Annotated in this window: 36 protein-coding genes and 2 pseudogenes; 15 read left to right on the forward strand and 23 right to left on the reverse strand. The window is 72.1% G+C overall.

Annotation, left to right across the window (positions count from 1 at the left end; translation table 11 throughout):
• The 5 genes and pseudogenes from ABFX54_RS26525 to ABFX54_RS26545 form a co-directional block, all read left to right on the forward strand.
• A pseudogene (locus ABFX54_RS26525) lies at positions 1–804 on the forward strand (hypothetical protein); the annotation flags it as partial.
• Positions 801–1655, forward strand: coding sequence for an AraC family transcriptional regulator (locus ABFX54_RS26530; protein ID WP_346109064.1), 855 nt, complete (start codon positions 801–803; stop codon positions 1653–1655). The pseudogene ABFX54_RS26525 and the gene ABFX54_RS26530, both read left to right, overlap by 4 nt.
• 11 nt (positions 1656–1666) lie before the next feature.
• On the forward strand, positions 1667–2329 hold the full coding sequence (locus tag ABFX54_RS26535) for an AzlC family ABC transporter permease (protein WP_346109065.1): 663 nt from the start codon (positions 1667–1669) through the stop codon (positions 2327–2329).
• Entirely contained in the window at positions 2326–2637 is a 312-nt protein-coding gene (locus ABFX54_RS26540) for an AzlD domain-containing protein (protein ID WP_106244621.1), read from the forward strand. Before ABFX54_RS26535 ends, ABFX54_RS26540 begins: the two co-directional genes overlap by 4 nt.
• A gap of 9 nt (positions 2638–2646) precedes the next feature.
• Positions 2647–3951 (forward strand): serine/threonine-protein kinase, encoded by a 1305-nt coding sequence (locus ABFX54_RS26545; protein ID WP_346109067.1) that lies wholly within the window; start codon positions 2647–2649, stop codon positions 3949–3951.
• A 90-nt stretch (positions 3952–4041) separates the two neighbouring features.
• Here the strand turns inward: ABFX54_RS26545 and ABFX54_RS26550 are convergent, their stop codons facing one another.
• From ABFX54_RS26550 to ABFX54_RS26560, 3 genes are read right to left on the reverse strand one after another with little or no spacing between them, the layout of a single operon-like run.
• The gene (locus ABFX54_RS26550; RefSeq protein ID WP_346109069.1) at positions 4042–4971 is read right to left on the reverse strand and encodes an RluA family pseudouridine synthase; all 930 of its coding nucleotides are present in this window, start codon (positions 4969–4971) and stop codon (positions 4042–4044) included.
• The gene (gene lspA / locus ABFX54_RS26555; RefSeq protein WP_346109071.1) at positions 4964–5623 is read right to left on the reverse strand and encodes a signal peptidase II; all 660 of its coding nucleotides are present in this window, start codon (positions 5621–5623) and stop codon (positions 4964–4966) included. The genes ABFX54_RS26550 and lspA overlap by 8 nt, the downstream gene beginning before the upstream one ends.
• Positions 5587–5976, reverse strand: coding sequence for a TraR/DksA family transcriptional regulator (locus ABFX54_RS26560; protein WP_346109073.1), 390 nt, complete (start codon positions 5974–5976; stop codon positions 5587–5589). Before ABFX54_RS26560 ends, lspA begins: the two co-directional genes overlap by 37 nt.
• Positions 5977–6446: 470 nt before the next feature.
• On the opposite strand from ABFX54_RS26560, the gene ileS reads away from it, so the two are divergent.
• Entirely contained in the window at positions 6447–9593 is a 3147-nt protein-coding gene (gene ileS, locus ABFX54_RS26565) for an isoleucine--tRNA ligase (RefSeq protein WP_346109075.1), read from the forward strand.
• Between the two features lie 167 nt (positions 9594–9760).
• Positions 9761–10285 carry an NUDIX hydrolase gene (locus ABFX54_RS26570; protein WP_346109076.1) on the forward strand — a complete coding sequence of 175 codons (525 nt, stop codon included), beginning with the start codon at positions 9761–9763 and terminating at the stop codon, positions 10283–10285.
• A gap of 23 nt (positions 10286–10308) precedes the next feature.
• On the opposite strand, the gene ABFX54_RS26575 is transcribed toward ABFX54_RS26570, so the two are convergent.
• The 16 genes and pseudogenes from ABFX54_RS26575 to ABFX54_RS26650 form a co-directional block, all read right to left on the reverse strand.
• Complete coding sequence (locus tag ABFX54_RS26575) at positions 10309–10749, reverse strand: pentapeptide repeat-containing protein (protein ID WP_346109078.1); 441 nt, start codon at positions 10747–10749, stop codon at positions 10309–10311.
• 564 nt (positions 10750–11313) lie between these two features.
• Positions 11314–13503 carry a hypothetical protein gene (locus ABFX54_RS26580; protein WP_346109080.1) on the reverse strand — a complete coding sequence of 730 codons (2190 nt, stop codon included), beginning with the start codon at positions 13501–13503 and terminating at the stop codon, positions 11314–11316.
• A 77-nt stretch (positions 13504–13580) separates the two neighbouring features.
• Positions 13581–14456 (reverse strand): DivIVA domain-containing protein, encoded by an 876-nt coding sequence (locus ABFX54_RS26585; protein ID WP_346109082.1) that lies wholly within the window; start codon positions 14454–14456, stop codon positions 13581–13583.
• A 106-nt stretch (positions 14457–14562) separates the two neighbouring features.
• Complete coding sequence (locus ABFX54_RS26590; protein ID WP_346109084.1) at positions 14563–14850, reverse strand: YggT family protein; 288 nt, start codon at positions 14848–14850, stop codon at positions 14563–14565.
• Positions 14851–14930: 80 nt separating this feature from the next.
• Positions 14931–15431: a cell division protein SepF gene (locus ABFX54_RS26595; protein WP_346109085.1), complete on the reverse strand. Its 501-nt coding sequence runs from the start codon at positions 15429–15431 to the stop codon at positions 14931–14933.
• 139 nt (positions 15432–15570) lie between these two features.
• On the reverse strand, positions 15571–16263 hold the full coding sequence (locus ABFX54_RS26600) for a YggS family pyridoxal phosphate-dependent enzyme (protein WP_346109086.1): 693 nt from the start codon (positions 16261–16263) through the stop codon (positions 15571–15573).
• 137 nt (positions 16264–16400) lie between these two features.
• Complete coding sequence (ftsZ, locus tag ABFX54_RS26605) at positions 16401–17873, reverse strand: cell division protein FtsZ (RefSeq protein ID WP_346109088.1); 1473 nt, start codon at positions 17871–17873, stop codon at positions 16401–16403.
• Between the two features lie 336 nt (positions 17874–18209).
• Positions 18210–18878, reverse strand: coding sequence for a cell division protein FtsQ/DivIB (locus ABFX54_RS26610; protein WP_346109089.1), 669 nt, complete (start codon positions 18876–18878; stop codon positions 18210–18212).
• 113 nt (positions 18879–18991) lie between these two features.
• Entirely contained in the window at positions 18992–20389 is a 1398-nt protein-coding gene (gene murC / locus ABFX54_RS26615) for a UDP-N-acetylmuramate--L-alanine ligase (protein ID WP_346109090.1), read from the reverse strand.
• Positions 20386–21462, reverse strand: coding sequence for an undecaprenyldiphospho-muramoylpentapeptide beta-N-acetylglucosaminyltransferase (murG, locus tag ABFX54_RS26620; protein WP_346109092.1), 1077 nt, complete (start codon positions 21460–21462; stop codon positions 20386–20388). The genes murC and murG overlap by 4 nt, the downstream gene beginning before the upstream one ends.
• A 12-nt stretch (positions 21463–21474) precedes the next feature.
• The gene (gene ftsW, locus ABFX54_RS26625) at positions 21475–22764 is read right to left on the reverse strand and encodes a putative lipid II flippase FtsW (protein ID WP_346109093.1); all 1290 of its coding nucleotides are present in this window, start codon (positions 22762–22764) and stop codon (positions 21475–21477) included.
• Positions 22748–24124: a UDP-N-acetylmuramoyl-L-alanine--D-glutamate ligase gene (gene murD / locus ABFX54_RS26630; protein ID WP_346109095.1), complete on the reverse strand. Its 1377-nt coding sequence runs from the start codon at positions 24122–24124 to the stop codon at positions 22748–22750. The genes ftsW and murD overlap by 17 nt, the downstream gene beginning before the upstream one ends.
• Positions 24121–25179 (reverse strand): phospho-N-acetylmuramoyl-pentapeptide-transferase, encoded by a 1059-nt coding sequence (gene mraY, locus ABFX54_RS26635; RefSeq protein ID WP_106244599.1) that lies wholly within the window; start codon positions 25177–25179, stop codon positions 24121–24123. Before mraY ends, murD begins: the two co-directional genes overlap by 4 nt.
• A gap of 961 nt (positions 25180–26140) precedes the next feature.
• Positions 26141–27365, reverse strand: a pseudogene (locus ABFX54_RS26640) (UDP-N-acetylmuramoyl-tripeptide--D-alanyl-D-alanine ligase); the annotation flags it as partial.
• Positions 27365–28894 carry a UDP-N-acetylmuramoyl-L-alanyl-D-glutamate--2,6-diaminopimelate ligase gene (locus ABFX54_RS26645; protein ID WP_346109097.1) on the reverse strand — a complete coding sequence of 510 codons (1530 nt, stop codon included), beginning with the start codon at positions 28892–28894 and terminating at the stop codon, positions 27365–27367. The pseudogene ABFX54_RS26640 and the gene ABFX54_RS26645, both read right to left, overlap by 1 nt.
• A gap of 40 nt (positions 28895–28934) precedes the next feature.
• On the reverse strand, positions 28935–30665 hold the full coding sequence (locus ABFX54_RS26650; protein ID WP_487047322.1) for a peptidoglycan D,D-transpeptidase FtsI family protein: 1731 nt from the start codon (positions 30663–30665) through the stop codon (positions 28935–28937).
• Between the two features lie 731 nt (positions 30666–31396).
• Between ABFX54_RS26650 and ABFX54_RS26655 the strand changes: the two genes are divergently transcribed.
• The 3 genes from ABFX54_RS26655 to ABFX54_RS26665 all read left to right on the forward strand — a co-directional run bounded on the left by ABFX54_RS26655 (position 31397) and on the right by ABFX54_RS26665 (position 34674).
• On the forward strand, positions 31397–32314 hold the full coding sequence (locus ABFX54_RS26655; RefSeq protein ID WP_346109100.1) for a proline dehydrogenase family protein: 918 nt from the start codon (positions 31397–31399) through the stop codon (positions 32312–32314).
• Positions 32315–33940, forward strand: a complete 1626-nt coding sequence (gene pruA / locus ABFX54_RS26660; RefSeq protein WP_346109101.1) for an L-glutamate gamma-semialdehyde dehydrogenase — start codon at positions 32315–32317, stop codon at positions 33938–33940.
• Between the two features lie 110 nt (positions 33941–34050).
• Positions 34051–34674, forward strand: coding sequence for a DJ-1/PfpI family protein (locus ABFX54_RS26665; RefSeq protein WP_346109102.1), 624 nt, complete (start codon positions 34051–34053; stop codon positions 34672–34674).
• A 96-nt stretch (positions 34675–34770) separates the two neighbouring features.
• Here the strand turns inward: ABFX54_RS26665 and ABFX54_RS26670 are convergent, their stop codons facing one another.
• Positions 34771–35379, reverse strand: coding sequence for a winged helix-turn-helix domain-containing protein (locus ABFX54_RS26670; RefSeq protein ID WP_346109104.1), 609 nt, complete (start codon positions 35377–35379; stop codon positions 34771–34773).
• Between the two features lie 67 nt (positions 35380–35446).
• On the opposite strand from ABFX54_RS26670, the gene ABFX54_RS26675 reads away from it, so the two are divergent.
• Together ABFX54_RS26675 and ABFX54_RS26680 are read left to right on the forward strand one after the other, a co-directional pair.
• A complete protein-coding gene (locus ABFX54_RS26675) occupies positions 35447–36697 on the forward strand; it encodes an MFS transporter (protein ID WP_346109106.1) in 1251 nt (416 codons plus the stop codon).
• Positions 36698–36753: 56 nt separating this feature from the next.
• Positions 36754–37560: a serine/threonine-protein kinase gene (locus ABFX54_RS26680; RefSeq protein ID WP_106244829.1), complete on the forward strand. Its 807-nt coding sequence runs from the start codon at positions 36754–36756 to the stop codon at positions 37558–37560.
• A 134-nt stretch (positions 37561–37694) separates the two neighbouring features.
• Here ABFX54_RS26680 and ABFX54_RS26685 read toward each other — a convergent pair whose 3' ends face one another.
• Both ABFX54_RS26685 and ABFX54_RS26690 read right to left on the reverse strand, forming a co-directional pair.
• On the reverse strand, positions 37695–38441 hold the full coding sequence (locus ABFX54_RS26685) for a lysophospholipid acyltransferase family protein (protein ID WP_346109107.1): 747 nt from the start codon (positions 38439–38441) through the stop codon (positions 37695–37697).
• Positions 38442–38459: 18 nt separating this feature from the next.
• Entirely contained in the window at positions 38460–39635 is a 1176-nt protein-coding gene (locus tag ABFX54_RS26690) for a cytochrome P450 (protein WP_346109109.1), read from the reverse strand.
• 45 nt (positions 39636–39680) lie between these two features.
• Between ABFX54_RS26690 and dhaK the strand changes: the two genes are divergently transcribed.
• The 3 genes from dhaK to ABFX54_RS26705 all read left to right on the forward strand — a co-directional run bounded on the left by dhaK (position 39681) and on the right by ABFX54_RS26705 (position 41776).
• Positions 39681–40661 (forward strand): dihydroxyacetone kinase subunit DhaK, encoded by a 981-nt coding sequence (gene dhaK / locus ABFX54_RS26695; RefSeq protein ID WP_346109111.1) that lies wholly within the window; start codon positions 39681–39683, stop codon positions 40659–40661.
• Entirely contained in the window at positions 40661–41278 is a 618-nt protein-coding gene (gene dhaL, locus ABFX54_RS26700) for a dihydroxyacetone kinase subunit DhaL (RefSeq protein WP_346109113.1), read from the forward strand. Before dhaK ends, dhaL begins: the two co-directional genes overlap by 1 nt.
• A gap of 135 nt (positions 41279–41413) precedes the next feature.
• A complete protein-coding gene (locus ABFX54_RS26705) occupies positions 41414–41776 on the forward strand; it encodes a PTS-dependent dihydroxyacetone kinase phosphotransferase subunit DhaM (RefSeq protein ID WP_346109114.1) in 363 nt (120 codons plus the stop codon).
• A gap of 15 nt (positions 41777–41791) precedes the next feature.
• Here ABFX54_RS26705 and ABFX54_RS26710 read toward each other — a convergent pair.
• The coding region (locus ABFX54_RS26710; protein WP_346109116.1) for a thiamine pyrophosphate-binding protein at positions 41792–43423 on the reverse strand (1632 nt) is incomplete at its 5' end.

Consider the following 43423-nt stretch of genomic DNA (forward strand, 5'->3'; position numbering starts at 1 on the left):
CTTCCTTCGGGTGGCCAGGCGGGTGGCCAGGCGGGTGGCCAGGTGGGGCGTCGCGGTCATGACACGCACGGGTCCGTCCCCGCCGGCGGCGGGGCGTATCCGACGCTGCCCAAGCAGCGGCCGGCCGGGCGCGCGAAGGCGCTGTGGATCGGCGTGCCCTCGGCGCTGGCCGCCGTCGCGGCGCTGGTCACGGCCGGCGTGCTGCTGTCCGACCGCTGGGCCGCTCCTTCCGCGACCCCGGACCCGACACCCGCCTCCGGCCAGGTCACCACCACGGCCGACGCCACCCCCGAGCCCACCCCGACCCGCACCCCCACGCCTGAGCCCACCGTCACGCGCACCCCGCTCCCGGCGGGCTGGAGCTCCTACAGCAACGCGGCGGGCCGCTTCCGCATCGCCCTGCCGCCGCGCTGGCAGGCCAGGAAGGACCCGGAGCGCGACAGCATCCGCGTCACCGGCCCCGGCAGCCCGGGAGCGCTGATCGTGGAGTGGACGGTCCCCGACATCCCGTGGGACGACCCGGTCGAGCACTGGGCCGGTCTGGAGAGGGAGATCAGGGCGAGGGGCGAGTTCGCCGGATATCGGCGGATCGGTATCAAGCCCACCGGCTACCTCGGCCTGCGGGCCGCCGACTGGGAGTTCGTCAGGGTGCGCGGCGGCGAGACGATCCACGTGATCAACCGTGGCTTCCACACCGACGACGGCCGCCCGTACGCCCTCTACTGGGAGACCACGCACGCCCGGTGGAAGCAGGACCGGCACTACTTCGACACGTTCGCCAGGACGTTCAAGCCGGCGCGATGAGTCCGCACGAGCGTGAGCAGGCCCGGTTCTGGCGGCATCCGGCGGTGCCGGAGACCGACCTGCTCAAGGCCCGTTATGTCACCCACCGCTTCGCCAGGCACGCGCACGACGGCTACGCGATCGGCCTCATCGTGTCGGGGGTGGAGGAGTTCGACTACCGCGGCACGCTGCACCGGGCGGGGGCGGGCGAGATCGTGCTGGTCAATCCCGACAGCGCGCACACCGGGCACGCGGGGGTGCCGGGCGGGTGGGCGTACCGGATGCTCTACCCGTCGATCGGCGCGCTGGAGGCGATCGCCACCGACCTGGGCGCGCCCGCGGGCACGCCGCACTTCCCCGCGCAGGTGGCGCGCGACGACCAGGTGGCGCGGTTGCTGGCGCGGGCGCACGAGGCGGCCGAGCGGGGCGACGCGCTGGCCGCCGCGACGCTGAGCCGGGCGCTGTTCGCCCGGCTGCTGACCCCGCACGCCGCGCCCAGGCCGCCCGGCGGCGGGCCTCCAGAGGGGCCTGGGGCGGTGCGCGAGGCGCTCGACCTGCTGCACGAGAGCCTGGTCGACCCGCCGACGCTGGACGACCTGGCGGGCGCGGTGGGGGCGCGGCCGTTCGCGCTGCTGCGGGCGTTCAAGGCCGCGACGGGGATGCCGCCGCACGCCTACCTGATCTCGCTGCGGGTCCGCCAGGCGGGCCGGCTGCTGCGTTCCGGCGTACGGCCCGCGCAGGTGGCCGCCGAGGTGGGCTTCACCGACCAGGCGCATCTGAACCGGCATTTCAAACGCATCATGGGCGTGCCGCCCGCCGCGTACCAGCGGGCCGCAGGATCGTACAAGACCGGGACATTTCCCTCCGCCTAACCTCGGGTGGCATGGAAGAGACAACACACCGCTCCGCCGCCGTGCGGGACGGTCTCGGCGTCGGCCTGGCGGTGGGGCTGTCCGGCCTCGCCTTCGGCGCCGCGGCGATCACCGCGGGCCTGTCGGTGCCGCAGGCGTGCGTGCTCAGCCTGCTGGCGTTCACCGGCGCCTCGCAGTTCGCGCTGACCGGCGCGGTGGGCGCCGGCGGTGACCTGGCCGCCGCCGCGCTCGGCGCGCTGCTGCTCGGTGGCCGCAACACGCTGTACGGCCTGCGCCTGGCCGACCTGCTCCGGGTCCGCGGGCCGCGCCGCCTGCTGACCGCCCAAGGCGTCATCGACGAGACCACGGCCGTCACGCTCGCCCAGCCGACCCCCGAGGCCGCCCGCACGGGCTTCGTGACCACGTTCGCCAGCCTGTACCTGACCTGGAACCTCACCACGCTGGCCGGCGCCTACGGCACCTCGTCCCTGGGCGACCCCGGCGTGCTGGGCCTGGACGTGGTGGGCCCCGTCGCGTTCCTCGCCATCCTGTGGCCCCGCCTGAAGGCCGGCGGCGAACTGCCCGCGCTGGCCGCCGGCGCGGCGGTGATCGCGCTGTGCGCCACCCCGTTCTTCCCGCCGGGCGTGCCGGTGCTGCTGTCGGCCGTGGCCGTCCTGGTGGTGATGGCGCGATGACGCTGTGGTGGGCGATCGCCGTGGTCTGCGCGGGCTGCTACGCGCTGAAGCTGGCCGGGCTCGCCGCGCCGCGCAGGGTGCTGGACCATCCGACGGTGCGCAGGTTCGCCGAGCTGGTGCCGGTGGCGCTGCTGGCGGCGCTGATCGCGGTGCAGATGTTCACGGAGGACGGCGCGCTGCGCTTCGACCCCGCCCGCGCGGCGGGGCTCGGGGCGGCGGTCGTGGCGCTGCTGCTGCGCGCTCCCTTTCTGGTGGTTCTGGCGGCAGCGGCGGCTGTTACAGCGCTTGTCCGGATCGTTCTTGGGTAGTCGCGGTGCATGTCCGATTCAGCGGTGATGGTCGGTGGGCGATATCGGCTGCTCAGGACGATCGGCCGGGGCGGCATGGGCACGGTGTGGCAGGCGCACGACGAGGTGCTCGGCAGGGACGTGGCCGTCAAGGAGGTGCTGCCGCCCACCGGTCTGACGGGCGAGGAGCGCGAGGAGTTCGCCGTACGCACGTTCCGCGAGGCCAGGGCGGCGGGCCGGGTGGCGCACCCCGGCGTGGCCGCCGTCTACGACGTCCTGGAGGAGCAGGGTCACCCCTGGATCGTCATGCAGCTCGTGCACTCCCGCACGCTGGGCGAGCAGATCCGCGACGAGGGCCCCATGTCCCAGCTCGACGTCGCGAGCGTCGGGCTGCAGCTCATGGAGGCGCTGCGGGCCGCGCACGCGGCCGGCGTGCTGCACCGTGACGTCAAGCCCGACAACGTGCTGCTCACCGAGGACGGCCGGGCGGTGCTCACCGACTTCGGCATCGCCACCACCGAGGACGAGGCCCCGGTCACGAGGACCGGCATCCTGATCGGCACCCCCTCCTTCATGGCGCCGGAACGCGCGGCGGGCGGCCGGGCCCGGCCGGCGTCGGACCTGTGGTCGCTGGGGGTGACGCTCTACATGGCGGTCGAGGGCCACTCCCCCTTCCACCGCGACAACGCGCTGGCCACGCTGGGCGCGGTCATGCACGCCGAGCCGGAGCCGCTGGCCAGGGCCGGCGTGCTCGCTCCCGTGGTGATGGGGCTGCTGCGCAAGGATCCGTCCGAGCGCATGACGCTGGACGAGGCCGAGCGGCGGCTGAGCGTGATCCTGGCGGGCGGCGCGCCTGAGCGGACCGGCCCTGTGGCTCTGCCCGGCGTGACGCGGCAGCGCGGTGGCGGGCGCGGGCGGGCGCTGCCGCTGGCCGCCATCGCCGGGGGCGCGCTCGTCGTGGCGGTCGTCATGGGCGGCGCGGCCTGGTGGTCGAAGCGCTCGGACGACCGGCCAAGCGGCCCCGGCACCGTCCCCGCCGTGGTCGCCAGCACCGCCCCCGACCGGACGACACCGGCCACCGGCCAGGCCCCCGACCAGACCCCCGACCAGACCGGACTTGAGGACACAGCCTCCCGGCCGCCGGCGTCCCAGCCTCCGGAGCGCGGGACCGTACCCCGGAGCACCGGCCCGCGCAGCACCCCGCCGCCCACCCGCGAGCAGCCGAGGACGCCCGCCCCCAAGCGGAGCGCGACCCCGTCGCGGGAGGCGACGGACGACAAGGAGAGGAAGGACGACACCCCGGCCAGGACACCTGGCCAGGTCGAGGGGTCATAGCCCGGCCGAGCGTTCTTCGGAACGCCTCCGCGGCACGACGTCCATCAGCACTCCTCACGGTCCATCAGGACTCCTCGCGCGGGACGCCTCTCAGGACTCCTCGCGGACGATGTCGAGCGCCTTCTGCAGGTCCTGCGGATAGTCGGTGCTGAACGACATCCACTCTCCGCTCGACGGATGCTCGAACCCCAGCGCCACCGCGTGCAGCCACTGCCGGGTGACCCCCAGGCGGGCGGCCAGCGTGGGATCGGCGCCGTACAGCAGGTCGCCCACGCACGGATGGCGCAGGGCCGACATGTGCACCCTGATCTGGTGCGTACGCCCGGTCTCCAGCTTGATGTCCAGCAGCGACGCCGCCCTGAACGCCTCCACCGTGTCGTAGTGGGTCACGGACGGCTTGCCACCCGCCACGACGGCGAAGCGGCCGTCGCCCGACGGGTGCCGGTCGATGGGCGCGTCGACCGTGCCCCTGAACGGGTCGGGGTGGCCCTGCACCAGCGCGTGGTAGCGCTTGTCGACCGTGCGCTCCTTGAAGGCCCGCTTGAGGTGGGAGTAGGCGTGCTCGCTCTTGGCCACGACCATGGCGCCCGTGGTGTTGGCGTCGAGCCGGTGCACGATGCCCTGGCGCTCGGCGGCGCCGCTGGTGGCGATGGTGTGGCCGGCGCCGAGCAGCCCGCCGATCACGGTCGGGCCCGTCCAGCCGACGGTGGGGTGGGCGGCCACCCCGACGGGCTTGTTGATCACGATGACGTCGTCGTCCTCGTACACGATGGTCATGCCCGGCACCGGCTCGGCCACCGGCATCGGCGTGGTCACCGGCGGCGGCATCGTCACGTCGAGCCACGCTCCGGCGTGCACCCGGTCGGACTTGGCCGGCTGCCGCCCGTCCACCAGCACCTCGCCGGCCAGGATCAGCTCGGCGGCGCGCGTACGGGAGAAGCCGAACAGCCGCGACAGCGCGGCGTCGAGCCGCTCTCCCTCCAGGCCGTCGGGCACGGGCAGGCTGCGCTGCTCACTCACCGTCGCCCACCTCCTTCGACCCGTCGATCTGCACGTTGCGCCAGGCCAGGAACACCGCCAGGATGCCGCCGCAGACGATCGCCGAGTCGGCGATGTTGAAGACGGGGAAGTAGTCGATGACCGGGAAGTTCCCCGGGAGGACCTCGATGAAGTCGACGACGTGGCCCTGAAGCTGCGTCGGGCGCCCGAAGCCCGACGGGTAGCGCAGCAGCCGGTCGGTGAGGTTGCCGGTCGCGCCGCCCAGCAGCAGACCGAGCGTGACCGCCCAGGCCCGGCTGCCGAGCTTGCGCGCGGTGCGGACGATGGCCACGACCACCCCGGCCGCGATCAGCGTGAAGACGAACGTCATCCCCGTGCCGATGCTGAAGGCGGCGCCCGAGTTGAAGATCACCCGGAACTGCAGCACGCCGGGGAGCACCACCAGCGGCGGCTCGCCTTCGAGCGCGCGCAGCACCACCGTCTTGGTGACGAGGTCGGCCGCGTAGATCACGGCCGCCAGCGCCACCAGGACCGCGAACAGGCCCCGGCGGGGCCCGCGCCCTGCCGCGGCCGCCCCCTCCCCGCGCCCGGCGGCGGCCGGAGCCCGGTCCTCGGGAGGGTCGTCAGGGGTGCCCGCTACCGGCGCTCCTCCTTCTGCTTGCAGGCCACGCACAGCGTCGCCCTCGGGAACGCCTGGAGGCGTTCCTTGCCGATCGGCTTGTGGCACGATTCGCACACTCCATAGGTCCCTGCGTCGATCCTGGCGATCGCACGTTCGTTCTGCGCGACCAGATCGCGCGCATTCAGGGTAAGGGCGATCTCGCGTTCGCGCTCGTACGTCTTGGCTCCGGCGTCCGCCTGGTCGTCGCCGGCGCCCTGGGTGACGTCACCAGAGGCTATCTCCGACTCGTGACGGTGGATGTCCGCCTCGAGCTCGTCGATCTCGGTCTGGAGCCGGCCGCGGACGTCGGCCAGCTCCTCTTCCGACCACATCGACGGTGTAGCGGTCTGCGTGACTGCCGCCATGCCTGCCTCCATACTGAACCAAGGGCCTAAAGGGTGCGGGCAGCTTAGGATCCTCATAACGGAACGGCAAACGACCCGCCGGACGGTTTACCTCCCCCGTACTATCCCGCCTCGCGCATTCAACTCCTTCTCAGCGGCGTCCATTCCCACAACTTTGCGCCGTTTACGACTCACGTACCGAAGCCCGGGCGCCGGCAGGGCAGCCACCCGGGAAAACCTGGAAGCCTTCGCCCCCGCTCTGCGTTATGGTTTGAGTCTGCAAGGCGTTGATGGGGCCCCCGACTGTGAGGGATATCACCCCGGAGCCGCCGGAAGAACGGCTCTTCGAGCTCATTAGACCCGGCCGCAGTTCGAATGAAGAGGGCCCCGCCCCGAGCGAGGCCAAGAAGGGTGGTACCGCGGAGCCGTCCGGCTTCGTCCCTTCACGCAACAGCCCTGCCGGCCGATCAAGCGTGGAGGTCCCGCCCGAGATGTCTTCTCCGTATTTCCGCTCTCTTTCCGCGCAGGTCGACCTGCCCGCGCTCGAGCGCGAGGTCCTCGACCGGTGGAGGGACGGGAAGATCTTCGAGCGTTCGGTGGAGCAGAACGCCGGCAACCCCTCCTGGGTCTTCTACGAGGGCCCGCCCACCGCCAACGGCCTGCCCGGCGTCCACCACGTCGAGGCCCGCGTGTTCAAGGACCTCTTCCCCCGCTACAAGTCCATGCGCGGATTCAGCGTTCCGCGTAAGGCCGGCTGGGACTGCCACGGCCTGCCGGTCGAGGTCGGCGTCGAGCGCGAGCTGGGCCTGTCCGGCAAGAAGGACATCGAGACGTACGGCATCGCCGAGTTCAACGCCAAGTGCCGCGAGTCGGTGCTGCGGCACGTGGACGCGTTCGAGCAGATGACCGAGCGGATGGGTTACTGGATCGACCTGTCGCAGGCCTACCGGACGATGGACCCGTCCTACATCGAGTCCGTGTGGTGGTCGCTGAAGGTCGTCTTCGACAAGGGCCTGCTGTTCCGCGACTTCCGGATCACACCCTACTGCCCGCGCTGCGGCACCGGGCTGTCCGACCACGAGCTGGGCCAGCCCGGCGGCTACGAGACCGTCTCCAGCCCGTCGGTCTACGTCCGCATGCCCGTGACCTCGGGCCCGCTGGCCGAGCTGGGCGCGGCGCTGCTGGTCTGGACGACCACGCCGTGGACGCTGGTCTCCAACACGGCCGTCGCCGTCCATCCCGACGTCACCTACGTGGCCGCCCGCACGGCCGACGGCGAGGTGCTGGTCGTGGCCGAGCCGCTGCTGTCGGTGCTCGGCGACGACGTGACCGAGCTGTCCCGCCACACCGGCCGCGACCTGGAGCACACCACCTACACGCGCCCGTTCGACCTGGTCGACATCCCCGGCGCCCACTACGTGGTGCTCGGCGACTACGTCACCGTCGAGGACGGCACCGGCCTGGTGCACCAGGCGCCCGCCTTCGGCGCCGACGACCTGGCCGTCATCAAGCGCTACGACATGCCCGTGGTCAACCCGATCGGCCCCGACGGCCGTTTCCTCGACGACGTGCCCATGGTCGGCGGCCGGTTCTTCAAGGACGCCGACGAGGAGCTGACCGAGGACCTGCGGGCGCGCGGGCTGCTGTTCCGCGGCGGCCACTTCGAGCACAGCTACCCCCACTGCTGGCGCTGCCACACGCCGCTGCTCTACTACGCGCTCCCGTCCTGGTACATCCGCACCACCGCGGTCAAGGACCAGATGCTGGCGGAGAACGCCGGCACCAACTGGTACCCCGACACGATCAAGTGGGGCCGCTTCGGCGAGTGGCTGCGCAACAACGTCGACTGGTCGCTGTCGCGCTCGCGCTACTGGGGCACGCCGCTGCCGCTGTGGGTGTGCTCGCAGGACGAGTCCCACGTGACCTGTGTCGGGTCGCTGGAGGAGCTGAGCACGCTCGCGGGCCACGACGTCTCGGCCCTCGACCCGCACCGCCCGTACGTCGACGACGTCACCTTCGGCTGTCCCTCGTGCGGCGCCGAGGCCCGCCGCGTGCCCGACGTCATCGACGCCTGGTACGACTCCGGCTCCATGCCCTTCGCCCAGTGGGGCGAGCGCGGCAAGCCCGAGGGCCTCTACCCGGCGCAGTTCATCTGCGAGGCCACCGACCAGACGCGCGGCTGGTTCTACTCGCTGATGGCCGTCGGCACGCTCGTCTTCGGCCAGTCCTCCTACGAGAACGTGCTCTGCCTCGGCCTCATCCTGGCCGAGGACGGCCGCAAGATGAGCAAGCACCTGGGCAACATCCTGGAGCCGATCCCGCTGATGGACCAGCACGGCGCCGACGCGCTGCGCTGGTTCATGGCCTGCTCCGGCTCGCCCTGGTCGGCCCGCAGGGTGGGGCACAACACGCTGGAGGAGATCGTCCGCAAGGTCCTGCTGACGCTCTGGAACACCTCCTCGTTCTTCACCCTCTACGCCAACGCCGAGTCGTGGACGCCCGAGCGGCTGGCCGAGGCCACCGCCCCGGCCGAGCGCCCGCTGCTCGACCGCTGGGCGCTGGCCGAGCTGCACCGCACGGTCGCCGAGGTCACGGCGGCGCTCGACGAGTACGACACCCAGCGGGCCGGCCGCCGCCTGGCCGACTTCCTCGACGACCTGTCCAACTGGTACGTACGCCGTTCGCGCCGCCGCTTCTGGCAGGGCTCGCAGGACGCCTTCGCGACCCTGTACGAGTGCCTGGAGACGGTCATCAGGCTGATGGCGCCCATCACGCCGTTCGTCACCGACCACCTCTGGGACGTCCTGCGCACCCCGGGCGCCCCGTCCTCGGTGCACCTGACCTCCTGGCCGCAGGTGCGCGAGGACCTGCTCGACCCGGCGCTGTCGGACCAGATGGCCCTGGTGCGCCGCCTGGTGGAGCTGGGCCGCTCGGCCCGCGCCTCCTCGGGCGTCAAGACCCGCCAGCCGCTGCGGCGCGCCCTGGTGGGGGCGCACGGCTGGCCGGCGCTGCCCGCCGAGCTGCGCGGCCTGGTCGCCGACGAGCTCAACGTCCAGGCCATGGAGGACATGTCCGGCTTCAGCGCCGACCTCGTGTCCTACACGGTCAAGCCCAACTTCCGGGCCCTGGGCAAGCGCTTCGGCTCCCAGACCAAGCTCGTGGCCGCCGCGATGGCCGCCGCCGACCCGGCCCGCGTGGCCCGAGCGCTGCGCTCGGGCGCCACGGTCATGGTGGAGGCCGACTCGCTGGGCGAGATCATGCTCGGCCCTGACGAGGTGATCGTCAACGAGCAGCCTCGCTCGGGCTGGGCCGTGGAGACGGGCGCGATCGGCACCGGCACCGGCGAGACCGTGGCCCTGGACCTGGAGCTCGACGACGAGCTGCGCCGCGCCGGCCTGCTGCGCGAGGTCATCCGCCTGGTCCAGGAGGCCCGCAAGTCGACCGGCCTGTCGATCACGGACCGCATCGACCTGTGGTGGACCGCCACCTCCCCTGACCTGGCGGCGGCGCTGCGGGCTCAGGGGCAGGTGGTGACGGAGGAGGTCCTGGCCACGACCTTCACGGAGGGCACCGAGGCCGGCCTGCCGTCGCACGTGGACGAGGACCTGGGCCTGACCTTCCAGCTCCGCCGCGCCTGACCCGCTTCAACGAGCGGGGGCGCCCTGCCACAGGGCGCCCCCGCTCGCTCTCCCCGCTGTGGATCCCGGCGGCGACACCTCACCCCATCAGCCGTCGCAGCGGGGTCAGGGAGAGCTCGAGGTGGTCGTGGAGCGGGTTGTCGGTGGTGCCTGCGATCGTGTCCCGCATGGGTGAGCTGGTCGAGCGGGTGGATGAACGGGACCGCGTGCTGGGGGTCGTGGATCGTGCGGAGGCGGAGCGTCGGCGCTGGATGCATCGGATCGCGACCACGATCTGCCGCGATCCGGCCGGGCGGATCCTGGTGCTGCGCCGAGCGGAGCGGCACGCTCGCTTTCCCGGTCACTATGACGTGATGGTCGGCGGTGCCGTGAACGTGGGCGAGTCGTACGAGGAGGCGGCGGCTCGCGAGCTTTCCGAGGAGCTCGGCGCCGGCGTCCCGGCGCGTTTCATGTTCACGTTTCTGTGCCTGGACGGGGTCAGTCCTGTCTGGTTCGGGGTGCATGAGGCCGTGATCAGCGAGCCGTTGGTGCCAGACGCGTCCGAGATCGCGTGGCATGCCTGGCTTACGGAGCTCGAGCTGCGGGAGGTCGTGGATCGAGGGCCTTTCGTTCCCGGTGGGCGAGAGGCGTTGCGCCGCTATCTGATGTCCGGGAGCGGGGGCCGGCCGTCGACTGGAAGACGAGGAGGATGAGATCGGGGTTGCGCCCCTGCCACTTACTTGCGCACGCCGAGGGCGCCGACCCGGCCCGCCAGGTCAGCACCGGTCAGGAACGTCCCGGTCAGGTCCGCCTTGGTCAGGTCCGCCTTGGTCAGGTCCGCGCCACGCAGGTCCGCGCCGGACAGGTCCATGCCGATCGGATAGAAGCCGCTCAGGTCAGTACGGGGGAACCGCACCTCGGAAAGATCGGGAATGACGACGATGTTCCCGACGCGGTTGGCGGCTATCGCGGACGCGGTGTTCACTGCGGCGCGTACGTCGGCTCCAGGACGGACGTACGGGAGGTCGGCGAGGGCCTTGGGGGCACCCCGCTCGGCGACCGTCAGCTGCGCCCGCTCGCCCGCGCTCAGCGGCGCGCTCTCCCCGGCCAGCCGCCATGCCTGCCGGACCGACCGAGTACGCCAGCAGCCCGCCGGCCGCCCCCGCCAGCGCGACACCGGCCAGCACCCGGCGCACCCAGCCCAGTTCCGGCATCACCGCCAGCCCCGCACAACCCGCGATCACCACCACCACCGACAGGATCAGCCCCACCGATCGCCTTGGACAGCTGCCGAGTGATCGCAAGCCTCAGCCGGTTCATTGACGAGCTTGGTCGCCAGGACGCATGTCACCGGGGTCCTGCACCGCTTCCTCGGTTCCCAGCGTGATGAGCAGGTGTGACTTTCTCCGGCGCCCGAATGGCCGGCGACCGTTCGTCGGCCGCGCACGGCCCCGCCGCCGCCCCACTACCTGTGACCCGTGACCACCGCACGGACCCGTCGGTCCCGTCCTACGGCCGGGGAGGTTCAGCGAGCTCGTTCCCGCCCTCGATCGGTGAGAGTCCGGCTGGACCGTCCGACCCGCCCATCAGCCGGCAGGATCCGAGCCCTAACCTCCCGTCTCTCAAGCGGCAGAAGGGCGACCGGACCGCCCCACTCCACAGCCGGCAGAGGTCCTGGTGAGGCTGCCGGAGCCGGTGTCGGGTCGAGGCGGTAGTCGAGGTGTGGGTGCGGGAGGGCTGTTCAGGAGACGGTCTGGCGGTCGTGCTGGCATACCGAGCAGCTGGTCAGGCCGGCTGCCTCGGCGGCGGCGAGGGTCATCGTCTCGACGCCGGTCTCGCCCGCGCCCCTGACCAGGGGGCAGGCGGTGCTGTGGTAGCGGCGGGTGCCGATGATGACCTTAACGACTCCCTGGCGCTCGTTTCCGCCGGAGCCGGCGGTGGGCTTGCCGCCCCCTGGAGCCGGCTCGTCCTTGGTGCCGGACGCCGGGGTTTTCGTGGAAGCCGACGGTCGGGGGGCACCTGTGGAGGGCCCGCCCTTGGTGGCGGGAGTGTCGCCCTTGGTCGCGGGGCCGCCGTCACCTCGCGGTGTCTCTCCCCTGCCGGTCGCCGGCTTGGGGTCGCCGCCGCTCTCTGCCTTTCCCGGGCCGGCGGCGGGGGCGGCGCCCTGCGGTCGGGCCGGGGTGCCCGGAGGCAGCGGACCCTTGGGCTTGGCCTGTGACTCGGACGAGGAGGCGGGGCGCTCGTGCAGGATCAGGGTCTCCCCCTGCGACGGCGACAGCGACTGCTCAGAAGGGCTGGAAGAGTCGGAAGGACGCCGGGACGGCTTGGCGCCTGCTCCGGTGGTTCCTCCCGTACTTCCCGCGCTTCCGGTACGCCCTGACGCTGGCGACACGGTCACGCGGGGCTGCGGTGCCGTTGCGGGTCCTGGGCCGTCGTCATCCTGGTCATGCGCGTCCCCGGTCTGCCCGGTCTTGCCCGCGGGCTGACCGGGCTTGCCTCCTGACTGCCCCGGCGCCGTGCCCGGCTGACCGGGCTTGCCCCCGGGCCGGCTCGGTGTTCCCGTCTGGCCGCCCTTGCTGCCGGGCCGGCCGGGCGTCGTGCTCGGCTGACCCCCCTTGCTGCCGGACCCACCGACCCTGGAAGCAGGCTCGTCGGTCTGCTCTGGCCTTGTGCCGGTCTGGCCGCCCCTGGTGTCGGCTCCGCCCGGCGTGGTGCCGGGCCGGCCAGACTTGGCTGCGGGCTGGCCGGGGCTGGCGCCGGACGGCTCCGGGGACGAGCCTGGCCGCGGCGTGCCGCCCGTGGCGGGCTGTCCAGGCTTGCCGGCCCCGGTCTGCGGCTTGCTCGAAGGCCCGCTCTCACCGGGCGAGGTGTCGCCGGTGGAGGGCTTGCCCGAGGGGGACGTACCGGAGGTCGAACGGGTGGCGGGCGGCGCCGATGGGGAGCCGGTGGACGGCCGGTCGGACGACGGGCGGCCGGATGACGGCGGGCCCGAGGGGGAGGTGCTGGAAGACGGGCGGCTCGAGGACGAGTCGGTGGGGCGTGGCCCTGAAGAGGGCTTGCCCGCTCCGGTCTTGCCCGGCCCCGATGCGCTTTCGGCTCGCTGCCCGGACGCTCCCTCGCCTCTCTGGACGAAGGGCGGCGGCCGGAAGTATGAGGTCTCCGCCTGCTCCGCGTCCGAGCCGGGCTCGGGGGCGGCGGAGGAGGTGTCGGTGCTGTCGGCCGTAGGACGGCCGAACCACCCGGGGGCGCCATCCTCGTGGGCGGCGGCAGGCTCCGGGTCGGGGGTGGAAGCCTTCGTGTCGGGCTTCGGCGGGGTGACCGGCGGACGGAGGTCGCGGGTCTCCGCGGAGTTTTCGGCCCGGCTCGCCACGACGTCCTTGACGGGGGCGGAACCGGGGGCGACGACGGGCTCGGGGTCGGCGGCAGGCGGCAGTTGCCGTCCGCCGAGCGCTGCGTCCGGCAGGCACGCCGTGCAGGGCGTGAAGCCCTCCTCGCGTGCCTCCTCGTAGGTGAGCTCCTCGTGATCCCGGCCGGTCAGCTGCCTGCAGCCGGGTACGTGGTAGCGCTTGCGTCCCGGAATCACCAGCACGATCGCGTCCGGCGCGATGCCGCCCCCGGCGGGGCGGCGCATGGCGGGCGCGGGGACCGTGGCGGTCCGCTGCGACGCCTGCGGATGCGGTCGGGGGTGCGGCTGGGGCCGCATGGGTGGCTGGTGAGCCATGGGACCGGTCTGGTTGTACGGCGGAGCCGGCGGCATGAGCCCCTTCGGGGGGGTGGCCGGCGCAGCGGCCTGCCCACCTCCGGGAAAAAGCTCGTTACGCCGTAGGAACGCCCCGATCACCAGGAACAGCGCGGACAGCACGCTGACCACGATGGACCACATGATCAGGAACGGCTTCGCCAGTACGAAGCCCGCGATCAGCAGAACCACTGCCGCGAGCACCAAACCAGCACTGATAAGGATCACAGAGGGCTCTTTCGAGTGACAGGTCCTAGTGACCCGCTACTTTACCGGCGGTCGTTGTGGGGACCGTCACCGCCGGGGAAGGCGCCCTGCGGAGCCTCGCCGCCGAACGGGCTCGGGCCACCGGGCAGAGGCTGCTGGCCACCCTGAGGCACGGCGTGCGACATGGCGGGAGCCTGACCCTGCGGGCCGCCGGACATGACCGGGAAGCCGCCGCTGCCCTCCGCGGAGACGTTGAGCTCGGCGAGCTGGTTCTCCAGGTAGAGCTTGAGCCGGCTGCGGTATTCGCGTTCGAAGCTGCGCAGCTCCTCGACCTTGCGCTCGAGCTCGTCGCGGGTCTGCACGAGCGAGCCCATCGCCTGGCGGTGGCGCTCCTGCGCGTCGCGCTCGAGCGTCTCGGCGCGGGCACGGGCGTCGCCGATGACCTGCTCGGCCTGGCGGCGGGCCTTGGTGAGGATCTCGTCGGCCTCGCGGCGGGCGCGGGTGACCGTCTCGTCCGCCTCCCGGCGGGCGTCGGCGATCGCCTGGTCGGCGGTCTGCTGGGCGAGCGCGAGAACGCGGGCCGCGGTGTCCATGTTGTCCTCGGCGGGAGGCATGTTCATGGCCACGGGGACAGGCTGCTGCTGCACCGGCGGCGGCTCGGGGGCCCGCATGGGCTCCGGCTGCGGCGGCGCCATCATCTCGGGCTTGGGCTGCTCCTGGACCGGGGCGGAGGCCATGGGCATGTTCATGCCGCCCGGCACCTTCCCGCGCAGGCACTCGGCCAGCTTGGCGCGGAGCTCCTCGTTCTCTTGGATCAGGCGGTCGAGTTCAGCCTCCACCTCGTCGAGGAAGGCGTCGACCTCCTCCTCGTCGTAGCCCGGTCGCAACCGGGTGGTACTGAACTGCTTGTTCCGCACATCAGCGGGCGTCAGCGGCATTTTTTGGTCTCCTTGGCGCGCTTGGAGTCTGTCCGGAGGACGGTTACCCGAATCACCTCAGCGCGGACACGAGTTGGATCACGACCGAGCGCCGCACGGGCCCGGCTCATCGCAGCGTTCCGGCGATCTGGATCAAGATCAGCACCACGATGAACAGGACAGTGAAGCTTAGGTCAAAGGCCACCGTACCCAACCGGAGCGGAGGAATGAAACGGCGGAGGAACTTGAGGGGCGGGTCGGTGGCGGTGTATGTGGCCTCTGCCAGCACCAGTACGACGCCGGAAGGCCGCCACTGCCGGGCGAAAGCCTGAACCGTCTCAAAGATCATTCTGCCGATGAGCAGCACCAGATAGAGGGACAGGACAACGACCAAGATCCCACCGACGACTTCCACGGCCCGGCCGCGCCTCCACTTCTGATGTGCCCGCCCGGCCTCGGTGAGACCGGGTTGGGTCCGATAGGCATACAGAGACTCTAACTCTGGTTGAAGAATCCGCGTTCCGCGATTCGGGCCTTGTCCTCGGCGGTCACCTCGACATTGGCAGGGGACAACAGGAACACCTTGTTGGTAACACGTTCAATGCTGCCATGTAGGCCAAAGACGAGACCTGCCGCGAAATCAACGAGCCGCTTGGCGTCGCTGTCAACCATCTCGGTCAGATTCATGATGACGGGGGTGCCGTCGCGGAAGTGCTCGCCGATCGTCCGCGCCTCGTTGTACGTCCTGGGGTGCAGGGTCGTGATGCGGGCCAGATCGGTCGTGCGGCGTTCCAGGATCGTCGTGGTGGGCCTGGGGGCGGGCACCCCGGCCTCGGGCTCGTCGTCGCGGTCCTGGACCGCCACGGGCCGTTCCTCACCGTTACGCTGCACCTCGTCGTCGTAGGCGTAGTCGTCGGTGTAGGTCTCATATCTCTCGTAGCGGTCGTCCTCCACGAGACCGAGGTAGACCGCCATCTTGCGCATCGCGCCGGCCATCGCTACGTCGTCCTCCCGCTCATGGTCGCACTTCCCCTGGACCCGTCGCCGGGTCCGGGGCGGTAGGCGTGCCCCCTGGAGCTCACCGCTAGATCGACCTCTATCCGGTCGCGGGCTTGAAGACCCACTTGAGGGGACATTACCTGACGAAGGGCTTGCGACGACCGAGCAACGCCGTACCGACGCGCACGTGTGTCGCGCCGTACGCGACGGCCTGCGCGAGGTCCTCGCTCATGCCGGCCGAGATCATCGTGGCCCGGGGATGCTGCTCCTGCAGGCGCGTGGCCAGCTCCCTGAGCTTCTCGAACGCCCTGGCCGGCTCCTCGCCCAGCGGGGCGACCGCCATGACGCCGCCCAGCCACACCCCGTCGGCCAGGGCCACCTCGTCGGCGAGCGGGAGCAGGTCGGCGGGACGGGCGCCGCCCCTGGCCGGGTCGTCGTCGAGCGCCACCTGCAGCAGGCACCCGACCGAGCGGCCCTGGCGCACGGCCTCCTTGCCGATCGTCTCCAGCAGCCTGAGCCGGTCGACGGAGTGGATCACGTCGGCGTACCCGACCACGGAGCGGACCTTGTTGGTCTGCAACTGGCCGACGAAATGCCAGGTGAGCGGCAGCCCGGCCAGCTCGCGGGCCTTGACCGCGGCCTCCTGGTCGCGGTTCTCGCCGACGTCGCGCACGCCCAGCTCGGACAGGATGCGCACGTCTTCCGCCGGACGCGTCTTGGTGACGGCGATCAGCGTGACCTCGCCCCGGTCGCGGCCCACGGCGCGGCAGGCCGCCGCGATGCGCGCGTCCACCTCGGCGAGACCGGCCGCGATCTCGTCCCTTCTCACGTGCCTTCTCCCCTCGCGTTCCACGTACGCCCCGCACAATCCGCCCCGCCTGGCCCGCACACGACGGCGCCGCTCCCGTGTCCCTGCGGGGAGCGGCGTCAGGCGATGTGCTGTTTCCGACTGCTATGCGAGGACGGCTATTTGAGGAAGTCGGGAACGTCGAGTTCCTCTTCCTGCTCCTCGAAGATCACCCGAGGACGTTTGGGCGGCTCCGACATGCGGGAGGTGATGGGCGTGGGCGGGGTGGCGGGCTCGGGCGTGGGCCGGGGGATCGAGACGGGGCCCGACGGCTCGTCCGCGGGCTCGTCGGCGACCGCCTCGGCCGCGAGCGCGGGCTCGACCGGGCGCACGGGCTCGGGGCGCGGCTCGGGCCTGGGCTCGACCCGCGGCTCGGGCCTGAACTCCGCCCGGGGCTCGGGCCTGAAGTCCGTACGCGGCTCAGGACGCGGCTCGGCGCGGAAGTCGGAGCGAGGCTCGGGCCTGACGTCCCCGCGGGGCTCAGGACGCACCTCAGCGCGCGGCTCAGGCCGCAACACGGGCGGCTCGGACTTCACACTCGGGGACGCCACGCTCGGCCGTACAGGAGACGACGGAGGCGGCGCGGCGGGCTGTGCGGCGGCCGGACGCCCGGCCGGGCGCGGCACCTGCTTCTCCGCCGGCCCCGGCACGTCGTCGAAGCCGGCCGCGATCACCGTCACCCGCACCTCGTCGCCGAGGGCGTCGTCGATGACCGTGCCGAAGATGATGTTGGCGTCGGGCGCGGCGGCCATGGAGACGAGCTGGGCCGCCTCGTTGATCTCGAACAGGCCGAGGTCGGAGCCGCCCGCGATCGACAGCAGCACGCCGTGAGCGCCGTCGATGCTGGCCTCCAGCAGCGGGCTGGAGACCGCCATCTCGGCCGCCGCCACCGAACGGTCGTCGCCGCGCGCGTGGCCGATGCCCATGAGGGCGGAGCCAGCGCCCGACATGACCGACTTGACGTCGGCGAAGTCGAGGTTGATCAGACCGGGAGTGGTGATCAGGTCGGTGATGCCCTGGACACCCGACAGCAGCACCTGGTCGGCCGCCTTGAACGCGTCGAGCACGCTCACCTGCCGGTCGGAGATCGACAACAGGCGGTCGTTGGGGATCACGATGAGGGTGTCGACCTCGTCGCGCAGGGTCTCGATGCCCGCCTCGGCCTGCGAGGCCCTGCGCCGTCCTTCGAAGCTGAAGGGCCTGGTCACGACACCGATGGTGAGCGCGCCGAGCGATCTGGCGATGTTGGCCACGACGGGCGCGCCGCCGGTGCCCGTGCCACCGCCCTCACCGGCAGTGACGAAGACCATGTCGGCCCCCTTGAGGACCTCCTCGATCTCCTCACGGTGGTCCTCGGCCGCCTTGCGGCCGACATCGGGGTTGGCGCCCGCGCCAAGCCCGCGCGTGAGCTCACGGCCCACGTCGAGTTTCACATCGGCGTCACTCATCAGCAGCGCCTGGGCGTCGGTGTTTATGGCGATGAACTCGACGCCCTTGAGTCCCTCTTCGATCATCCGGTTGACGGCGTTGACTCCGCCGCCGCCGATGCCGACGACCTTGATGACCGCGAGGTAGTTCTGCGGTGCTGCCACGACGAGGGGCCTTTCCGCTCGTTGACTTGCCATTTCGGTGCGGATCATCTCCGCTTTTTGTTAGTTCGGGTAACTCTCAACCTCAGGTTGAGATTTAGATTTATGTCAACCTGAGGATTGATACGGACAGTAGGAGTTACGCTCCAGGCGGGTCAACTAACCGCGCCGCAAGCACGTCCGGCGTGTCGCGGGCTGTCCGTTTCGCTCCGCAGTCACGCCTGGTCGCGGGCCTCCACTGCCGAAAGTCCGGCTTACAGGCTCTCACGCCGCGACCCCCGCCTCGCACAGGCTCGGCGATGCCGTTGCCCCTCGGTTGCCAGACCCTGACGATCACGATCACTTCAGGGTCACCACGTCGGGTGAGCTGACGTCGTACAGGGTGACCGCCCTCTCCCGCCTGAGCAGCGCGACCAGGATGCGGCCCTTCTCCTCGGGCCGGTCGGTGCCGCCCCAGATGACGGTACGGCCGTCGGAGAGGATCAGGGTCACCCCCTCGGCCGTGCCCGCGCGGACCTGCCTGACCTTGGCCGCCACCTCGTCCGGCACGGACCGCACGACCTTGAGCGCCGCCGTCATGACCGGGTCGCCCTGGGCCGGACGATCGACCTTGAGCAACGGCAGCATGGGCGGCACCGCGTTCTTGACCTCGATCACCACGCCCTGACCGTCGACGATCGCGAACTTGTCGCCCGCCTGGACGGCGGCGACCGGCTCGCGCTCGACGACCTCGATCTTGAGCGTGCCGGGCCAGACCCGGTCCACCTTGGCGCCGGCGAGCTGTCTGATGGTCAGGACGCGGCTCTGCACGTCGGCGAGGTTGACGGTGGCGAGAGGATGGAGGTCGGGCACGCCGGCCTGCTGCTTGATGCGCTCGCTCGCCACTGTGAGATTTCCCACGATCTCTACCGAACGCACGCCCAGCACGGGCGAGAAGAACACCAGCCACGCGGCGGTGCCCACCACCCCGGCCGTCAGCAGCACCAGGAAAGCCGTGCGCGCCTTCATCGCCCTCCCACCAGCATGCGCCCATGTCGGCACCGAACCTACGCCGACGCACGGCCTGACACCGCGCGCCACGCCCAACCCGCATCAGCGCCGAGGGCCCCTCGGCACGCGGCTCAGGACAGGCGCGCGACGATCTGCGGCCCGAGCTCGGTCACGTCACCCGCGCCCATGGTGAGCACGATGTCGCCGGGCCTGGCCCGCTCGGCCACCAGCCCGGGCACCGAGGACCGGTCGGGCGCGTACGCCACCCGCTCGGGCAGCAGCGGCACCCGCTCGGCCACCATCGCGCCGGACACCCCCGGCTCGGGATCCTCGCGGGCCCCGTAGACGTCGAGCACGATGGCCTCGTCGGCCAGCCCGAGCGCCGCGCCGAACTCGTCGGCGAAGAACCGGGTGCGCGAGTAGAGGTGAGGCTGGAAGATCGCGATGACCCGGCCCGTGCCGGAGTAGGAGGCCACCACGTCGCGGGCGGCCCGCAGATCGGCGGCCAGCTCGGTCGGGTGGTGGGCGTAGCTGTCGAACACCGCGATGCCGCCCGCCTCGCCCTTGGCCTCGAAGCGCCGCTTGGCCCCGGTGAAGGCGCCCAGCCCCTGCCTGATCTCCTCGAACGGCAGCCCCAGCTCGTCGGCCACGGCGATCACCGCGGTGGCGTTGAGCGCGTTGTGGGCCCCGGGAACGGCCAGGCGCACCTCGCCCCTGCCCTCGACGGTGAACACGGTGCCGAACCCGTCGGGCCTGACGTCGGCGATCCGGTAGTCGTCGCCGGTCACGCCGTAGGTCTTGACCCGCAGCCCGCGCTCGGCCGCCCGGCGCGCCGTCTCCGCCGCGCCCGGGTCGTCGGCGCACGCGATGAGCAGCGAGCCGATCCGGTCGGCGAACCTGGCGAAGCTGTCGTGGACGGCCCGCGGGTCGCCGTAGTTGTCGAGGTGGTCGGCCTCGACGTTGGTCACCACGGCGATGTCGGGGGCGAGCATGAGGAAGGAGCCGTCGCTCTCGTCGGCCTCGGCCACGAACACCTGCCCCTGCCCGTCGTCGGCGCCCAGCCCGGTGGTGACGAGCTGGCCGCCCACGCAGTAGGACGGGTCGGCGCCGCACTTCTGCAGCGCCACGGTCAGCATGGACGTGGTCGTGGTCTTGCCGTGGGTGCCGGCGATGGCGACCGCGGTGCGCCCGGCCATCACGGAGGCCAGGGCGGCGGCCCGCGGGATGATCCGCAACCCCTGCTTGAGCGCCTCGCCCAGCTCGGGGTTGGAGTCGCGGATCGCGGTCGAGACGACCACGGTGTCGACGTCCCTGATGTGGGAGGCGGCGTGGCCGATGTGCACGGTGGCGCCCAGCTCGCGCAGCTCGGTGATCAGCTCGGAGCTGCGGGCGTCGCTGCCGGTCACCCGTACGCCGCGCTTGAGCAGGATGCGGGCGATGCCCGACATGCCGGCGCCGCCCACGCCGATGAAGTGCACCCGCCCCAGCTCTTCTACGGTGACGGGATCGACCAGCTTGACGAGACTCATCGGGCTATCTCCAACACTTTCCTGGCAAGCATGATATCGGCGTCCTTCCTCCCCAGTCTGGAGGCGGCCTCCGACATGGCGACGACCCGCTCGGGGTCGCGGAGGACGGGCAGCACGTTGTGGATGATCCATTCGGGCGACAGCTCGGCGTCGTCGGCCACCAGGCCCCCGCCGCCGCGGACGATGCGCTCGGCGTTGATGCGCTGCTCGCCGTTGCCGTACGGGAGCGGGACGTAGGCGCCGGGCAGCCCGACCGCGGTCAGCTCGGCGCAGGTCAGCGCCCCGCTGCGGCACAGGGCCACGTCGGCGGCGGCGTAGGCGAGGTCCATGCGGTCGATGTAGGGCAGCAGCACGTATTGCGGGTCGCCGGGCGGCGGCTCGTGCTCGACGGTGTTCTTCGGGCCGATGACGTGGAGCACCTGCACCCCGGCCCGGCGCAGCACGGGCGCGGCGGCGAGCGCGGCCTGGTTGATCGACCTGGAGCCCTGCGAGCCGCCGAACACCAGCAGCGTCGGCCGGTCGTTCTCCAGGCCGAACCACGAGCGCGCCTTGTCGCCCGTGGACAGCCGGTCGAGCGTGACGATGTCGCGGCGCAGCGGCGTGCCGATGTATTCGGCCTTGGGCAGCGTGGTCCCGGGGAACCCGCTGAAGACGTGGTCGGTCAGCCGGGCGCCCAGCCGGTTGGCCAGGCCGGGACGCGGGTTGGCCTCGTGGACCACGATCGGCAGGCCGCGCCGCTTGGCCGCCAGGTAGGCGGGCGTGGCCACGTAGCCGCCGAAGCCGACCAGGACGTCGGCCTGGACCCGGTCGAGTATGGCGGCCGTGGCGTTGATCGCCCCGGCGAGCCTGCCCGGCACGGTGAGCAGGCTCGGAGTGATCGCCCTTGGCAGCGGCACGGCCGGCACCAGCTCCAGCTCGTAGCCCCTGGCGGGCACGAGCCGCGACTCCAGGCCGCGCTCCGTGCCCACGCAGGTGATGCCGACGCTCCGGTCAAGATGGCGCAGCGCGTCCGCAAGGGCCAACGCGGGCTCGATGTGCCCGGCCGTCCCCCCACCGGCGAGGACCACCCTCATCTCGGTCACTCCCTAACGTGTCGCTCGGCCTTTGGACGTACCCCCCAGGCCAAGCCAGCTTAGGGCCCGCGCGGCCGGTCCGGGGCCACGAGCCGCCAAGGCCTCCCGCGCGCCCGGCTCGCGTTTGGCGAACGACAGCAGCATGCCGAGCGCGGCGAGCGTGGGCAGCAGCGAGGAGCCGCCGTACGAGACGAGGGGCAGGGGGATGCCGGTGATCGGCAGCACGCCGAGCACGGCCCCCATGTTGACGGTGGCCTGCCCGACGATCCAGGCCACCATGGCGGCGGCGGCGAGCCTGGTGAAGGCGTCGTTGACGCGCACGGCCACGCGCAGCCCCGCGTAGCCGAGCAGCCCGAACAGGGCGACCACGATCAGCGTGCCCATCAGCCCGAGCTCCTCTCCGAGGATGGCGAAGATGAAGTCGCTCTCGCCGTGGGGCAGCCAGTTCCACTTCTGCCGGCTCTCACCGAGCCCGAGGCCGAACCAGCCGCCCGAGCCCATCGCGATCTGCCCCTGCACGGCCTGGTAGCCCGCGCCCTGCGCGTCGGCCCACGGGTCGAGGAAGGCGCCGATGCGCGCCATCCGGTACGGCTCCACCTTGATCATTATCGCTGCCGCGAGCACCGCCAGCGCCATGATGCCGCCGAACAGCTTGACCGGCGCCCCCACCACCCACAGCAGCGACAGGAAGATCATGAACAGCACCAGCGTGGTGCCGAGGTCGCGGCCGAGCATGACCATGACGGCCAGGATCGCGGTGCCGGGCATGAGCGGGATCAGCATCTGCCGCCACTCGATGCGGCCCTGGCGTACGCGCCTGGACAGCAGGTCGGCGCCCCACAGCACGAGCCCGAGCTTGGCCGGCTCCGACGGCTGCACGGTGAACGGGCCGATGTAGATCCACCGCTGCGCGCCCAGCTCGGCCGAGCCGATGAACAGCACCATGACCAGCGCGATGATCGACAGCGCCATCAGCGGGTAGCCGGCCCACCGGAAGAACTTGACCGGCAGGCGCGAGCACAGGTACATCACCGGCACGCCCACCGCGGCCGACAGCGACTGCTTGATGAACCACGAGAAGGGGCTGCCGGTCTTGTTCAGCGCCTCGATGCTGGAGGCCGACAGCACCATCATCAGGCCCAGCGCCAGCAGCAGCGCGCTGCACATGATGATCAGGTAGTAGGTGGTCAGCGGCTTGTCCAGCAGCTCCTTGAGCGCGCCCAGCTGCTCGCGCGCCCAGCTTCCCGGCCCCTCCTGCGCGGCGGCCGGCCGCCGCACCCGTTCCTCAGCGCTCGTGCTCACGCCGCGCCCTCAGCCCGCGTACGGCACGCGCGAAGGCCTCCCCCCGCGCCGGATAGTTGGCGAACATGTCAAGGGAGGCCCCCGCCGGGGAGAGCAGCACGGTGTCCCCTGGCGAGGCCAGCCGGGCGGCTTCGGTGACGACTCTTTCCATCGCACCAGTGTCCCGATCGGCGATGTCCACGAGGGGGACATTCGGTGCGTGTCGCGCGATGGCTTCGGCGATCCGCGCGCGATCGGCGCCCAGCAGCACCGCTCCGCGCAGTCTCGGGGCCGCCTGGCGCACCAGCTCGTCCACGTCCGCGCCCTTGAGGAGACCGCCCGCCACCCACACCACCGACGGGTACGAGGCCAGCGCGGCGGCGGCGGCGTGCGGGTTGGTGGCCTTGGAGTCGTCGATGTAGTCGACCTCGCCGATCCGGTCCACGTGGGCGAGGCGGTGCGGGTCGGGCACGAAGTCGCGCAGCCCCTGGCGTACGGCCTCGGACGGCACGCCGAGCGAGCGGGCCAGCGCGGCGGCGGCCAGGGCGTTGGCCACGTTGTGCGGGGCGAAGGGGCGCACGTCGTCCAGCGTCGCGAGCTCCTCGGCCGCCTCGACCGGGTCGGCCACGAACGCCCGGTCCACCAGCAGGTCCTCGACCACGCCGATCTCGCCCCGCTTCGGCACGCGCAGCGTGAACCCGACGGCGCCGGGGTAGGGCGCGGCCAGGCGGGCGGTCTCGGGGTCGTCGGCGTTGAAGATCACGGTGCCGGCGCGCTCGAAGACGCGGCCCTTGGCGGCGGCGTACTCGTCCATGGAGCCGTGCCAGTCGAGGTGGTCGGGGGCCACGTTGAGCACGGCCGCCGCGTGCGGGGCCAGCGTGCTCGACCAGTGCAGCTGGAAGCTGGACAGCTCGACGGCCAGCGCGTCGTACGGCTCGGCCACCGCCTGGACCACGGGCGTGCCCACGTTCCCCACGGCCAGGGCCTTGTGCCCGGCCGCCAGCAGGATGGAGGTGAGCATGCGCACGGCGGTGGTCTTGCCGTTGGTGCCGGTCAGCGCCAGCCAGGGGGCCGCATGGGCGGGCCGCAGCCGCCAGGCCAGCTCCACCTCGCCGACGACCTCGACTCCTTCGCGCAGCGCGGCGGCGATCAGCGGGTGGTGCGGCGCCCACCCCGTGGTGACCACCCGCGTCGCGCCTTCGGGCAGCACCATCTCGCCGAAGCGGGTCTCGACTCCGACCCGCGCCAGCTCGGCCGCGGCGGCCAGTTGCCGCTCGCCCTCCGCGGCCTCGACGACGACGACCCGCTCGCCGCGCGCGGCCAGCACCCTGGCCACGGCGGTGCCGGACACGCCGAGCCCGGCCACGCAGGTGAGACTCATCGGGGCATCCACTCGACGTAGAACAGGCCGAGACCGAGCGCCGCGCACAACATCGCGATCAGCCAGAAGCGGACCACGATCGTGGTCTCCGCCCAGCCCTTGAGCTCGAAGTGGTGCTGCAGCGGCGCCATCCTGAACACCCGTTTGCCGGTCATCTTGAAGAACCCGACCTGGATGATCACCGACAGCGTGATCATCACGCACAGGCCGGCCAGGATGATCAGCAGCAGCTGGGTACGGGTGGCGATGGCCAGCCCGGCCAGCACGCCGCCCAGCGCCAGCGAGCCGGTGTCGCCCATGAAGATCCGGGCGGGCGGGGCGTTCCACCACAGGAACCCGATCAGCGCCCCCAGCACGGCGGCGGCCACCACGGCCAGGTCGAGCGGATCTCGTACCCAGTAGCAGTTGGGGCCGAGCTGGTCGATGCAGTTGTTGCGCAGCTGCCAGTTGCCGATCAGCACGTACGCGGCCAGCACGACGCCGGTCGCGCCGCTGGCCAGGCCGTCGAGGCCGTCGGTGAGGTTCACCGCGTTGGAGAACCCGACGATCATGATGAGCACCCAGATGGTGAACCCGACGATGCCGATCGAGGGCGGGCCGAAGTCGCGCAGGAACGACAGGCGGGTCTCGGCGGGGGTGATGCCGTACACGTTGGGCTGGCGCGTCACCAGGACGGCGAAGACCGCGCCCACGATGAGCTGGCCGAGCGCCTTGGCGCCGCTGCGCAGGCCGAGGCTGCGCTGCTTGTAGATCTTGATGAAGTCGTCCAGGAACCCGACCGCGCCGAGCCCCGTCATCAGGAACAGCACCAAGCCGCCCGACACCGTGGGGGGCTCCAGCATGGCCAGGTGGGAGGCGCCGTAGGCCAGCAGCGAGGCCAGCACGAAGACGATGCCCCCCATCGTGGGGGTGCCGCGCTTGCCGAGGTGGGCCTGCACGCCCTCCTCGCGGATCTCCTGGCCGTAACCGCGCCGGGAGAACAGCCTGATCGCCAGGGGGGTGCCCAGCATCGAGAGGATCAGGCCCACCGCGCCGGCGATGATGATGTTGGTCACTGGGGGGAACCTCCGAGGATGATCTCGGCCGTGCGTTCCAGACCCATGGCCCTCGGCCCCTTGATCAGCACCGCGTCACCGGGCCGCAGCCACGGGCCCAGCTCGGCCGCCGCCGCCTCGGCGTCCGGCACGTGCACGATCCGCGTCGGCTGCCCGTAGTGCGCCCCTCCCCCGGGCCCCACCGGCCCACCGACCGGCGGCCCGCCCGGCGCTCCTGGCGGCATGCCCGGTGGCGTTACGGGTGACGTTACGGGCGGCATTCCTGGCGGGGGTCCGCCCGGCGCCCCGCCTATGAGCGGCCCGCCGGCGGCGGGAGGGCTCTGCCGGCCCTGGCCGTCGTCTTCCTGTCCGTGCCAGCCCTGCCCAGGAGGCACGGCGCCCTCGTCGGGCACCTGCCATCCCGATCCGGGAACCGGCTGGTGCACGCCCGCGTCGGGTCCGGGCAGGCCCTGCGGCTGGGCACCGCCCGCCTCGGGGCCGTACCAGCTCCGCGGTCCGCCCGCGTCGGGGGTCTGCCAGCCGGTCCGCGGCGCGCCGTGCTCGGCGTCCGGCCCGTACCAACCTTGCGGTGCGCCGTGCTCGGCGTCGGGTCCGTTCCAGCTGTGTGCCGGCCCCTGCCCAGGGCCGTCCGGCTGCCGGCCCCGCGGCGCGGGGCCGTGGGGCGGCCCGGGAGGCGTCTGCGCGGGCCCAGCGGGCGCCTGCGGGCCGGGAATCCCCGCGCCCGGCACCGAAGGCCGGCCGGGAGCCACAGCGCCCGGCACCGCGCCACCCGGTCCGGCGCCCATCGGCCCCTGACCCGTCGGCCCAGGGCCTGCCTGAGGACCGCCGATGCCCGTCTGCCCGGGCCCCATCGGGCCGACGTCCACCGGCCCACCCGTCGGGCCGGGGCCGGGGCCTGGTTGGGGAAGGGTCGCCGGGGCGGTCATGCGGGCCGCAAGTTCCAGGGCGGCGGTCTGGGCGGCCTCGTGGGCGCCGTCGAGCACCGGGCCCGCCTCAGGGCCTGCCACGATCAGCCCCGCCAGCCCCGCCCCGCCGGCCAGCCGGCCGAGTTCGGCGTTGAGCGCCGGCCCCTCCTCGCCCAGTTCGCGCAGCGCCGCGATGACCGCGAAGCGCCGGCGCCCCTTGCCGAGGGTGGCGAAGGCCTCGAAGGCGGCCTTCATGGAGTCGGGGTTGGCGTTGTACGCGTCGTTGACCACGGTCACGCCGTCGGCCCGGTCGGTGACCTCCATCCGCCACCGGCTGCGCGGCGTGGCCTCGGACAGCTCCTCGGCGATGGTGGCCACGGGCAGCCCCAGCTCGTAGCCGGCCGCCGCCGCGGCGAGCGCGTTGGAGACGGCGTGGGCGCCGTACAGCTTCAGTGACACGTGCGCGGCCCCCGAAGGGGTGCGCAGCGTGAAGGAGGCGCGCCCCCTGGAGTCGATCACGATGCCCTCGGCCCTGATCGCCGCGGACTCGCCGCACCCGAAGTACGTGACCCGCGCCTCCGTACGGGAGGCCATCCCCCGCACCAGCGGGTCGTCGGCGTTGAGCACGGCGACGCCCGTGCGCGGCAGCGACTCCACCAGCTCGCCCTTGGCCTTGGCGATGGCCTCCTTGCCGCCGAACACGCCCAGGTGCGCGGTGCCGACGTTGAGCACCACGCCGATCTGCGGCGGCGCGATGCGGGTCAGGTCCTTGATGTGGCCGATGTTACGCGCGGCCAGCTCCAGCACCATGAAGCGGGTTTCGAGGTCGGCCCGCAGCACGGTCAGCGGGTGGCCGAGCTCGTTGTTGAAGCTGCCGACGGGCGCGATGGTCGCGCCGATCCGCGCGGTGATCTTGGCCAGGAGGTCTTTGGTGCTGGTCTTGCCGGCCGAGCCGGTCACACCGATCACGGTGACCTTGGGCAGCGTGCGGACCTGGGCGGCGGCCAGCTCGGCGAGCGCCGCGGCGGCGTCGGGCACGATCACGGCGGGCGCGTCGACCGGCCGGCCGGCCAGCACGGCGACCGCTCCCGCGCGTACGGCCTGCGCGGCGTAGTCGTGACCGTCGACCCGCGCGCCCTTGATGGCGACGAACAGGGATCCCGGTTCTACGGCCCGCGAGTCGATCACGACGGGCCCGCGCACCACCGCGCGGGGATCGGCCATGCCCGACAGGGCGCCCGAGGTTATCTCGGCGATCCTGGCCAGAGGCAACGGGATCATTAGTGCTTCCTGCTTTCCTTGCGTGCGTCGATCGCTTCGGCGACCACTTCGCGGTCGTCGAAGGGGATCACCTCGCCTGAAACGTACTGGCCCTGCTCGTGACCCTTCCCGGCCACGACGATCACGTCGCCGCGCCCGGCCCGGGCGATCGCCAGGCCGATGGCGGCCGCGCGGTCGGGCTCAATGATCACATGAGCGCGGTCGTGCTGCGGAACGCGGAGGGCCCCCTCCATCATCGTCGCGAGGATGGCCAGCGAATCCTCGGAACGGGGATTGTCGCTGGTAAAAATAGCGACATCTGCCAGTTCGGCGGAGATTTCCCCCATGAGAGGGCGTTTGCCCTTGTCGCGGTCGCCGCCGCAGCCGAGCACGATCGTCAGGGTCCCGGCGGTGACCGATCGCAGCGAACGCAGCACCGACTCGACGGCGCCCGGCTTGTGCGAGTAGTCCACGACGGCCTGGAACTCGTCGCCGGCGTCGGTGACGCGCTGCATGCGGCCGGGCACGCCGGTCAGCGTGCCGACGCCGTGCACGGCCGTCTGCAGCGGCACCCCGGCCTCGACCAGCGTGACGACGGCCCCGAGCGCGTTGGAGACGTTGAACGGGCCGGGCAGCGCGATCTGCGCGTCGGCCTCGACGCCGCCGGGCCCGACCACGCGGAACGCGCTGCCGTCGGCCCCGAGCCTGGCGTCGACCGCGCGCCAGTCGGCCTCGGGGTCGCCCAGCGCCGAGAACGTGGTCATCGGCACCTTGGCCAGCCCGATCAGCTCGCGCCCGTAACGGTCGTCGATGTTGGTCACGCCGACCCGGCTCAGCTCCGGCTGGAACAGCTTCACCTTGGTCGCGAAGTAGTCCTCGAAGTCCTTGTGGAAGTCGAGGTGGTCCTGCGACAGGTTCGTGAACAGGGCGACGTCGTAGTAGAGGCCGTCGACCCGGCCGAGCGCGAGCGCGTGGCTGGAGACCTCCATGGCGGCGGCGCTGACGCCCTCCTCGCGCATGAGCGCGAACAGGCCGTGCAGCGTGGACGCCTCAGGCGTGGTGAGCGTGGGCTGGAAGCTCAGCTCTCCGGCGTGGATCTCGACCCCGCCCACCAGGCCCGCCCGGTGGCCGGCGGCCCGCAGGCCCGCCTCGATCATGAACGTGGTGGTGGACTTGCCGCTGGTGCCGGTGACGCCGAGGATCTGGATGTCGTGGGCCGGCTGCCCGTACACCCAGGAGGAGATCGGCCCGAGCAGGGCGCGCGGGTCGGGCACGATGAGCACCGGCAGCCCGGTGGCCACGGCCGCGTCGCGGCCGGCCCGGTCGGTGAGCACGGCGACGGCGCCGCCGGCCATCGCGTCGGCGGCGAACGTGGCGCCGTGGACGCGGTTGCCGGGCAGCGCCACGTAGAGATCGCCGCGTCTGACGTCGCGGGAGTCGATCGTGACGCCGGTCAGGGCGGCATGGGGCGACCTCGACGTGCCGGAATCGGCGTCGAGCATGGTCGCGAGCCCGGTCAGCGGGCGAGGCGGGCTGGTCGTGGGACGCATAGACGACGGGGGACGCACGGCGAGAGCGTACCTTCCCTGGTCACTGTCCCGCGCGCATCCGCACCTGCGGCGCGGCGGAGCCCGTGGGTGGAATCTTCATGCTCTTGATGGCGAACGTCATCACATCCTTGAACACGGGGGCCGCCAACTGCCCGCCGAAATGGCCGTTCTTCGGGTTCTGCAGCACCGAGAGGACCACCAGCCGCGGATCGTCGGCCGGCGCGAACCCGACGAAAGACGCGGTGTAGCCGTCGTAGCGGCCGAGCCGGGCGTCGTAGCGGTTGGCCGTGCCGGTCTTGCCCGCCACCCGGTAGCCGTCGATGGCGGCCAGCTGGCCGGTGCCCTCCTCGCCCACAGCGCTCTCCAGCATCGTCGTGATCTCCCTGGCCGTCGTCTCACTCACCACCCTGGTCTGCTTACCGGGAGGAGCGGGGACGAACCTGCCCGTCGCGTCCTTCGTGCCGGCCACGATCCGCGGCTCGATCTTGACGCCGTCGTTGGCGATGGTCTGGTAGACGCTGGCCATCTGCAGCGCGGTCACCGACACGCCCTGCCCGTAGGCGACCGTGCAATTCTGGCTGCCCGACCACTTCCTGTAGTCGGGCAGCAGGCCCGCCTCGGCGCCGGGCACACCGCCGCCGGGCGTGCTGCCGAAGCCGAACGCCGTGAGCATCTTGTGCAGCCGCTCACTGCCCACCTTACGCGCCGCCATGACCGTGGCCACATTGCTGGACTGGGCCATGGCCTGGCGGAACGTCATCGACTCCGTCTTGTGCGCGTGGGCGTCGCGCAGCACCTGGTCGGTGCACCTGATCCGGTCGGGCACCTGGAAGACCGTGTCGGGAGTCACCTCGCCGGCCTCCAGCGCGGCGGCGGCGGTGATCACCTTGTTGGTGCTGCCGGGCTCGAAGACGTCGGCGGCGGCCTTGTTGACGTAGTGGGACTGCGGTGCCTTGCGCCAGTTGTTCAGGTCGAGCTCGGGGGCGTTGGCCATGGCCACGATCTGCGCCGTCCGCACGTCCATGACGATCACGGTGCCGCTCTCGGCCCCGGACTCGCGCACCTGGTCGCCGATCGACTTCTGGGCGGCCCACTGGATGTCGCGGTCGATGGTCAGCCGCACGTCCTGGCCGTCCTCGGGCGCGGTGCGCTCGCTGCTGGTCATCGGGATCTGCTGGCCGTCGCGGCCGGTCTCGACGCGTTTCTTGCCGTCGCGGCCGGCCAGGAGGGAGTTCTTCGCCTGCTCCATGCCGCCGAGGCCGCTGCCCTCGTCGCCGACGAACCCGATGAGGCTGCCCGCCAGGTCTCCCGCCGGGTAGAGCCGCCGGTAGGTCTTCTTGGCCGCCAGCGCGGGGATGGGGGCCTGGAGCAGCCGGGTGGCCACGACGGGGTCGACGTCCCTGGCCAGGAGCTGGTAGTGGGTGCCGGTCCTGGCCAGCTTGGCGGCGATCTCCCGCTCGTCCTTGCCGAGTTGCTGGGCGAGGAGCTTGGCGGCGCCCGCGCGTACGGCCTCGGGGACCTTCGTCGGGTCGATCGACACCTCGCGGGCCTCGACCGTGACGGCCAGCGCGTTGCCGTTGACGTCGGTGATCGAGCCGCGTTTGGCGGGGATCGTCTCGGTGTGCGTGCGCTGGTCGGCCGCGGCCGCCGCGTACACCTTGGACTCAAGGCCCTGCATCTGGATGAGCCGCCCGGCGAAGATCGACAGCACGAACGTCATGCCGATGAGGCCGATGTTGATCCGCCTGCGCGGACTGCCCAGCCGCAGCACCAGCGGCGGGCGCGGCGGCGGGGGCGGCGGCCGGCGCGGGCCCCGGGGGGGCGGCCCCTCGCCGTCGCGGCGGCCCGCCGTGCGGCCCGCCGTCCTGTCGGTGGTCCGGCCCGCCGTCCTGTCCGTCGTACGGCCCGTCGTTCTGTCCGTCGTACGGCCACGGGCCGCGTCCGGACGGGATCCGCCTGCCGGGGGCCTGCCCGCGGGCGTACGGCGAGCCGGCCCGTCACCGGTACGCTCACCCGCCCGCTCACCCGCCCGCTCACCGGTCCGCTCGCCCGGCCGTTCGCCCTGCGGCGCCCCCGGACGCTCGGGCCCGCCGGCCAGCTCGCCCGGGTCCAGCAGCCACAGGTAGCCGTACGTGACGTCGGCGTGGCGCAGCGGCCAGCAGACCCTGGCCAGGACCTTGAGCTCGGCGTCGGCGGGGATCCTGACCGGCCCGCTCGCCCGCGCGATGCCGTAACGCTCGAAGTATTCGCGCACCTCTCCCGTGGCGCGCCGGCGCAGGATCGACTCCTGGCGGACCGTGTCGATGTCACCGTGCTGCGCCCCGTAGGCCAGCAGCCGGAACGAGCGGTCCTCCAGCGTCGCGGACGCCCCCAGCCGGGCGGCGATCTCGTCGACGATCTCTTGTAGGTCTGCCGTGTTGTGCATTTGTACGACAGCCTGCCACACGCGACGTTACGCCCGTCGATGGCCCCCTCTGAGCTGCGGTTTCTACACTTGGGCACATGCTGGGTCAACTGCTGCTCGCCGCCTCCAGGAGCGGCGCCGTGCGCCGTGCCGTGTCGGGTCTCCCGCCCACCAAGAAGGTCGTGGGCCGGTTCGTCGCGGGCGAGAGCGTCGAGGAGGCCCGCAACGCGGTCGAACGCCTGAGCGACGCGAAGCTCGCCGTGACCGTCGACCACCTCGGCGAGGAGACGCTGGACGCGCGGGCCGCCGAGGCGACCGCCGACGCCTACATCACGCTGCTGGAGGCGATCAGGCCGCTCGGCCTCGGGTCCAGGGGCGAGGTGTCGGTGAAGCTGTCGGCCGTCGGGCAGCGGCTCGACGACGCCATGGCCCTGGAGCACGCCCGCGAGATCTGCGCCGCCGCGGAGGCCGGCGGCTCGACCGTCACGCTCGACATGGAGGACCACACCACGGTCGACTCCACCCTGTCCATCCTGCGCAAACTGCGCGAGGACTACCCTTCCACGGGCGTGGCGATCCAGGCGTACCTGTTCCGCAGCGAGCAGGACTGCCGGGACCTGTCCTCGGAGGGCTCACGGGTGCGGCTGGTCAAGGGCGCCTACCGCGAGCCGGCCTCCGTCGCGCACCAGGGCCGGACGACCGTGGACAAGGCGTACGTGCGATGCCTGCGGATCCTCATGGCGGGGAAGGGGTACCCCATGGTGGCGACGCACGACGACCGCATGATCGCGATCACGGAGCTGCTCGCCGACCGGTTCGGGCGGGCGATCGGCGACCACGAGTTCCAGATGCTCTACGGCATCAGGACCGACCGGCAGGAGGCCCTGGCGGGGGCCGGCCACACGGTCCGCGTCTACGTCCCGTACGGCGACGACTGGTACGGCTACTTCATGCGCCGCCTGGCGGAGCGGCCCGCCAACGTCGCCTTCTTCCTTCGTGCCCTTGGGGGTAAGTAAATGGATGCCATCAGCAACGTCCCCACGCCGGCCAACGAGCCCGTGCTCGGCTACGCCCCCGGCAGCGCCGAGCGGGCGGCGCTGGAGGACCGCATCAAGGAGCTGGCCGGGGCCTCGACCGACCTGACCATGACCATCGGCGGCGAGCAGCGACCGGGCGGCGGCGCCGCCATCGACGTCGTGCAGCCGCACAACCACGCCTCCGTCCTGGGCCGTACCAACGACGCTACGGCCCAGGACGTGAAGGACGCCGTCGGCGCCGCGCTGGCGGCGGCGCCCGCGTGGCGGGCCCTGTCGTTCGACGAGCGGGCGGCGATCTTCCTGAAGGCGGCCGACCTGCTGTCGGGCCCGTGGCGGCAGACGCTCAACGCGGCGACCGTGCTGGGCCAGTCGAAGTCGGCGCAGCAGGCGGAGATCGACGCGGCCTGCGAGCTGATCGACTTCCTCCGGTTCAACGTGGCCTTCGCCCGCCGCCTCTACGCCGACCAGCCCATCTCCTCGCCGGGCGTGTGGAACCGGATGGAGTACCGGCCGCTCGAAGGCTTCGTGCTGGCGATCACGCCGTTCAACTTCACCGCCATCGCCGGAAACCTGCCGGCCTCGGCGGCGCTGATGGGCAACGTCGTCGTCTGGAAGCCGTCGCCCACCCAGCAGCTCGCCGCGCACCACACGATGCGGCTGCTTGAGGCGGCCGGACTGCCGCCGGGTGTGATCAACCTGGTCACCGGCAACGGGCAGGCCGTCTCCGAGGTGGCGCTCACCCATCCGGCGCTGGCCGGCGTGCACTTCACCGGCTCGACCGCGACGTTCCAGCACCTGTGGGGCACGATCGGCGCGAACATCGCCTCCTACCACGGCTACCCGCGCCTCGTCGGCGAGACCGGCGGCAAGGACTTCGTGCTCGCCCACCCGTCCGCCGACCCGGCGGTACTCTCGACGGCGCTGATCAGGGGAGCCTTCGAGTACCAGGGGCAGAAGTGCTCGGCCGCCTCGCGGGCGTACGTGCCGCGCTCGGTCTGGAACCGCATGCGTGACGACTTCGTCGCCACCGCCGAGTCGCTGACCGTGGGCGACGTGGCCGCCGACCTGTCGACGTTCATGGGCGCGGTCATCGACGCGCGGGCGTTCGCCAAGCACAAGGAGGCGATCGACCGGGCGCGGGCCGCCTCCAACATCGACGTGCTCACCGGCTCCTACGACGACTCCGTCGGCTACTTCGTCAAGCCGACCATCCTGGAGTGCGCCGACCCGACCGACGAGATCTTCGTCAAGGAGTACTTCGGGCCGATCCTCGGCGTGCACGTCTACGACGATGGCGACTACGACACGGTGCTCGACCAGATGGAGGGCATCGCCCCGTACGCGCTGACGGGCTCGATCATCGCCCAGGACCGCTACGCCATCGCCTCGGCGGCCGAGCGGCTGCGCTTCGCGGCGGGCAACTTCTACGTCAACGACAAGCCGACGGGCGCCGTCGTGGGCCAGCAGCCGTTCGGCGGCGGGCGCGCGTCCGGCACCAACGACAAGGCCGGCTCGATCTTCAACCTGACCCGCTGGGTGAGCGCCCGCGCGATCAAGGAGACGTTCGTGCCGCCGACAGACCACCGTTACCCGCACATGGGTTGATCTCTCCATCACCCATCTCCGGCGAGAGCCCCCGGTCCTGCCCCCGGGGGCTCTCGGCGTTCCGGGGTAGGTTCGAAGCGCGCAGGTTTCCGCCGAGGAAGGGCAGACGCATGCACGTGGCCATCCCCCTCTATCCCCGCTTCACCGCGCTCGACGCCGTGGGCCCGTACACCGTGCTGGCCTTCGCGCCCGGCTGGACGGTCACGTTCGTGGCCGGCGAGCGCGGGCCGGTCGCCGACGACAAGGGCACGCTCCTCATGAACGCCACGGCCTCGTACGCCGAGCTGCCCGACCCGGACGTGATCGTGGTCCCCGGCGGCTCAGGGACGCTCGACGTCCTGTCCGACGAGGCCCTGGTCGGGTGGATCAGGCAGGCGCACGAGCACACGCAGTGGACGACCTCGGTGTGCAGCGGCTCGCTCCTGCTCGGCGCGGCCGGGCTGCTGGAGGGGCGCAAGGCCACCACCCACTGGGCCATCCTCGACTTCCTCACCCGCTTCGGGGCCGAGCCGGTGAGCGAGCGGGTGGTGACGACCGGCAAGATCGTGACGGCGGCGGGGGTGTCGGCGGGCATCGACATGGCGCTGACGCTGCTGGGGCAGGCCGCCGATCCGGTGACGGCGCAGAGCGTGCAACTGGCCATCGAGTACGACCCGCGGCCGCCGTTCGCCTGCGGCTCCCCCAGCACCGCACCGGAGGGCCTGGCCGAACGCGCCCTCGGCCTCATCACGTGACCCCGAAGGCACCCGGCCTCCTCCCCTGACGCCGCAGCCCGCGGCCTCGTCACTCCGGGCCGGGCCCGGATCGGCCGCGCCACCTGAGCCCGCCGCTCAGTGGTCGTCATCCGGCGACGGGCGGCCGGCTCCCACCGGCAGGACGTCGAAGTGCACGATCACGCGCCCGAGGCCCTCCTGGGTCGCGGGCGCCCTGCCGTCCGACACCGCGCGGTAGCGTTCCAGCACCGCGAACACCTCCTCGTTCATCCGCGCCGCCTCCTCCGCCGTGAGCCGCAGCGAGCGCCGCCCGAACACGCTGGCGGCCACCCACTCGGCCGGGGCAGTCGCCGACTCCTCGCGCCACCGGGAGAGCTCCTCGCCGCGCTGGCGTACCAGGTCGTCGAGCAGGTATTCGACCGCTCCCGCCGCCTCTGGATCGGCCTCGGACGGTTCGCCGTAGGAGAAGCCGCCCGGCGTGATGCGCCAGTACTTCTCCTTCCCCCGCCCCATCCCCTCCGCGAGCTCGATCATGCCGTGCCTGGCCAGCTCGCGCAGGTGGTAGCTGGTCGCCCCGGTGTTCTGCCCGACCAGGCCGGCCAGCCGGGTCGCCGTGGAGGGCCCGTGCTCGTCGAGCAGGTCGTAGAGCCGCAGTCGCAGCGGGTGCGCGAAGGACTTCATGGCGTTCGCGTCGAGCGTTCTGGCGGAAAAGCTCTTGCGTCTCATACTGTGCAAGCCTATCTTTGCAAAGAATTATGTGCACACTTTCCCTTACACGATAGCGGAGCCTGCCATGTCTCGTCTCGGGCGTTCGTTCGCCTATTTGTGGTCCTCCACGGCCCTGTCCAACCTGGCCGACGGCGTGCTCAAGATGGGGGCGCCGCTGCTGGCCGTCTCGATGACCCGCTCCCCCACCCTGATCTCCCTGGTGGCGGCCGCGACCACGCTGCCGTGGCTGCTGCTGGCGCTGCACGCGGGCGCCGTCGCCGACCGGGCCGACCGCCGCCGCGTCATGGTGCGCGCCAACCTCGTCCGGGCCGTGATCCTGGCCGGCGTCACGCTCCTCGCCGTGCTCGGCCTGCTCAACCTCTGGCTCCTGCTGGCCGCCGTGCTGCTGGCCGGGGTGAGCGAGGTCTTCGCCGACCTCTCGGCGCAGTCCGTGCTGCCCATGACCGTGCCTCCTGACGCGCTGACCAAGGCGAACGGGCGGGTGTCGAGCGCCCAGATGATCGGCAACGACTTCGTCGGCGCTCCCGTGGCGGGCCTGCTCGTGGCGGCACTGCCCGCCGTCGTCTTCGGCGCGCCCGCCCTGCTGTACGCCGCCGCCGGCCTGCTCCTGCTGGGAATGCGCGGCGCGTACCGAGCGGAGGGCGGGGTGGAGGCGCGCCGGCCGATGCGTGCGGACATCGCCGAGGCCCTGCGCTTCCTGTGGTCCCACCGCGTCCTGCGCGGCCTGGCGATCACGGCCGGGCTGCTCAACCTGGCCAACTCCGCCTACTTCGCCGTCTTCGTGCTGTGGGCGGTCGGCGACGGCTCCGAGATCGGGCTCGAACCGGCCGGCTACGGCCTGATGACCACGGCCTTCGCCGCGGGCGCCGTGGTCGGCTCGCTGCTGTCAGAACGGGCCGCGGGGGTGTTCGGGGAGTTCAGGACGCTGGTCTGCTGCTGGCTGGTCACCAGCCTGCTGCTGCTGGTGCCGGTGATCGTACCGTCCCCCTGGACGCTCTATCCGACCGCCGTGCTGTGGGGGGTGGTCGGCGCCGGGGGCAACGTGCTGGTGATCTCCGCCCGGCAGCGGCTGATTCCCGCGAGATTGCTCGGGCGGGTCAACTCGGCATATCGGCTCGTCGGGATGGGTGGGATGCCGCTCGGGGCGGCCGCGGGAGGCGTCGTGGCCGAGTTCGCCGGGCTTGGAGCCGTCCTCGTGGGCGCGACTGGAGTATGTTTGGTCGGTGTCGGACTGGTGCGGCGCGCTTTGTCAGATCAAATTTCTGGGCCTCTGACCAGCACAGCTGCACTTTCCGACATGTCCGGATCACGTTAGGCACCCAAGAGCCTGTGCTGAGGTGACATGATTATCCCCGAGCTAGAGGGGATGGTATGCGGGAGATCGGCGGACGGTACCTCCTGAACGAGGAGGCCGGTCGTGGGGGTATGGGAGTCGTCTGGCGGGCGTTCGATCAGCTCCTCCACCGTACGGTGGCGCTTAAGGAGCTGACCTTGGCCGGTGAGGCCGAGATGGTCCGCCGCCGGGTGCTGCGCGAGGCCAGGATGGCCGCCGGGCTGACGCATCCCAACATCGTCACGGTGCATGACCTGATCGAGGAGGGCGGCAAGCTCTGGATCGTGATGGAATACCTTGACGGGCTCTCGCTGCACCAGTTGCTGTCACAGGTGGGCACCCTGCCCGCCCAATCGGTGGCGGCGATCGGGCAGCACCTGCTCGCGGCACTGCGCACCGCCCACCAGGCGGGCGTGCTGCATCGCGACGTCAAGCCCGCCAACGTCATGCTGACGGGTGACCGGGTGGTGCTGACCGACTTCGGGATAGCGACCGCCGAGGGTGACATCCGCATGACGACCTCGCGGCGGTTGCGCGGCACTCCGGCCTTCATGGCCCCCGAGCGGTTGCACGGCGGGCCGGCCAGCAAGGAGGCCGACATGTGGTCCTTCGGCGCGACGCTCTACAGCGCCATCGAGGGCCAGCCTCCTTACCCCGGCCAGGACGCCGCCACCGTCCTCGGCATGGCGCGCAGCGGCCCCTACCCGCCGCCGCGGCGGGCCGGGGTGATGCGGCCGCTCATCGAGGGCCTGCTGCACCACGACCCCGTGCGCCGCTACACGCCGGAGCAGACGGCGGGGTTGCTCGCGGGCATGCGCGCCAGCGCCTACCAGGCGGCCATCTGACCCTCGGCCGCTCTGGTTCGGGCCGGTCGGCCATCACGGCTGGCTGCCCCACACCGGCCATCACGGCCGGGTGACCCACCGGCCGGCCCTACCGGGACGGCCGGTCCTGCATCCCGGGGGTGGCCTGCGGGAGGTCAGTCCTTCTTGGCGCGGGCCTCGGCCTCGGCGGCGTCCATCGCGGCCGCCTCCTCCGGGGTCGGCGCGGTGCCGCCGAGGTGGGCCGGCTGCCACCACACCCCCTGCGGCACCTCCGGATAGGTGCGCTGCGCCCGGTCCACCAGCTCCGACATGCGCCGGTGCAGGTCGGCGGTGTGGTCGTTGACGTTCTCCCCGCGCTTGGGGTGCATCGGCTCGCCGACCAGGATGGTGACCGGCACGTGCCGCTGCAGCAGGTTGCGCGGCCGCCCCTTGGTCCACAGCCGGTGGTCGCCCCACAGCGCCACCGGGATGACGGGCGTGCCAGTGGCCTGGGCCATCCGGATGGCGCCGTTCTTGATCTCCTTGACCGTGAACGACCGGCTGATCGTCGCCTCGGCGAACACGCCCACGACCTCACCGGCCTTCAGCATGCGCAGCGCCGTGGCGTAGGAGCCGGCCCCCGCCTCCCGGTCCACCGGGATGTGGTGCATGCCGCGCATCAGCGGCCCCGAGATCCGGTTGTCGAACACGTCCTGCTTGGCCATGAAGCGCACCAGCCGCTTCGACGGCAGCGCGGCGAACCCGGCGAAGATGAAGTCGAGGTAGCTGATGTGGTTGCTCACCAGCACCGCTCCCCCGGTGCGCGGCACGTGCTCGGTCCCCTCCAGGTGGAACTTGATGTCGAGCACGCGAAACAGGGTCCGCGCGGCGGCGATCACCGGCGGGTACACGATCTCAGCCATGAGCAGAAGGTAACGTACTCAGGCGGGTTTCACGGACGTCGGGAGGCTGACCATGCCCCTGACGTTGCCGTGCGCGGTCCTCCTGATGCCGGCCGGGTCGATGTCGTAACCGGGCGAGACGGCCTTCGTCAGCTCCTCCAGCGCCACCCGGGCCTCCAGCCGGGCGAGGGGGCCGCCGAGGCAGTAGTGGCGGCCGACGCCGAGGCTGAGCGAACGGGCGGTGTCGCGGCTCAGGTCATAGACGCCGGCGTCGGGGAAGACCTGCTCGTCGCGGTTGGCCGAGCCGATCAGCAGCCACATCTTGGCGTTCTCCGGGACGCGGACGCCGTACCACTCACTCTCGCGGGTGAGACGGCGGGCGGTGCCGTGGGCCGGGGTGTCGTAACGCAGCGACTCCTCCATCCACGGCGTGATCGCCCCGCCGAAGGCGGCGGCGCGCTGGTCCGGGTTGCGCCACGCCCAGTACCAGGCGGCGCTGAGCAGGTGGGTGGTGGTCTCCGCGCCCGCGCCCATCAGCAGGAACAGGAACGCCGTGATGTCGTCCTCGGTCAGCTCGTCGTCCGCGACGAGGACGGAGACGAGGTCGTCGCGCGGGTCGGCCCGGTGTTCCGCGATGATCGAGGCGTAGTAGCCGCCCAGGGAGACCAGGCTCTTGAGCCCGTCGTGGGCCGTGCCGCTGTCGAGCCCGTACCCGACCAGGGCCCCGAAGTCCCGGCGTACGCCCGCGCGCTCGGACGGTGACACGCCCACCAGCTCGGAGATCACGTCCAGCGGCAGCCTGGCCGCGATGTCGCGGGCGAAGTCGAACGTCCCCCGCTCCACCGCCCGGACGATGTGCTCGCGCGCGATCTCCCTGATCATGGGCTCCAGGGCGGCGACCCTGCGCGGGGTGAAGCCCTTGGAGATGGCCGCGCGCATCCGGGTGTGCTCGGGCGGGTCCATCGCCACGAACGACAGGAACCGGCGTGCCTCGGGCCCCGAGGCGCCCGCCTCCAGCATGGGGCCGTGGTCGCTGGACAGCAGCGCGCTGTCGGCGAGGGCGGCCGAGACGTCGGCGTGCCGGGACAGTGCCCAGAAACCGAGCTCGGCGTTGTGGTAGAGCGGTGCTTCCGCCCTCAGTCGCGCGTAGACGGGATAGGGGTCGGCGTTGGTCTCGGCGTCGAAGGGGCTGTAGACGATATCCACTCCGCTCACGCTACGACGCTTGCGCGGTCGTGAGAACGGGCAGATGTTTTGACCATGAAGAAGCTGCTCAACACGGCAGAATCCGTCGTTGAAGACGCGCTGAACGGCATGGCCGCGGCCCACCCCTCGCTGCGGATCCGCGACCACGTGGTCTACCGGGCGCAGGGCCCGCGCCGCGGGAAGGTGGGCCTGGTCTCCGGCGGCGGCTCCGGCCACGAGCCGCTGCACGTCGGTTTCGTCGGTCACGGCATGCTCGACGCCGCCTGCGCCGGCGAGATCTTCACCTCGCCGGTGCCCGATCCGATCATCGAGGCCACCATGAGGGTCGACGGCGGCGCCGGGGTGCTGCACATCGTCAAGAACTACACCGGCGACGTGCTCAACTTCGAGATGGCCGCCGAGCTGGTCGAGGGCGTCGAGGTGGCGAGCGTGCTGGTGGACGACGACGTCGCCGTCCAGGACTCGCTCTACACGGCCGGCCGCCGCGGCACCGGGGCGACGCTGTTCGTGGAGAAGATCGCGGGGGCGCTGGCCGAGGAGGGCGCGCCGCTGGCCGAGGTCGCGGCCGTCGCGCAGGAGGTGGACGAGCGCAGCAGGTCCTTCGGCATCGCCCTGACCTCCTGCACCACCCCGTCCGCCGGCAAGCCCACCTTCGACCTGCCGGAGACGGAGGTGGAGCTGGGCATCGGCATCCACGGCGAGCCGGGGCGGGCCAGGGTGCCGCTGGCGCCGGCGCGCGAGCTGGCCGGGGTGGCGATGGAGGCCGTGCACCGCGACCAGCCGCTACGGGGCGACCTGCTGGTCATGGTCAACGGCATGGGCGGGACGCCGCTCATGGAGCTGTACGTCGTGTTCGCGGAGGTGGCCGCGTTCATCAAGGGCAAGGGAGCCCGGGTGACACGCTCGCTGGTGGGTAATTATGTGACGAGTCTGGACATGCAGGGCTTCTCGGTCTCGGTCTGCCTGCTGGACGACGCGCTGACCCGGCTGTGGGACGCGCCGGTCGAGACGCCCGCGCTGCGCTGGGGGCGCTGATGGACACCGACCTGTTCGTGGCCTGGTTCGAGGAGACGGCCCGGCTCGTACGCGAGGAGCGCGACCGCCTGACCCGGCTCGACGCGGCCATCGGCGACGCCGACCACGGCACCAACCTCGACCGCGGCCTCACCGAGGTCTGCAAGGCCCTGGCCGACTCCGCGCCGGAGTCGCCGGCGGCCGTGCTGACGACGGCGGGCACGACGCTGATCCGCCGGGTCGGCGGCGCCTCGGGGCCCCTGTACGGATCGGTGTTCCGGCAGATGGGCAAGGCGCTGCTGACGCCGGTGACGCTGGCCGGGTTCTCGGCGGCGTTCGAGGCGGGGGTGGTGGCCGTCGAGCGGCTCGGCAAGGCGGCCCTGGGCGACAAGACCATGGTGGACGCCCTAGCCCCGGCCTCCCGTGCGCTGGCGCTGGCCGTACGCGATGGCGTGAGTGTCAGGGAGGCGCTCGACCAGGCGGCCCGCGCGGCCGCCGAGGGCGCCAAGGCGACGATCCCGATGCAGGCGCGCAAGGGACGGGCCAGCTACCTGGGTGAGCGCAGCATCGGGCACGAGGATCCGGGGGCGGCCTCGGCGGTGCTGTTCATGACGGCGCTCGCCACCGTGGCGGGATAGGCCCGTGACCGGACGGACTGTCGCGGAACGGGCTGCTGGGGAACGGGCCGCCGGGGGAGGCACTGCTGCTGGAGAGGCTGCCGCGGGGCGGGCTGCCGCTGGACGGGCTGCGGAGGCGGTTTGATGGTGGGCGTGGTGCTGATCTCGCACAGTGCCGGGCTGGCGGCCGAGGCGATGGCCCTGGCCCTCGGGATCGCGGGGCAGGACGCCCCCGTGGCGGCGGCCGGCGGGACCGCGGACAACGGACTGGGCACCTCCTTCGACCGCGTCGAGGCGGCGGTGCGCAGCGTCGACCAGGGCCACGGGGTGGTGCTCATCCCCGACCTGGGCAGCTCCGTGCTGACCGCCCGGCTGCTGGAGGTGGAGGAGCGGGTCGTGGTGGCGGACGTGCCGTTCGTGGAGGGCGTGATCGCGCCCGAGGCGGCGGCGTGCTCGGCCTCGTCGCTGGCCGAGGTGCTGGAGGCGGCCGAGGAGTCCCGCGCCTTCCGCAAGCTCTGATCAGGGCCCCTTGGATCAGTGGCCCTTGAACGCCTCCTCCAGCCACCACGAGCCGCGTTCCCGGGTCACCTTGGCCTGCACCAGCAGCGGGCGGTCCCGCTCGCCCGCGACCCACTCCGCCACGCCCGCCAGATCCCCGGGCCCGGTGACGGTCACGGCGGCCAGGCCGTGGCCGCGGGCTATGGCGGCCAGGTCGGCCGGGGGGAACCGGACCGTGTCCAGCGGGTGGCCGTGCGGGCCGAAGTGGTGCACCTCGGCGCCGTACGCCTCGTCGTCGTACACCACGATCACCATCGGCAGGCCGAGCCTGACCACGGTCTCCAGCTCGGCCAGCCCCATGAGCGCGCCGCCGTCGCCGAGCGCGGCCACCGGCAGCCGGTCGGGGCGGGCCACGGCGGCGCCGATCGCGGTCGCCAGGCCGAGCCCGATCGACTGGAACGCCTGGGTGAAGCAGAACCCGTTCTCGTCGGGGACGTCGAGGAACATCGACGGATATCCCATGAAGTTTCCGGAGTCGATGGCGACGATCCGGTCCTGGGGCAGGAGGTCGTCGAGGGCGATGGTGAGCGTCCTCGGGTCGATCCGGCCGTCGCCGCTCTCGTCCTCGTACGGGACCGCCCGCCAGCGCCCCTCGGCCTCGATGCGGCGGGCGAGCTCCGGCGAGCGGTAACCCTGCGCGCCGCCCCGCACCTGGGCGGTCAGCGACCTGGCCACCTCCGCCACGTCGCCTGCCACGCCCACGTCGGCGGGCACGTGTGTCTTGAGCGCCCCCGGGTCGAGGTCCACCTTCGCCACCCGCGTGCCGGGCGAGATCAGGGAGCCGTGCCGGGTGGTCCACATGTTCAGAGCGCAGCCCCAGCCGACGACGAGGTCGGCGGCGCGGATCAGCTCGGCCGTCAGGGGCGTGGCGAAGCCGCCGGAGACGTCGAGGTCCCACGGGCTGCCGCGGAAGAGCCCCTTGGCCACGGCGGAGGTCGCCAGCAGGGCCCCGGTCCGCTCGGCCAGCTCCTCCAGCTCCCGGCGAGCCCCCCGGGCACCCCGCCCGGCGATGAACACCGGCCGCCGCGCCGTCTCCAGCGCCCGTACCAGCTCCAGCAGTCCGTTTTCCGCCGACGGCACCTCCGTGGAGGACGACAGCTCAGGCCCGGCGGCCGGCGCCTCGGTGGACGGCCCGGTAGAGGCGGTGGCGGGCGATCCAGGCGGTGTGGTGACGGACCGGCCGGTCGCTGTGGTGAGGAGGCGCGTGGTCCGGGCGGTCAGGGTGGCGGGGTCCAGGTCGGGGCAGGGGGTGGACTGGACGTCGAGCGGCAGGTTCAGGACGACCGTGCGACGATCCCCCACGGCCACCTGATACGCCCGTACCACCTGTTCCACCACGTCCGCGGCGGCCGTGACGCGCATCGCCACCGCGCCCACCGCGACGGCCAGGGCCGGCTGGTCGATGTGGAAGTTCGACTGGGGCTCGGTGGCCTCGCCGGCCAGGACGATCAGCGGCGTGCGGCTCTTGGCGGCCTCGGTGATGCCGGTCATGGCGTTGGTGAGCCCCGGCCCCTGGTGCACCGACACGATGCCGACCCGGCCGCTCATCCTGGCGTAGGCGTCGGCCATGGAGGCGGCCCCGCCCTCGTGGCGGGCGGCGACGAAGCG

The sequence above is a fragment of the Nonomuraea maheshkhaliensis genome (assembly GCF_039529435.1).
GTDB classification, from domain to species: domain Bacteria; phylum Actinomycetota; class Actinomycetes; order Streptosporangiales; family Streptosporangiaceae; genus Nonomuraea; species Nonomuraea maheshkhaliensis.

What these genes read in the sequence shown, in the direction of transcription:
- ABFX54_RS26670 (WP_346109104.1), bottom strand. Translation starts at nt 35,379, where the DNA reads ATGAGACGCAAGAGCTTTTCCGCCAGAACGCTCGACGCGAACGCCATG.
- ABFX54_RS26585 (WP_346109082.1), bottom strand. Translation starts at nt 14,456, where the DNA reads ATGCCGCTGACGCCCGCTGATGTGCGGAACAAGCAGTTCAGTACCACC.
- ABFX54_RS26540 (WP_106244621.1), top strand. Translation starts at nt 2,326, where the DNA reads ATGACGCTGTGGTGGGCGATCGCCGTGGTCTGCGCGGGCTGCTACGCG.
- ABFX54_RS26570 (WP_346109076.1), top strand. Translation starts at nt 9,761, where the DNA reads ATGGGTGAGCTGGTCGAGCGGGTGGATGAACGGGACCGCGTGCTGGGG.
- murD (WP_346109095.1), bottom strand. Translation starts at nt 24,124, where the DNA reads ATGAGTCTCACCTGCGTGGCCGGGCTCGGCGTGTCCGGCACCGCCGTG.
- murC (WP_346109090.1), bottom strand. Translation starts at nt 20,389, where the DNA reads ATGAGTCTCGTCAAGCTGGTCGATCCCGTCACCGTAGAAGAGCTGGGG.
- ABFX54_RS26645 (WP_346109097.1), bottom strand. Translation starts at nt 28,894, where the DNA reads ATGCGTCCCACGACCAGCCCGCCTCGCCCGCTGACCGGGCTCGCGACC.
- ABFX54_RS26685 (WP_346109107.1), bottom strand. Translation starts at nt 38,441, where the DNA reads ATGGCTGAGATCGTGTACCCGCCGGTGATCGCCGCCGCGCGGACCCTG.
- ABFX54_RS26560 (WP_346109073.1), bottom strand. Translation starts at nt 5,976, where the DNA reads ATGGCGGCAGTCACGCAGACCGCTACACCGTCGATGTGGTCGGAAGAG.
- ABFX54_RS26680 (WP_106244829.1), top strand. Translation starts at nt 36,754, where the DNA reads ATGCGGGAGATCGGCGGACGGTACCTCCTGAACGAGGAGGCCGGTCGT.
- ABFX54_RS26675 (WP_346109106.1), top strand. Translation starts at nt 35,447, where the DNA reads ATGTCTCGTCTCGGGCGTTCGTTCGCCTATTTGTGGTCCTCCACGGCC.
- pruA (WP_346109101.1), top strand. Translation starts at nt 32,315, where the DNA reads ATGGATGCCATCAGCAACGTCCCCACGCCGGCCAACGAGCCCGTGCTC.
- ABFX54_RS26655 (WP_346109100.1), top strand. Translation starts at nt 31,397, where the DNA reads ATGCTGGGTCAACTGCTGCTCGCCGCCTCCAGGAGCGGCGCCGTGCGC.
- ABFX54_RS26545 (WP_346109067.1), top strand. Translation starts at nt 2,647, where the DNA reads ATGTCCGATTCAGCGGTGATGGTCGGTGGGCGATATCGGCTGCTCAGG.
- dhaL (WP_346109113.1), top strand. Translation starts at nt 40,661, where the DNA reads ATGGACACCGACCTGTTCGTGGCCTGGTTCGAGGAGACGGCCCGGCTC.
- ileS (WP_346109075.1), top strand. Translation starts at nt 6,447, where the DNA reads ATGTCTTCTCCGTATTTCCGCTCTCTTTCCGCGCAGGTCGACCTGCCC.
- ABFX54_RS26610 (WP_346109089.1), bottom strand. Translation starts at nt 18,878, where the DNA reads ATGAAGGCGCGCACGGCTTTCCTGGTGCTGCTGACGGCCGGGGTGGTG.
- ABFX54_RS26530 (WP_346109064.1), top strand. Translation starts at nt 801, where the DNA reads ATGAGTCCGCACGAGCGTGAGCAGGCCCGGTTCTGGCGGCATCCGGCG.
- ABFX54_RS26665 (WP_346109102.1), top strand. Translation starts at nt 34,051, where the DNA reads ATGCACGTGGCCATCCCCCTCTATCCCCGCTTCACCGCGCTCGACGCC.
- dhaK (WP_346109111.1), top strand. Translation starts at nt 39,681, where the DNA reads ATGAAGAAGCTGCTCAACACGGCAGAATCCGTCGTTGAAGACGCGCTG.
- ABFX54_RS26535 (WP_346109065.1), top strand. Translation starts at nt 1,667, where the DNA reads ATGGAAGAGACAACACACCGCTCCGCCGCCGTGCGGGACGGTCTCGGC.
- ABFX54_RS26595 (WP_346109085.1), bottom strand. Translation starts at nt 15,431, where the DNA reads ATGGCCGGCGCGATGCGCAAGATGGCGGTCTACCTCGGTCTCGTGGAG.
- murG (WP_346109092.1), bottom strand. Translation starts at nt 21,462, where the DNA reads ATGAGGGTGGTCCTCGCCGGTGGGGGGACGGCCGGGCACATCGAGCCC.